At 62.3% G+C, this 54,477-nt stretch carries 59 protein-coding genes and 1 pseudogene (1 of these 60 only partly in view); 19 read left to right on the top strand and 41 right to left on the bottom strand.

Annotated elements, in window-relative coordinates:
• The 14 genes from ACI3KQ_RS12915 to ACI3KQ_RS12850 all read right to left on the bottom strand — a co-directional run.
• Window positions 1-45: the beginning of a hypothetical protein gene (locus ACI3KQ_RS12915; protein ID WP_404958213.1), read on the bottom strand. The gene continues 153 nt to the left of window position 1, outside the view; the window shows 45 of its 198 coding nt (coding positions 1-45); it begins with the start codon at window positions 43-45; its stop codon lies off the left edge, out of view.
• Window positions 45-1,481, bottom strand: a complete 1,437-nt coding sequence (gene murC / locus ACI3KQ_RS12910) for a UDP-N-acetylmuramate--L-alanine ligase (RefSeq protein WP_404958211.1) — start codon at window positions 1,479-1,481, stop codon at window positions 45-47. Before murC ends, ACI3KQ_RS12915 begins: the two co-directional genes overlap by 1 nt.
• A 67-nt stretch (window positions 1,482-1,548) precedes the next feature.
• Complete coding sequence (gene murG / locus ACI3KQ_RS12905; RefSeq protein WP_404958210.1) at window positions 1,549-2,715, bottom strand: undecaprenyldiphospho-muramoylpentapeptide beta-N-acetylglucosaminyltransferase; 1,167 nt, start codon at window positions 2,713-2,715, stop codon at window positions 1,549-1,551.
• Complete coding sequence (locus ACI3KQ_RS12900; RefSeq protein ID WP_404958208.1) at window positions 2,712-3,914, bottom strand: FtsW/RodA/SpoVE family cell cycle protein; 1,203 nt, start codon at window positions 3,912-3,914, stop codon at window positions 2,712-2,714. Before ACI3KQ_RS12900 ends, murG begins: the two co-directional genes overlap by 4 nt.
• Before the next feature lie 31 nt (window positions 3,915-3,945).
• Window positions 3,946-5,277 carry a UDP-N-acetylmuramoyl-L-alanine--D-glutamate ligase gene (murD, locus tag ACI3KQ_RS12895; RefSeq protein ID WP_404958206.1) on the bottom strand — a complete coding sequence of 444 codons (1,332 nt, stop codon included), beginning with the start codon at window positions 5,275-5,277 and terminating at the stop codon, window positions 3,946-3,948.
• 5 nt (window positions 5,278-5,282) lie between these two features.
• Window positions 5,283-6,356 (bottom strand): phospho-N-acetylmuramoyl-pentapeptide-transferase, encoded by a 1,074-nt coding sequence (mraY, locus tag ACI3KQ_RS12890; protein ID WP_404958204.1) that lies wholly within the window; start codon window positions 6,354-6,356, stop codon window positions 5,283-5,285.
• A gap of 6 nt (window positions 6,357-6,362) precedes the next feature.
• Entirely contained in the window at window positions 6,363-7,748 is a 1,386-nt protein-coding gene (gene murF, locus ACI3KQ_RS12885) for a UDP-N-acetylmuramoyl-tripeptide--D-alanyl-D-alanine ligase (protein ID WP_404958329.1), read from the bottom strand.
• Window positions 7,745-9,187, bottom strand: a complete 1,443-nt coding sequence (locus ACI3KQ_RS12880; RefSeq protein ID WP_404958202.1) for a UDP-N-acetylmuramoyl-L-alanyl-D-glutamate--2,6-diaminopimelate ligase — start codon at window positions 9,185-9,187, stop codon at window positions 7,745-7,747. Before ACI3KQ_RS12880 ends, murF begins: the two co-directional genes overlap by 4 nt.
• A complete protein-coding gene (locus ACI3KQ_RS12875) occupies window positions 9,187-10,893 on the bottom strand; it encodes a peptidoglycan D,D-transpeptidase FtsI family protein (RefSeq protein WP_404958200.1) in 1,707 nt (568 codons plus the stop codon). The genes ACI3KQ_RS12880 and ACI3KQ_RS12875 overlap by 1 nt, the downstream gene beginning before the upstream one ends.
• Window positions 10,893-11,543 carry a colicin transporter gene (locus ACI3KQ_RS12870; protein ID WP_404958198.1) on the bottom strand — a complete coding sequence of 217 codons (651 nt, stop codon included), beginning with the start codon at window positions 11,541-11,543 and terminating at the stop codon, window positions 10,893-10,895. The genes ACI3KQ_RS12875 and ACI3KQ_RS12870 overlap by 1 nt, the downstream gene beginning before the upstream one ends.
• The gene (gene rsmH, locus ACI3KQ_RS12865) at window positions 11,540-12,502 is read right to left on the bottom strand and encodes a 16S rRNA (cytosine(1402)-N(4))-methyltransferase RsmH (protein ID WP_404958196.1); all 963 of its coding nucleotides are present in this window, start codon (window positions 12,500-12,502) and stop codon (window positions 11,540-11,542) included. The genes ACI3KQ_RS12870 and rsmH overlap by 4 nt, the downstream gene beginning before the upstream one ends.
• A complete protein-coding gene (locus ACI3KQ_RS12860; RefSeq protein ID WP_404958194.1) occupies window positions 12,499-12,996 on the bottom strand; it encodes a division/cell wall cluster transcriptional repressor MraZ in 498 nt (165 codons plus the stop codon). The genes rsmH and ACI3KQ_RS12860 overlap by 4 nt, the downstream gene beginning before the upstream one ends.
• A gap of 391 nt (window positions 12,997-13,387) precedes the next feature.
• Window positions 13,388-13,693, bottom strand: a complete 306-nt coding sequence (locus tag ACI3KQ_RS12855) for a hypothetical protein (protein WP_404958192.1) — start codon at window positions 13,691-13,693, stop codon at window positions 13,388-13,390.
• A 40-nt stretch (window positions 13,694-13,733) separates the two neighbouring features.
• Window positions 13,734-14,729 (bottom strand): cysteine synthase A, encoded by a 996-nt coding sequence (locus ACI3KQ_RS12850; protein WP_404958327.1) that lies wholly within the window; start codon window positions 14,727-14,729, stop codon window positions 13,734-13,736.
• 208 nt (window positions 14,730-14,937) lie between these two features.
• On the opposite strand from ACI3KQ_RS12850, the gene ACI3KQ_RS12845 reads away from it, so the two are divergent.
• Window positions 14,938-15,870 carry a cell wall hydrolase gene (locus tag ACI3KQ_RS12845; RefSeq protein ID WP_404958190.1) on the top strand — a complete coding sequence of 311 codons (933 nt, stop codon included), beginning with the start codon at window positions 14,938-14,940 and terminating at the stop codon, window positions 15,868-15,870.
• 385 nt (window positions 15,871-16,255) lie between these two features.
• The gene (locus ACI3KQ_RS12840; protein ID WP_167301911.1) at window positions 16,256-16,384 is read left to right on the top strand and encodes an entericidin A/B family lipoprotein; all 129 of its coding nucleotides are present in this window, start codon (window positions 16,256-16,258) and stop codon (window positions 16,382-16,384) included.
• A 53-nt stretch (window positions 16,385-16,437) separates the two neighbouring features.
• Here ACI3KQ_RS12840 and tatC read toward each other — a convergent pair whose 3' ends face one another.
• The 9 genes from tatC to ACI3KQ_RS12795 form a co-directional block, all read right to left on the bottom strand.
• Window positions 16,438-17,223 (bottom strand): twin-arginine translocase subunit TatC, encoded by a 786-nt coding sequence (gene tatC / locus ACI3KQ_RS12835; RefSeq protein ID WP_404958187.1) that lies wholly within the window; start codon window positions 17,221-17,223, stop codon window positions 16,438-16,440.
• Window positions 17,220-17,636, bottom strand: a complete 417-nt coding sequence (gene tatB / locus ACI3KQ_RS12830; RefSeq protein ID WP_404958185.1) for a Sec-independent protein translocase protein TatB — start codon at window positions 17,634-17,636, stop codon at window positions 17,220-17,222. Before tatB ends, tatC begins: the two co-directional genes overlap by 4 nt.
• 29 nt (window positions 17,637-17,665) lie before the next feature.
• Window positions 17,666-17,902, bottom strand: a complete 237-nt coding sequence (locus ACI3KQ_RS12825) for a twin-arginine translocase TatA/TatE family subunit (protein ID WP_404958183.1) — start codon at window positions 17,900-17,902, stop codon at window positions 17,666-17,668.
• 28 nt (window positions 17,903-17,930) lie between these two features.
• The gene (scpB, locus tag ACI3KQ_RS12820; RefSeq protein WP_404958181.1) at window positions 17,931-18,524 is read right to left on the bottom strand and encodes an SMC-Scp complex subunit ScpB; all 594 of its coding nucleotides are present in this window, start codon (window positions 18,522-18,524) and stop codon (window positions 17,931-17,933) included.
• Window positions 18,521-19,297 (bottom strand): segregation and condensation protein A, encoded by a 777-nt coding sequence (locus ACI3KQ_RS12815; protein WP_404958325.1) that lies wholly within the window; start codon window positions 19,295-19,297, stop codon window positions 18,521-18,523. The genes scpB and ACI3KQ_RS12815 overlap by 4 nt, the downstream gene beginning before the upstream one ends.
• Before the next feature lie 29 nt (window positions 19,298-19,326).
• Window positions 19,327-20,340: a beta-N-acetylhexosaminidase gene (gene nagZ / locus ACI3KQ_RS12810; protein ID WP_404958179.1), complete on the bottom strand. Its 1,014-nt coding sequence runs from the start codon at window positions 20,338-20,340 to the stop codon at window positions 19,327-19,329.
• Window positions 20,341-20,463: 123 nt separating this feature from the next.
• Window positions 20,464-21,180, bottom strand: coding sequence for an SPOR domain-containing protein (locus tag ACI3KQ_RS12805; RefSeq protein WP_404958177.1), 717 nt, complete (start codon window positions 21,178-21,180; stop codon window positions 20,464-20,466).
• Window positions 21,181-21,202: 22 nt separating this feature from the next.
• Window positions 21,203-22,930: an arginine--tRNA ligase gene (argS, locus tag ACI3KQ_RS12800; protein ID WP_404958175.1), complete on the bottom strand. Its 1,728-nt coding sequence runs from the start codon at window positions 22,928-22,930 to the stop codon at window positions 21,203-21,205.
• 112 nt (window positions 22,931-23,042) lie between these two features.
• Window positions 23,043-23,651 carry a hypothetical protein gene (locus ACI3KQ_RS12795; protein ID WP_404958323.1) on the bottom strand — a complete coding sequence of 203 codons (609 nt, stop codon included), beginning with the start codon at window positions 23,649-23,651 and terminating at the stop codon, window positions 23,043-23,045.
• Window positions 23,652-23,849: 198 nt separating this feature from the next.
• Here ACI3KQ_RS12795 and ispH point away from each other — a divergent pair, with 198 nt between their 5' ends.
• From ispH to rnhA, 3 genes are read left to right on the top strand one after another with little or no spacing between them, the layout of a single operon-like run.
• Window positions 23,850-24,812, top strand: coding sequence for a 4-hydroxy-3-methylbut-2-enyl diphosphate reductase (gene ispH, locus ACI3KQ_RS12790; RefSeq protein ID WP_404958173.1), 963 nt, complete (start codon window positions 23,850-23,852; stop codon window positions 24,810-24,812).
• A 3-nt stretch (window positions 24,813-24,815) separates the two neighbouring features.
• On the top strand, window positions 24,816-25,793 hold the full coding sequence (gene thrB / locus ACI3KQ_RS12785) for a homoserine kinase (RefSeq protein ID WP_404958171.1): 978 nt from the start codon (window positions 24,816-24,818) through the stop codon (window positions 25,791-25,793).
• An 11-nt stretch (window positions 25,794-25,804) separates the two neighbouring features.
• The gene (gene rnhA / locus ACI3KQ_RS12780; RefSeq protein WP_404958321.1) at window positions 25,805-26,287 is read left to right on the top strand and encodes a ribonuclease HI; all 483 of its coding nucleotides are present in this window, start codon (window positions 25,805-25,807) and stop codon (window positions 26,285-26,287) included.
• A 4-nt stretch (window positions 26,288-26,291) separates the two neighbouring features.
• Here the strand turns inward: rnhA and ACI3KQ_RS12775 are convergent, their stop codons facing one another.
• Together ACI3KQ_RS12775 and ACI3KQ_RS12770 are read right to left on the bottom strand one after the other, a co-directional pair.
• A complete protein-coding gene (locus ACI3KQ_RS12775; protein WP_404958169.1) occupies window positions 26,292-27,395 on the bottom strand; it encodes an NAD(P)/FAD-dependent oxidoreductase in 1,104 nt (367 codons plus the stop codon).
• A complete protein-coding gene (locus ACI3KQ_RS12770) occupies window positions 27,392-28,357 on the bottom strand; it encodes an alpha/beta fold hydrolase (protein WP_404958166.1) in 966 nt (321 codons plus the stop codon). The genes ACI3KQ_RS12775 and ACI3KQ_RS12770 overlap by 4 nt, the downstream gene beginning before the upstream one ends.
• A gap of 42 nt (window positions 28,358-28,399) precedes the next feature.
• Between ACI3KQ_RS12770 and ACI3KQ_RS12765 the strand changes: the two genes are divergently transcribed.
• The 7 genes from ACI3KQ_RS12765 to ACI3KQ_RS12735 are packed head-to-tail and all read left to right on the top strand — an operon-like array spanning window position 28,400 to window position 35,453.
• Window positions 28,400-28,873, top strand: coding sequence for a prepilin peptidase (locus tag ACI3KQ_RS12765; RefSeq protein WP_404958164.1), 474 nt, complete (start codon window positions 28,400-28,402; stop codon window positions 28,871-28,873).
• A 50-nt stretch (window positions 28,874-28,923) separates the two neighbouring features.
• The gene (gene cpaB, locus ACI3KQ_RS12760; RefSeq protein ID WP_404958162.1) at window positions 28,924-29,931 is read left to right on the top strand and encodes a Flp pilus assembly protein CpaB; all 1,008 of its coding nucleotides are present in this window, start codon (window positions 28,924-28,926) and stop codon (window positions 29,929-29,931) included.
• A 1-nt stretch (window position 29,932) separates the two neighbouring features.
• Complete coding sequence (locus ACI3KQ_RS12755) at window positions 29,933-31,450, top strand: type II and III secretion system protein family protein (RefSeq protein ID WP_404958160.1); 1,518 nt, start codon at window positions 29,933-29,935, stop codon at window positions 31,448-31,450.
• Between the two features lie 23 nt (window positions 31,451-31,473).
• Entirely contained in the window at window positions 31,474-32,130 is a 657-nt protein-coding gene (locus tag ACI3KQ_RS12750) for a CpaD family pilus assembly protein (protein WP_404958158.1), read from the top strand.
• Between the two features lies 1 nt (window position 32,131).
• Window positions 32,132-33,415 carry a pilus assembly protein CpaE gene (locus ACI3KQ_RS12745; protein WP_404958156.1) on the top strand — a complete coding sequence of 428 codons (1,284 nt, stop codon included), beginning with the start codon at window positions 32,132-32,134 and terminating at the stop codon, window positions 33,413-33,415.
• 30 nt (window positions 33,416-33,445) lie between these two features.
• Window positions 33,446-34,444 carry a type II secretion system F family protein gene (locus ACI3KQ_RS12740; RefSeq protein WP_404958154.1) on the top strand — a complete coding sequence of 333 codons (999 nt, stop codon included), beginning with the start codon at window positions 33,446-33,448 and terminating at the stop codon, window positions 34,442-34,444.
• Between the two features lie 16 nt (window positions 34,445-34,460).
• Window positions 34,461-35,453: a type II secretion system F family protein gene (locus ACI3KQ_RS12735; protein ID WP_404958152.1), complete on the top strand. Its 993-nt coding sequence runs from the start codon at window positions 34,461-34,463 to the stop codon at window positions 35,451-35,453.
• Between the two features lie 66 nt (window positions 35,454-35,519).
• Here the strand turns inward: ACI3KQ_RS12735 and ACI3KQ_RS12730 are convergent, their stop codons facing one another.
• The 5 genes from ACI3KQ_RS12730 to ACI3KQ_RS12710 all read right to left on the bottom strand — a co-directional run bounded on the left by ACI3KQ_RS12730 (window position 35,520) and on the right by ACI3KQ_RS12710 (window position 38,544).
• A complete protein-coding gene (locus ACI3KQ_RS12730) occupies window positions 35,520-36,212 on the bottom strand; it encodes an aspartate/glutamate racemase family protein (RefSeq protein WP_404958151.1) in 693 nt (230 codons plus the stop codon).
• A 50-nt stretch (window positions 36,213-36,262) separates the two neighbouring features.
• Entirely contained in the window at window positions 36,263-36,940 is a 678-nt protein-coding gene (locus tag ACI3KQ_RS12725; protein ID WP_404958149.1) for a hypothetical protein, read from the bottom strand.
• Window positions 36,937-37,206: an NADP transhydrogenase subunit alpha gene (locus ACI3KQ_RS12720; RefSeq protein WP_404958148.1), complete on the bottom strand. Its 270-nt coding sequence runs from the start codon at window positions 37,204-37,206 to the stop codon at window positions 36,937-36,939. Before ACI3KQ_RS12720 ends, ACI3KQ_RS12725 begins: the two co-directional genes overlap by 4 nt.
• Window positions 37,207-37,275: 69 nt before the next feature.
• A complete protein-coding gene (locus ACI3KQ_RS12715) occupies window positions 37,276-38,394 on the bottom strand; it encodes an NAD(P) transhydrogenase subunit alpha (protein ID WP_404958146.1) in 1,119 nt (372 codons plus the stop codon).
• A 24-nt stretch (window positions 38,395-38,418) separates the two neighbouring features.
• Window positions 38,419-38,544 (bottom strand): aa3-type cytochrome c oxidase subunit IV, encoded by a 126-nt coding sequence (locus ACI3KQ_RS12710; protein ID WP_404958144.1) that lies wholly within the window; start codon window positions 38,542-38,544, stop codon window positions 38,419-38,421.
• A 148-nt stretch (window positions 38,545-38,692) separates the two neighbouring features.
• Between ACI3KQ_RS12710 and ACI3KQ_RS12705 the strand changes: the two genes are divergently transcribed.
• Entirely contained in the window at window positions 38,693-40,141 is a 1,449-nt protein-coding gene (locus ACI3KQ_RS12705; protein WP_404958142.1) for a sigma-54-dependent transcriptional regulator, read from the top strand.
• 88 nt (window positions 40,142-40,229) lie between these two features.
• A complete protein-coding gene (locus ACI3KQ_RS12700; RefSeq protein WP_404958140.1) occupies window positions 40,230-40,865 on the top strand; it encodes a hypothetical protein in 636 nt (211 codons plus the stop codon).
• A gap of 19 nt (window positions 40,866-40,884) precedes the next feature.
• Here the strand turns inward: ACI3KQ_RS12700 and folP are convergent, their stop codons facing one another.
• Both folP and ACI3KQ_RS12690 read right to left on the bottom strand, forming a co-directional pair.
• Complete coding sequence (folP, locus tag ACI3KQ_RS12695; protein WP_404958139.1) at window positions 40,885-42,006, bottom strand: dihydropteroate synthase; 1,122 nt, start codon at window positions 42,004-42,006, stop codon at window positions 40,885-40,887.
• A 143-nt stretch (window positions 42,007-42,149) separates the two neighbouring features.
• A complete protein-coding gene (locus ACI3KQ_RS12690; protein ID WP_404958137.1) occupies window positions 42,150-43,274 on the bottom strand; it encodes a site-specific DNA-methyltransferase in 1,125 nt (374 codons plus the stop codon).
• Between the two features lie 286 nt (window positions 43,275-43,560).
• Between ACI3KQ_RS12690 and ACI3KQ_RS12685 the strand changes: the two genes are divergently transcribed.
• Window positions 43,561-43,905, top strand: coding sequence for an ArsR/SmtB family transcription factor (locus tag ACI3KQ_RS12685; protein WP_404958135.1), 345 nt, complete (start codon window positions 43,561-43,563; stop codon window positions 43,903-43,905).
• On the opposite strand, the gene ACI3KQ_RS12680 is transcribed toward ACI3KQ_RS12685, so the two are convergent.
• Entirely contained in the window at window positions 43,902-44,375 is a 474-nt protein-coding gene (locus ACI3KQ_RS12680; protein WP_404958134.1) for a hypothetical protein, read from the bottom strand. The two genes, ACI3KQ_RS12685 and ACI3KQ_RS12680, sit on opposite strands and share 4 nt — an antisense overlap.
• Window positions 44,376-44,473: 98 nt before the next feature.
• Here ACI3KQ_RS12680 and betI point away from each other — a divergent pair, with 98 nt between their 5' ends.
• The 3 genes from betI (at window position 44,474) to ahpF (ending at window position 47,548) form a co-directional block, all read left to right on the top strand.
• On the top strand, window positions 44,474-45,136 hold the full coding sequence (betI, locus tag ACI3KQ_RS12675) for a transcriptional regulator BetI (RefSeq protein WP_404958132.1): 663 nt from the start codon (window positions 44,474-44,476) through the stop codon (window positions 45,134-45,136).
• 105 nt (window positions 45,137-45,241) lie between these two features.
• Window positions 45,242-45,805 (top strand): alkyl hydroperoxide reductase subunit C, encoded by a 564-nt coding sequence (ahpC, locus tag ACI3KQ_RS12670; protein WP_167301942.1) that lies wholly within the window; start codon window positions 45,242-45,244, stop codon window positions 45,803-45,805.
• Between the two features lie 162 nt (window positions 45,806-45,967).
• Entirely contained in the window at window positions 45,968-47,548 is a 1,581-nt protein-coding gene (gene ahpF / locus ACI3KQ_RS12665; RefSeq protein WP_404958129.1) for an alkyl hydroperoxide reductase subunit F, read from the top strand.
• 343 nt (window positions 47,549-47,891) lie between these two features.
• Here ahpF and ACI3KQ_RS12660 read toward each other — a convergent pair whose 3' ends face one another.
• The 6 genes from ACI3KQ_RS12660 to ACI3KQ_RS12635 all read right to left on the bottom strand — a co-directional run bounded on the left by ACI3KQ_RS12660 (window position 47,892) and on the right by ACI3KQ_RS12635 (window position 51,983).
• A complete protein-coding gene (locus ACI3KQ_RS12660) occupies window positions 47,892-48,596 on the bottom strand; it encodes a L,D-transpeptidase family protein (RefSeq protein ID WP_404958128.1) in 705 nt (234 codons plus the stop codon).
• Window positions 48,597-48,711: 115 nt separating this feature from the next.
• Complete coding sequence (locus ACI3KQ_RS12655) at window positions 48,712-49,311, bottom strand: ribonuclease HII (RefSeq protein ID WP_404958126.1); 600 nt, start codon at window positions 49,309-49,311, stop codon at window positions 48,712-48,714.
• The gene (gene thiD, locus ACI3KQ_RS12650; RefSeq protein WP_404958124.1) at window positions 49,304-50,065 is read right to left on the bottom strand and encodes a bifunctional hydroxymethylpyrimidine kinase/phosphomethylpyrimidine kinase; all 762 of its coding nucleotides are present in this window, start codon (window positions 50,063-50,065) and stop codon (window positions 49,304-49,306) included. The genes ACI3KQ_RS12655 and thiD overlap by 8 nt, the downstream gene beginning before the upstream one ends.
• Window positions 50,062-50,286: a DUF1272 domain-containing protein gene (locus ACI3KQ_RS12645; protein WP_404958122.1), complete on the bottom strand. Its 225-nt coding sequence runs from the start codon at window positions 50,284-50,286 to the stop codon at window positions 50,062-50,064. Before ACI3KQ_RS12645 ends, thiD begins: the two co-directional genes overlap by 4 nt.
• A complete protein-coding gene (gene glmM / locus ACI3KQ_RS12640; RefSeq protein ID WP_404958319.1) occupies window positions 50,286-51,626 on the bottom strand; it encodes a phosphoglucosamine mutase in 1,341 nt (446 codons plus the stop codon). The genes ACI3KQ_RS12645 and glmM overlap by 1 nt, the downstream gene beginning before the upstream one ends.
• Window positions 51,627-51,800: 174 nt before the next feature.
• The gene (locus ACI3KQ_RS12635; protein WP_404958121.1) at window positions 51,801-51,983 is read right to left on the bottom strand and encodes a CsbD family protein; all 183 of its coding nucleotides are present in this window, start codon (window positions 51,981-51,983) and stop codon (window positions 51,801-51,803) included.
• A 253-nt stretch (window positions 51,984-52,236) separates the two neighbouring features.
• On the opposite strand from ACI3KQ_RS12635, the gene ACI3KQ_RS12630 reads away from it, so the two are divergent.
• Window positions 52,237-52,497, top strand: a complete 261-nt coding sequence (locus tag ACI3KQ_RS12630) for a hypothetical protein (protein ID WP_404958120.1) — start codon at window positions 52,237-52,239, stop codon at window positions 52,495-52,497.
• Window positions 52,498-52,738: 241 nt separating this feature from the next.
• On the opposite strand, the gene ACI3KQ_RS12625 is transcribed toward ACI3KQ_RS12630, so the two are convergent.
• The gene (locus tag ACI3KQ_RS12625; protein ID WP_404958118.1) at window positions 52,739-53,506 is read right to left on the bottom strand and encodes a hypothetical protein; all 768 of its coding nucleotides are present in this window, start codon (window positions 53,504-53,506) and stop codon (window positions 52,739-52,741) included.
• Between the two features lie 844 nt (window positions 53,507-54,350).
• A pseudogene (locus tag ACI3KQ_RS12620) lies at window positions 54,351-54,477 on the bottom strand (IS5/IS1182 family transposase); the annotation flags it as partial.

Here is a 54,477-nt window from a genome sequence, read left to right as displayed (position 1 = left end):
CATCCGCTTTTGCATTTCCAGCCCTACGCTTAACAGTTCGAACATCAGGCCGCTCCCTTTTCCGCAACCGCCGCTGCCAGCCCCGCCGCCCATTTGGTGATGTCCCCAGCACCCAGGCAGATGATCATGTCACCGTCCTGGCAATCGGCGGCGATAGCGCGGGCCAGATCGTCCGCGCCGTCAACAGTGGCGGCGTGGCGGTGGCCCCGGCGTTTCAGCCCGGCAACCAGTTCGGCGCTGTCCACGCCAGTGATCGGCTGTTCGCCCGCTGCATAGACGGGCGCGGCATAGACGATGTCGGCGTCGTTGAACGCCTGCTGGAATTCATCCATCAGGTCGCGCAGGCGGGTATAGCGGTGCGGCTGCACCACGGCGATGACGCGCCCGCCACTTGCCGAAGCAGACAGGCCTTCCCGCGCGGCGGCGAGCACAGCCCTGATTTCGACCGGATGGTGACCATAGTCGTCGATGACGGTCGCGACGCCCTGTCCGGCGCGGATTTCCCCCACCTTGGTGAAGCGGCGCTTTACGCCACCGAATTTGGCAAAGCCGGTCTGGATGGTCGCGTCGTCGATACCCATCTGCAGCGCCACGCCGATCGCCGCCATGGCGTTCAGCACATTGTGACGGCCGGGCATCGGCATTTCGATGCCTTCGATGCGGCGGATCGATCCGTCGCGTTCGCGAATCTGCACGTCAAACCGGTTGCCGCCGGGAATTGGCTGGACATTTTCGCCGCGAATGTCGGCCTGCGCCGAAAAGCCGTAGGTGACGATGCGGCGGTCCTGCACGCGCGGAAGGATCGCCTGCACTTCGGGATGGTCGAGGCACAGCATGGCCGCGCCGTAGAAGGGCACATTTTCGACGAACTCGACAAAGGCGTCCTTCACCTTTTCGAAGCTGCCATAATGGTCGAGATGTTCAGGGTCGATATTGGTGACGACCGCCAGCGTGCCGTCCAGCCGCAGGAAGCTGCCGTCGCTTTCGTCCGCTTCGACCACCATCCAGTCGCTCTTGCCCAGGCGGGCGTTCGACCCATAGCTGTTGATGATGCCGCCATTGATAACGGTCGGGTCCACGCCGCCCGCGTCCAGCAGCGCCGCTACCATGGAGGTGGTCGTGGTCTTGCCATGCGTGCCGGCGATGGCAACGGTGGATTTCAGCCGCATCAGTTCCGCCAGCATTTCCGCGCGGCGGATGACAGGCACGCGCTTTTCCAGCGCCAGATCGACTTCGGGATTGCCCTTCTTGATCGCGGTGGAGGTCACGACCACGGCGGCGTCGCCCAGATTTTCGGCCTTATGACCGATCATCACCGCGATGCCTTTCTTGCGAAGCCCTTCAACGACATAGCCTTCGGCGACGTCGCTGCCCTGAACCTTGTAACCCAGATTGTGCATCACTTCGGCGATACCGGACATGCCGATGCCGCCGATGCCGATGAAATGGATCGTGCCGATGTCCGTGCCGACACCCTTCATGCGCGGTATTCCTTGTATTCCAGATAGTGATGGCCGGTCAGGCGCAACAGGGATGGGTTGATGTTCTTCACGCAGGGACGCCCTGCAGATTGAGGCTGGTGGGCACCGGACCGACGCGCAGCGGATCGTTCATGATCGGCGCCTGGCCGATGCTTTCCAGCAGGTCAGCCATGTCCCGCGCCGCATTGGGACGTCCGCAGGCGCGGGCACGCCTGGCAGCATTTTGCAGCGCGCCGGGTTCCAGCGCCATCTTCTGCATCTGCTTGGCGAGTTCCACCGCATTGAAGCGCGATTGCGCAATGGTGCGCGCGCCGCCCGCTTCGGTCATTTCCCGCGCGTTGGCGGTCTGGTGGTCGTCCATGGCGCTGGGCAGCGGGACCAATATGGCGGGACGGCCCGCGCAGGTCAGTTCCGCCAGCGTCGATGCGCCCGCGCGGGCGATGACCAGATGAGACCAGCTGAGCTTTTCCGGGACATCGTTGAAATAGGTGGCAAGGTCGGCGGGGATTTCCAGGTCGGCGTAGAAACGACGGACACGCTCAATATCCTCCGCGCGGCACTGCTGCGTCACTTGCAGGCGACGGCGCAGGCTGAGCGGCAGCATGCCCAAGCCATCGGGCACGACGCTGGACAGGATGGACGCGCCCTGGCTGCCGCCGATCACCAGCACGCGGAAAACGCTTTCATCGGTCAGCGCGGGAAATTCCTCCTCGCGCAGAAGCTTCACTTCTTCGCGGACGGGATTACCGACCAGATGCACCTTGTCCGCATATTTGCCCTTCAGCCGCGCGACCGAGGGATAGGCGGTGGCGATGGCATCGACGCGGCGAGCGAGCAGGCGGTTGACCCGGCCCAGAACGGCGTTCTGTTCGTGGATCGCGGTGGGAATGCCATCCGCCAGCGCGCCAAGCAACGCGGGCATGGCGGGATAGCCGCCAAAGCCGACGACGGCAGTGGGACGGAATGTTTCGTTGAGGCGGCGGGCCATGGCGCGGCCAGCCAGGATCGCCTTGAGCGCGCCCGGCCAGCTTCGCGGATTGCGCGTCATCCGACCGGCGGGCAGCACATGCACCTGCGCCTTGTCAAAGATGCCGGGGATCTTCGCGCCGCGTTCATCCGTCACCAACGCGACATGATGACCCCGCGCCATAAGCTCCTCCGCCACGGCGTGCGCTGGAATCATATGACCACCCGTCCCGCCTGCAGCGAGGACGAAGTGACGGGAAATGCTCATCGGCCACTCCATTTGACGACGGTATGCCGACCCATGAATGGGTTGCGCCGCGTGAATGCGAGCAACAGGCCTACCCCGATACAAAGCGCCAGCATAGAGGAGCCGCCGTAGCTGATAAAGGGCAGCGTCATGCCCTTTGAAGGAAATATCTGCGCATTGACGCCCATGTTGATGATTGCCTGCAATCCGAACTGGGTAGTGAGACCCGCAGCGGCGAGGATAGTGAAATGATCATCCTCATCCAGCAGGCGCAGCAGCACCCGGACGATGATCGCCAGATAGACGCAGGCGATGCCGATGCAGGCGAGCAGGCCGAATTCTTCCCCGATCACCGAAAAGATATAGTCGGTATGCGCTTCGGGCAGGCTGAACTTGTGCTGTCCGCCGCCCGGCCCCACGCCAGTGAAGCCGCCATGCGTGATGGTGCGGAACGCAAGTTCGGTCTGGTCCGGTCCCACATCCTGCGCGACACCCAGCCCCAGGAAGTCGTTGATGCGCTGGCGGCCATTTTCATAGAACATGTACATGGCGACCAGCCCGGCAAGGCCGACGCCCGCCAATATGCCGATGACGCGCATCGGCACGCCGGACAGCAACAACAGGCAGCTCCAGCAGGCGAGGAAGATGACGGTCTGGCCAAAGTCCGGCTGCTTCATCAATATCGCCGCGATCAGCAGGGTCACCGCGCCGGTCACCCGGATGAGTGGCAGGCTGGCGTCCCTTTCGCGCAAGGACAGCAACCAGGCGAGGCTGACGACATAGGCGGGCTTCAGGAATTCGGACGGCTGGAAACGAAAGCCGGGCAAGTCGATCCATCGCTTTGCGCCGTTCACCGCCGATCCCAGGACTGGCACCGCCAGCAGCATCACGATGAAGAAGGCGGAAAGGAACATGGCCAATCGCCGCGCCTGCTGACGAGGCAGCATGGAGATGACCAGCATGATCGGCAGGCCCAGGAAGACCCAGATCAGCTGCCGGTAGAAATAAATGAGCGGCGTGACGGCGACGGTGCTGGTCGATCGGTCGATCGCCGCGACCGGCGAGGCGGCGGCCACGGCCACAAGGCCGATCGCCATCAGCGCGACGATCAGCGACAGCAGCACGCGGTCGATTTCCCAGAACCAGATGGCCAGCGCCGTCCGCTCACGCGGAACGGTGTGGTTGCGGAACCCCTTTACCAGGTCGCCTGCCCTGAACATCCCTGTCGCCCCTTCTTCGCCAGCCTGGCTTCTAACCGCTGACGCCGCCTTCTTCCAATGCCGCAATGGCCGCCACGAAGGCGTCGCCCCTGGCTTCAAAATCGCGGAACTGGTCGAAACTGGCGCAAGCGGGCGAAAGCAGCACGATGTCCCCCGGTTGCGCCGCCCTTGCGGCGCGGCGAACGGCGGCCGATAGCATTTCACTGTCGTCCACCGCCATATGCGGGCGCAGCAGGTCGGCGAACATATGGCCCGCTTCACCGATGGTGTAGGCATGGGCGACATTGCCGAAATAGGGCGCGCATTCGTCCAACGTAGGAGTCTTGGCCAGCCCGCCGACGATCCAGTGCAGCCGGGGTCGGCCATTCACCGGCGGATAAGCCGCCAGCGCCGGTGCGGTGGAGGCTGGGTTGGTCGCCTTGCTGTCATTGACATACAGGACGCCGCCGACTTCGCGCACGCGCTGCATCCGGTGCGGCAGGCTGGCGTAGCTTTGCAGGCCCCGTTCGATCGTCGCTTGGTCGATGCCCAGCGCGCGGGCGACGGCGATGGCGACGGCAGCATTCTGGGCGTTGTGCGGACCTTGAAGAGACGGCCATCCGGCTTGCGCGGCGGGATCGATGTCCGTCGCGTTGACCCTGATCAAAGCTTTGCGGGAGGACAATCGGTCCGCGATTTCCCGGCTGGGGTCATCCTGTGTCGCGATCACGGCGACATGACCTGCCGACTGCATGGCGAACAGCCGCGCCTTCGACGCGACATAGCCTTCAAAGCCATTGTAGCGGTCCAGATGGTCCGGCGTGATGTTCAACAGCACTGCAACATCGCAATCAAGGCTGTGCGTCAGGTCGATCTGGTAGCTGGACAGTTCCAGGACGTAGATGCCGCCGTCCGGCAGCGGGTCCTGCCCCAGTATCGGCAACCCGATATTGCCACCCATGCGGGTCGGGATGCCCGCCGTTTCGATGATATGGTGGACGAGCGCGGTCGTGGTCGATTTGCCGTTGGTGCCGGTGATGGCGACGACCCGATGCGCGGGCAATGTCGGGCGGGCGAGCGCGAACAATTCGATGTCGCCGATCACGGGCACGCCTGCGAGCTTTGCGTGCATGGCGATGGGATGTTTGTTCAGCGGCACGCCCGGCGACACGACCACCCCGTCGAAGCCCGCAAGATCGATGTCGAGCGGGTCGGCAAGTTCGGCCTTGTCAGCCACAACTGCGCGCGCTTCATCCCGGTTGTCCCAGGCGACCACGCGCGCGCCGCTGGCGACCAGCGTTTCGACGGTGGCGAGGCCGGAACGGGCCAGGCCCAGGACCGCGTAGGTCTTGCCAGCAAAGGCGGCGGTGGAAACAATGCCCATCCCGGTTACCTCAACTTCAGCGTGGCAAGGCCAGCGAGCGCCAGCACGAACGAGATGATCCAGAAACGGATCACGACGGTCGGTTCGGCCCAGCCCAGCTGTTCGAAATGATGATGGATGGGTGCCATGCGGAACACGCGCTTGCCCGTGCGCTTGTAGAAAAAGACCTGTATGATGACGCTCATCGCCTCCACCACGAACAGGCCGCCGATAACGCCCAGCACGATTTCATGATGCGCGGTCACCGCGATCACGCCGATGGTGCCGCCTAGCGCCAGACTGCCGGTATCGCCCATGAACACGGCGGCGGGCGGCGCGTTGAACCAGAGGAAGGCCAACCCCGCGCCAATGATAGCGCCACATAATATGGTCAGGTTGCCAGCGCCGGGCACATGCGGAATACCCAGATATTCGGCAAAATCGGCGCGACCGACGAGATAGACGATCGCCATGAACGCCATGCACGCGATGATAACCGGCATGGTGGCCAGCCCGTCCAGCCCGTCGGTCAGGTTGACCGCGTTGCCGAACGCGACGATCACGAAAGCGGCGAACAGGAAGTAGAATGGCCCCAGCTCAATCGCCGGGCCATTGTAGAAGGGCAGATAGAGCGCCGTATTGCCATGCTGATTAACGATCAGCCAGGCGGCAAAGCCCGCGATCAGGAATTCCAGCACCAACCGCATCTTGCCCGAAAGCCCCTTGTGGCTCGCCTTCGTCACCTTGTCATAATCGTCCAGGAAGCCAATCGCTCCGAAACCCAGCGTCACGAACAGGCAGGCCCACACATAGATGGACGACAGGTCCATCCACAACAGGACCGACGCCATCACCGACGTCAGGATCATCAGGCCACCCATGGTCGGCGTCCCGCGTTTGGCGAGATGAGTTTGCGGACCGTCGTCGCGGATCGGCTGACCCTTGCCCTGCCGCACACGTAGCCAGCCGATGAAGCGGGGACCGATGACAAGCCCGATGATGAGCGCCGTCGCAATCGCCGCGCCCGCGCGAAAACTCAGGTAGCGGACGAGGTTGAAGACCCCCGCGAAATCCATGGTTTGGGCAAGCCAGTAAAGCATCGATCGTCAGCCCCCCAGATTCTTGTCAGTGACGAGCGCTGCGACCAACCGGGACAGGCCGATGCCGTTCGACCCCTTGACCAGGATCGCGTCCCCCGCGCGCATTTCATGCTGGATGAGGCGCGTTGCTTCGGCAGCGTCGGATACATGGTCGAAAGGCAGCACCCCGGCAAGCGCCTGCGCCAGTGGCGTCATTTCCGCGCCCACCAATATGGCATGGTCCACCTTCGCCGCTGTCAGCGGATCGGCAAGGCCGCTGTGCAATTCGCCGCTGCGGTCGCCCAGTTCGCGCATGCCGCCCAGCACCGCGATCCGGCGACTGGCCTGTTCACGGCCCAGTTGCTTCAGCGTCGCCGCCATGCTGACGGGATTGGCATTGTAGCTTTCATCGATCAACAGCGCCTCGCCCTCTCCCACGGCCAGCCTGCTGCGCTCACCACGTCCGGGAAGACCGGGCATTTCGGCAAGGGCCAGGCCAGCCACGGCCAAGTCGCCGCCCAGCGCTTCGACTGCGGCCAGAACGGCCAGCGCGTTGGACACCCAATGTTCGCCCGGCGCACCGACCGTGAAGCATAGTTCGGCGCTGGGCAGTTTCGCCGTTACCAGCGTCCCGCCGTTCGCCGCGGGCACCATGTCGCGGACATGAACGTCCGCTTCGGGATCGAAGCCAAAGGTCAGGACATGGGCGGCATGTTGTTCCGCCTTGTCATACAGGGTCGCGACATGCGGGCTGTCATAGGGAATGATCGCCGTCCCGTCCGGCTCCAGCCCTTCGAATATTTCCGCCTTCGCCTGCGCGATCGCGGTTTCGGTCCCGAAAAATTCGATATGGGCGGGCGCGATCGCGGTCACGATGGCGACATGAGGCCGGACCTGCCGGGTCAGTTCCGCCAGTTCGCCCGCATGGTTCATCCCCATTTCAAATATGCCGAACGCCGACGAACGCGGCATGCGCGACAGGCTGAGCGGCACGCCGACATGATTATTATAGCTCTTGACCGAACGATGCACTTCGCCGGGGCGGATACGGTCGAGTGCGTGGAACAGCGCTTCCTTCGTGCCGGTTTTCCCGACCGAACCGGTGACGCCAATCACCTTGCCCACCATCCGTTGACGGGATGCGCGGCCCAGCGCCTCCAGCGCCGCCGCGCTATCCTTGACCAGCACGTGCGGCTGTTCGATCGGTTCGCTGACGATCGCGCCGGACGCGCCCTGTTCAAACGCCTTGCCGATGAAGCGATGGCCGTCGGTCGATTCGCCCTTCATCGCCACGAACAGGTCCCCGCCAGTCACTTCCCGGCTGTCGAAAGCGACGCCCGAAACGGCGAAGGGCGCCGATGCGACGCCCCCCGCGGCCTGCGCGATTTCATCGGATGTCCATAACGGGCTCAACCCGCGCACTCCCGCGCCACGGCGACATCGTCGAACGGCAGGACGCGGTCGCCGATGATCTGGCCCTGTTCGTGGCCCTTGCCGGCAAGCAGGACGATATCGTCCGCACCGGCCTGCGCGATGGCGGCGGCGATGGCGTCGCGACGACCGCCAATCTCCTCCGCACCCGGCGCACCCGCCATGACGGCGGCACGAATGGTCGATGGATCTTCGGAACGAGGATTATCGTCGGTTACGATGACATGGTCGGCAAGCTCCGCCGCCACCTTGCCCATCTGCGGCCGCTTGCCAGCGTCGCGGTCGCCGCCCGCGCCGAACAAGGCGATCAGGCGGCCAGCTGTGTGGGGGCGCAGCGCATCGATCGCAGCGCGCAGGCCATCGGGCGTATGGGCATAATCGACATAGACAGGCGCGCCCGCCTTCGTGATGACGGCGCGTTCAAGGCGACCGCGCACCGGCTGGACCCGACCGAGCAGTTCAAGGACCTTCGCCGCATCCTCCCCGCCTGCGATCACCAGCGCGGCCGCGGTCAAAGCGTTCGCAGCCTGATAAGCGCCGATCAGCGGCAGGTTAACCCTATGGAGCTTGCCATCGGCCTCGACCTCCAGCGTCTGGCCCAACTGGGTCGGGGTGCGGTTGGCAAGACGCAATGCCTGCCCCTGCACCCCGACGCTCAGCACACGAAGCCCCCGCTTCGTAGCTCGCTGGATCACCTTGTCCGACCATTGGTCGTCAGCCCACACGATGGCCGTCCCGTCGGGCGCGACAACTTCATCAAACAGCCGCATCTTCGCGTCAAAATAGCTGTCCATGTCGCCATGATAGTCGAGATGATCGCGCGACAGGTTGGTGAAGGCCGCCGCCAACACAGGCAGGCCCTCCGTCCGATATTGGGCAAGGCCGTGGCTGGACGCTTCGAAAGCGGCGTGGCTGATGCCTTCGCGCCTGAGGCCCGACATGTTGGACAGAAATGTGACGATGTCCGGCGTGGTGAGGCCGGTCGACACCTGATCGACGGATGTAGTCACGCCCAGCGTGCCGATGGATGCGGAATGATGCCCCAGCATCCGCCACAGCTGGCGGGCCAGTTCGACGGTCGATGTTTTGCCGTTCGTGCCGGTGACGGCAACGGTCACATCGGGGAAAGGCGCGAAATAGCGCGCGGCGAGCAAGGCGAACAGGCGGCGGGGATTGTCGTGGGCGATGTGCACCGCGCCTTCCACCGTCGCCTGCGGGCGTGCGACGACCGCTACCGCTCCCGCACGGACAGCGTCGGGAATGAAGTCTTCGCCATTGACGCGCAGGCCCTGAAAGGCGCCGAAGACGGTTCCGGGCGCTACTTTCCGATTGTCGATCGCAAAGCCCGACACCACCGATTCCAGCGGCGCGCCGGGATCGATCCGGGCGTCCAGCCCATCGACCAGCGATCCCAGGCGCATCAATGATCCTCCTTGCCGAGCAGGGGCATGAGGTCGGAAATATCGACGTCGCGTCGCTCGTCAGGCAGGACGCCCAGCATCGGTCCGACCCGCTCCACCACCCGCTTGACCACCGGCGCGGCTGTCCATGCGGCAGTGCGCAGGCCGAATGTCTGGGCGTTGCCTTTCGGCTCGTCCATCATGGTCAGCACAACATAGCGGGGATTGTCCATCGGAAATGCGGACGCAAAAGTCGTCACCAGAGAACTCTTATTATACCGGCCTTCTTCAGGCTTCTCAGCGGAGCCCGTCTTGCCGCCCACCCGGAATCCCTTGGCGTCGGCGCTGCGACCTGTACCCGCGGCGACGATCATCCGCAACAGTTGGCGCATACGGGCGCTGGTGGCGGCGGAAAAGACGCGATGCCCCTCCGGCACTTCATTAGCATGGAGTTTGCGCAGCGTCGCGGGGCGCCAGATGCCGCCGTTCACAAGCGCGGCATAAGCCGAAGCGAGATGCAAAGGCGTTACGGCGATGCCATGGCCATAGGACACGGTCATGGTGGTGATGCGGCCCCAATTGGTCGGCCACAGGCTCTTGGCGCGCTCCTTCAGCTCGATCGGGGCGCGTTGGTCGAATTGCAGGTTGCGGAAAAGCTGCTGCATGGATTCAGCGCCCATTTCGTCCGCGATCCGGGCAGTGCCGATGTTCGAGCTGTGCACCAGGATTTCCGGCACATTGAGCCAGCGGCCAAGCGCATGATCATCCTTGATACGGAAGCCCGCGACGGCGAGCGGCGCGGTGGCGTCGTAGCGCTTGCCCATAGACGTGACGACGCCGCGATCCATGGCCGCGGCAATCGACAGAGGCTTGAATGTCGAGCCAAGCTCATAGCGCGCCTGGACCATGTGATTGCAGAGCGGCGACTGGCTGCATGTCTTGCCCGCATAATTGGCCAGCTTGTTGGGGTCGAACACGGGGATGGACGCCATGGCGATTATTTCGCCAGTGTTGGCGTCCAGAATGACGCCGCCTGCGCCCTTGGCATTTTGCGCAACCATCTGCGCATAAAGCTCGCTTTCCAGCGCGCCTTGCACCCGGCTGTCAATGGAAATGGCGAAAGGCTGACCGCGAAGCGCCGCGTCGGTCAGGCGGTCGTTGAACGCGGATTCGACGCCCATCCCGCCGACACCTTCCCGGTTCGGCGCAAAGCCCAGCACATGGGCGGCCAGGCTGCGCTGCGGATAAAGGCGTTCCTTTTCGCGCGGGAATTCGATGCCGATTTCACCCAGCGCGTTCACCGCCGCCACTTCTTCGGGCAGCGCGCGGCGGCGCAGATAGGCCCAGCCCTTTCCGGTCAACGCCTTGTAAAAGGACGTTTCGGGTTCGTCGGGGAAGATTTCGTGCAGCTTGCGCGCCAGCTCGGCGGGTTCGCCGATCAGCTTGGACGGGCGCACCGCCACCGAATAGGCATCCATGGTCCGCGCCAGCGGCACGCCGTTGCGATCGACAATATCGGCGCGCGCGGGCAGCAGGCCCGCACCGGCGACTCCATCCCGGCCATTGCCCGAAAAAATGCCGACCCAGGTCAGCCGCAGGATCAGCACAGCCGTGATGCCGAGGAACAGGATCAGCAACAACATCAGCCGGTTGTGCGCGACGGCGGTGAGGTCGATCCGCTGCTTGCCTGCGCGCGCACCACCCGGCTGCACGATGATCGTCGCCATCAGTGCGTCCTCTTCTTGCGCTCGCGTGCGGCCTTGTCACTGATATCGCTGATGGTGCTGTCATCCAGCAGCTTTGCATCCAGCATCGCCATGCGTTCGGCGCGGCGAGCCAGCGGATTGGGTTTCGACACATCGGCGTCAGCCTTGGCCTTGTCCTGCGCGCCACTGGCGGCGGGCTTGGCGATCTTGTCGACATTGTCCGCCGCATGCGCTTCACGAATGACGGCGATGTTGCTGCGAATCTGGGTCGCGGCGGGGCTTGCTGGCGCGGCCTGCGGGGCAGAGGGCAGATCGGCGGGCGTCTGCACCATCGCCACCATCACCGGCGGCGCGACATAGTCAGGTCCATTGGGCTGAACCCCGTCCAGATGCGCCAGCGCCCGCTCACCGCCCAGATATTGCTGGGCGGTAGGCGTCGCGTACAGAAAATCTTCCTGGTTCCACCGCTCAAGCTGGCGCATGTTGGCACGCGCACTGAATTCGGTTTCCAGATAGCGGATGTCGGATTGGGCACGGGCGATCTGCGCCTGGACGCGCATCAGTTCATTCCGTTCGGTCGCGACCTTCAACGACACCAGATATGCGCCGAGCGCGCCCAGCGCGACGAGCAGGATCCAGATCAGGCTCTGCAACCTTTTGACCGCGATCATGACCGGGCACTCCGCGACGAAGCAGGCACGGGCGCCGACGTTCGAACGGCGCTGCGCAATGTGGCGGAGCGGGCACGGGGGTTGCGGGCGAGTTCCGCATCCCCCGGCCGCACCGCCTTTGCAGGCTTGAGGAAGGTGGGGGCCTCCCCAGCCTGCTTTTCAGGAAGGTGGCGCGAACCACTTCCTTCTCCACCGCTACGCTTGCGGAGGAATTGCTTGACGATCCGGTCTTCCAGACTGTGGAAAGTGACGACGGCGATGCGGCCGCCTTCCTCCAGCAGCGCCTCGGCCGCTTCCAGCCCACGTTCCAGCTGGTCCAGTTCACCATTCACATGGATGCGGATCGCCTGGAAAGTGCGGGTGGCGGGGTCCTTCTTGTCATGCGGCTTGTGCCCCAACGCGCGGCGAACGACGCTGGCAAGCTGGGCCGTCCGTTCCAGCGGCCGGGCGTCGACAATCGCGCGCGCCACCCGGCGCGACCGAGGCTCCTCACCATAGCGGTAGAGGACATCGGCAATGTCCTGCTCAGCCGCTGTGTTAAGGAAGTCAGCCGCGCTCATCCCCGACTGGCTCATCGTCATGGCCAGCGGGCCGTCGGACTGGAAGGAAAAGCCGCGCTCCGCCCGGTCGAGCTGCATCGACGACACGCCAATGTCCAACGTGACGCCCGAAACCGAAGCGACGCCGCGCTCCGCCAACAGGACGTCCATGCTCGCAAACTCACCCTCGATCAGCGTGATGCCATTGGCATCGGCGAGCGCCTGCCCTTCGCGAATCGCGTCGGGATCACGGTCGAATGCAAAGACCTGCGCCCCTCGCGCAGCCATGGCGCTGGAATAGCCGCCCGCTCCAAAGGTCCCATCGACATGCACTTCGCCGGGGTTGATGGCGAGAGCGTCGAGCACTTCATCGAGCAGTACGGGAATGTGGCGATCGGGATCGGCGGCAACAGCGGTCACTTGCCGGCTCCCGAATCGCGCTGGTCGAGCCAGCGGCGCACCTTGTTGCGGATCAGTTCGGGCCGGTCCTTGCTATCGACCAGCGTTTCGGGCCTCCACAGCTGCATGTAACGGCCCACGCCATAGAAGAAGACGGCGTCGGTGATGCCATATTCATCCTTGATATCGGGGTGCATGGCAAAGCGCCCGCCTTCGTCGAAATTCACTTCCTCGATGGTGCCGAGGCGGCGCTCCAGTTCCAGGTCGGCATTATATTCGCGGCCCTGCGCACGCGCTTCGCGGGCCAGGTCCTCGACTTCGTTGAACAGGTGGCGGCGGTGCGATTCCCCAAAGCCCGTGGCGCAGGGGTTGTCGCCGTGGACCGAGAGATAAAGCCGATTTTCATTGCCGCTGGACAGCTTGACCTGCCGACGCATCTCCAGGGGCAACACGAAGCGGCCTTTGCCGTCCGCGACGCTGAATGCGTTACCCGTAAAGAGAATGGTTTCCGACACGTTTGGACCGTTTGCCCCTCTGTTCAAAAGGGCGCAGGCCGTCAGCCGCCGAACCGCATCACAGCAGCCCGGTCCGCAGGACTAGCAAAGCCTGAAAACCCCTATGGCATTCAAATACCAAGGGGAGGCCGACAAGAAAAGGGAAATTTAGGGGAAAACTGGGAAATCCTGTTTTGTTCTGGTTTTAATGTGCATTTTGACCCCTTGCCGTCCGAAGTTTGATTGCACACCAATGCCCTCCCAGGCCTAGAGCTACGAACTTTGAATCGGCACCACCTTTTTTGCCGTTCGCCCTGAGCCTGAACGGGGTTGAGGGATAAGGGGGCACGGGGCGGTCAAGCACCGCAAAGGGTGACATGGCATGTCAGCGCAGGACGGCAGGCGCGGAGGCTCAAGGCTCCGTTGGCTGAAGGTCCTGATCCATCGGCTTTTTCAGATTGGGATCGGGCTGAAGATCAGGCACAATCGGCGCCTGTTCAGGTGCGGGCTGCACGCCCAGTTCAGCCAGTGGCTCTTTGGGCGCGACCGCGTTCAGTTCCAGTGTCGGGACGGCTGGCGGCGGCATGGCGGCGTCATCGACCCGCGCCTTGTCGATCACGATGTTGGCCAAACCGACCAGCAGAACCACGCCCGCCAGCCCCGTGAGGCCGATCTGGACGCGCTGCAACCCTTCCTGACGGCGGGGTGTTTCAGCCATTCAATGCTCTTTTCTTCGCCGCCGCGACCTGTGTCGGCTGTCAGCGATTGTGCGCGAGCCAAGGGAATATCGTCAACCCCTTCGCTTCCAGCCAATCACGATTGTACAAAGTGGACAAATAGCGGAAGCCCGTGTCGCACAGGATGGTGACGATCCGCTTGCCCGGACCAAGCTCCTTCGCCAACGCGACTGCGCCCGCAACGTTGATGCCCGACGAAAGACCAAGGCACAGCCCCTCTTCCGCCAGCAGTCGCCGGACCCACAGCAGGCCTTCCTCGTCGGAAATCCTGAACTGCGTGTCGATGGGCGCGCCTTCCAAATTGGCGGTGATGCGCCCCTGGCCAATGCCTTCGGCGACCGAAGACCCTTCCGCCTTCAATTCGCCATGAGCGTAATAATTATAGAGCGCCGCGCCATGGGGGTCGGTCAGGGCAATGGTGATATCCTCATCATGCGCCTTGAGACCCAGGCCCACGCCAGCAATGGTGCCGCCGGTCCCCGCCGCGCAGGTGAAGCCGTCAACCTGCCCGTCCATCTGGGTCCAGATTTCCTCGGCAGTGCCAACGATATGCGCCTTGCGATTGGCGGTATTGTCGAACTGGTTGGCCCAGACCGCATTTTTCGTCTCCTCCGCGATCCGGCGGGATGTGTGGACGAAATGGCCGGGGTTAGAATAGGCGGCTGCGGGCACCGTGACCAGCTCCGCGCCCAGGGCGCGTAGCGTGTCCATCTTCTCCCGGCTTTGCGTTTCCGGCATGACGATGATGCTTTTATACCCCTTGGCATTGGCGACCAGCGCCAAGCCGATGCCGGTATTGCCCGCAGTCCCTTCGACAATGGTGCCGCCAGGCTGCAACAGCCCCTTTTCCTCCGCATCGTTGACGATGAACAGCGCGGCGCGGTCCTTCACGGACGCACCGGGATTGGCAAATTCGCATTTGGCGAAAATGTCGCAGCCCGTTTCCTTTGAAGGCCCGGCAAGGCGCACCATGGGCGTGTTGCCTATCAGGGCGAGGCTATCTTTTTGAACCAGCATGGCGTTGGCATAGCGGAGGGACATGACCCTTGCCAAGCAAGGGAATGATGATCCGGCAAAAGAGACGCTTGGCGGATAGGCCGTAACATTTGGCGATGACATTGTCCCGGCGCGGGACAGGCCTGAATTTGATCAGGAAATCGCAAGTTTTTTACTCTAACGCCCTTGGGAAGAAGCGATTTTCCGGCTTTTTCAGGAACGGTACGACTTGGCACGAGTGGGCGCAGGGAAAAGGCATGGGGTGATCGCCGCGCTGGCGTTGCTGGCGCTGGGCGCGCCGCGCCTGATCACCGCGGCGCCGCTCGACCTGCTGGACGCCGCCGCCGCGCGGGAAGACCTGGCAGAAGAGCCGGGCGCCAACTTTCCAGGTTCCGCCTTCTTCTTTGCCCAGGGATTGTTCGACCGCCTGCCCGCTTACCGGCCAACCGCCAGCACCGCGGTGTTGACGCTTGACGCGTCTCCAGCGGCACCGGCTGCGGTCTTTCGCGGGGTGACGGCGCTCGACAGCTATCGCGCGCTCAACTGCCTGACGTCGGCGATTTATTATGAAGCTGGCAACGAACCGCAGGAGGGTCAGCGGGCCGTCGCCCAGGTCGTGTTGAACCGAGTGCGCAGCCCGCTCTGGCCGAACAGCGTTTGCGGCGTCGTCTATCAGGGATCGGAAAGAACGGATCTCCGCTGCCAGTTCACGTTCAGTTGCGACGGGTCGATGGCGCGCGCAAGTGACCGGCAAAGCTGGGCGCGAGCCCGACGAATCGCGCAGGAAGCGCTTTCCGGGAAGGCCTATGCACCGGTAGGGCTTGCGACTTTCTACCACACGCTGGCGGTCAGACCCAGTTGGGCACCGTCACTGAACCCGGTCGCCATCGTCGGCGCGCATATTTTTTACCGGATGCCCGGGGTAAAAGGCGCTCCAGCCTCTTTCCGCATTTCCTATTCCGGGCGCGAATATCAGTCCGGCCCTTCATTCCGGCCTTCGCCGCCCGCTCCTTTCGTGGCCGCTCCCCCTTATAATGTGGCCAAAGTGCATGACGGCGTTCAACCGACGTCGGCCACTAGCGCAGATGCGATGGAGGAGGCAGCGCTGCCGCAGTCCACTATCCGCCCGGAGTATCGAAATACAGGTCGCCCCCGCATCTGACAGGTCGATGAAGCCGGTTTGCGCCTGGCCACGCAACAGGGAAAAGGTGAATTTTTTTCATGGATAATGGGGAAGAATCGCCAACCTGTTGAGATATGAGCGCATTTTAATATTTTAGGATCACGAATATCAGGGGAACCAAATTCAAAGGACGGGGGTTCTACACCTCGGATAGCAAATCTTTTGCCCCCCGCTCTTGCTGTCCAAAAAAAATGAGCCCGGAACGCTTCTCCCCCCCCCCCGACGCGTTCCGGGCTCAGCTATTTTCGGGGTATTTCCTTCTTTTTGAAGATGTTTGCGGATGCGGAACGTATTCCAACTCCATGGGTTTTGTTTCCGCTGCTGACTTGGCGTGCCCAGTCGGCCAAGTTTTAAGGAGACTAACATGACCAAGAAGATCCTTGCCGCCCTGCTGCTTTCCGGTTCGCTGATGGTAGCGGCATGCAACACCGTAGAAGGCGCAGGCAAAGACGTGCAGAGTGCTGGCCAGGCCGTCGAAGACGCAGCTGATTAAGCAAGGCGGACGCCGTAGCGTCTGTCGAAGGGCTCGCATTGCGCGAGCCCTTTTTACATGGGCGCGTCAGAGGTATCGGTGACGTCGGTTTCGACCACTTTTCGGCGGTCGGTGAACCATATCGCGACGATCGTGATTTCATAAAGCAGCAGTAGCGGGATTGCGAGCATCAGTTGCGACACTACATCGGGCGGCGTCAGCACGGCGGCCACCACGAACGCGGCCACGATCATGTAACGCCGCAGCCCGATCAATTGAGCGCGGGTGACGAAACCGGCGCGGTTGAGCAACATCAACAGCACGGGCATCAGGAAACTGATGCCGAACGCCAGAATGAACTGCATCACCAGCGTCAGATAGGCGTCGGTGCTGGGCAGGGCCTCCACTTGAAGACCACCGCTATTGCCCTGAAACTGCAGGAAAAAGTGAAAGGCGGTGGGCATCACCACATAATAGGCCAGACTGGCGCCCATCAGGAACAGCACCGGCGTCATGACCAGAAATGGCAGCAGCGCCTTCTTTTCCTTGGCATAGAGACCGGGCGCTACAAAGGCCCAGAGCTGGTTGGCGATAATGGGGAAGGACAGACAGAAAGCGCCGAATATCGCGACTTTTACCTGCACGAAAAAGGCTTCGTAAAGTTTCGTGTAGACCAGACGCCCGCCGCCATCGCCAAAGGCTTCCTTCAGCGGGTGGACCAGGAAAGCGAACAATTGCTCCGAGAAATAGAAGCAGACGGCGCCTGTCAGGAACAAAGCCCACACGCATTTCAAAAGCCGTCCGCGCAGTTCGATCAAATGTTCGAGCAGCGGCGCTTTGCTGTCGTCAATGTCCATCATGCGGCGGGGTCGCCCTTGCTCGTATCGGGTTGAGCCACAAGATAGGGCGGGCCATCACTTGCCGGAGCGGGCGCTGCGGGCGCGGACTGGGCCACGAAAGGTGGCGGCGATGACGGCGGAGTCACGCCATCTGTCGCCGAGGAAGACGGCTCCGCATCAACGACGGACGGCGTTTCCGACGGATGTTCTTCCATGATGCGACGGTTCTGGTCGGCCCATTTCTTTTCCAGTTCCTCCATCTCCACTTCGCGCACCATTGCATCGACTCCGGTGCGGAAATGGCGGGCCATGCCGCGCGCTTTCCCCAGAACCTGTCCCACCTTGTACAAGGCGCGAGGCAAGTCCTTGGGACCGATCACGATCACCGCGATGATCACGATCAGCAAAAGTTCGGTCGAACCGATATCGAACATGCGCGTCTACCGCCCGGTCGGTGGAAAGATCAGGCCTTGGTCTTTTCTTCCGTGGCGGTCGGCGCGTCCTGTTCAGGCACGCGATGCCCTTCAAGACGGGTCGCGGGCTTGGTGGGCGTGACATCATCGTCGTCCGCCATCCCCTTTTTGAAGCTCTTAATGCCTTTTGCGACGTCGCCCATCAGGCCGGAAATGCGACCACCACCAAATAGCAGCATCACCACCAGGAGGACGATGACCCAATGCATCAATGAAAAGGAACCCATTTGAACGTACTCCTGAAACCCAACCTATCTAGGCGTCTTCATCGTCATTTTCCAGACCGGATTGAGCACCCAGCCCTTCCAGCGCCAGATCAACCGGATCGAGCAATCCAGCAGCCCGCAGATCGTCCAGTCCGGGAAGGTCACGGCGGCTGCTAAGCCCGAAATGTGACAGGAATTCTACTGTCGTCGTATAGATCAGAGGCCGCCCCGGCACTTCGCGCCGCCCGGCGGGACGGACCCAGCCTGCCTCCATCAGCACGTCGAGCGTGCCCTTCGCCACCTGAACGCCGCGAATGGCCTCTATCTCGGCGCGGCTGACGGGTTCATGATAGGCGATAATCGCCAGCGTTTCCATGGCTGCGCGCGACAATTTGCGGCTTTCGTCCTTTTCCCGGCGCAAAATGTGGGCAAGGTCGGCGGCCGTCTGGAAATGCCACCGCCCGCCCCGCTCCACCAGATTGACGCCGCGCCCGGCATAATGGCCGGTCAGCGTCGCCAGGGTGGCGGACAGGTCGCCCCCGTCGCCGACATGCTGGCGCAATTCCGTCAGGGACAGCGGATGTTCCGCAACGAAGAGCGCAGCTTCTACCGCGCGGATGAAATCGTCGGGTTCCTGCGTCACGGCAATAGCGCTCCACCATGTTCGGGCAGCGCCGCACGCAGGAAGATCGGTTCGAATATCCCTTGCTGCTGGATTTCCAGCCGCCCCTGCCGCGCCAGTTCCAGCGCTGCGACAAAGCTGCTGGCGAGCGCGGATTTCGCCATGGCATCATCCTGACCGGTGGGCAGAAAAGATTGCAGCGCCGTCCAGTCGATCGCCGCGCCCAACAATGCGCCGACGCGCTGGATCGCTTCATCAAGCGTCATGACCGGGCGCGCCACGACCATATGAACGACGGGCTGCGTCCGGGCACGGATCTGCCCATAGCATTGCAGCAGATCGAACAGACTGGCCGTCCACTTCGCGCGGCGGACCAGCCGCAATCCTTCAGGATGTGGGCGCACGAACACGTCGCGGCCAACCCGATCGCTGGCCATCAGCCGGGCGCTGGCTTCCCGCATGGCCTGCAGTCGCTGAAGCCGTAACTGGAGCCGCAGGGCCAGTTCTTCCGGTGCGGGTTCGGGCTGCGCCTCACGCGGCAGCAGAAGCGCCGATTTCAGATAAGCGAGCCAGGCGGCCATCACCAGATAATCAGCCGCCAGTTCCAGCTTCAGCTTTCGCGCGCCTTCGATATGGGCAAGATATTGTTCGACCAGCGCAAGGATGGAGATTTCGCGCAGATCGACCTTCTGCGAACGAGCCAGGGCAAGCAGAAGGTCAAGCGGGCCTTCCCAACTGTCGAAGCTGACTGTCAGCACGTCGGCGCGGGCTGCGGACGAGGGTCTTTCGTCCACCGCGTGAAGAATATCTGTCGCCGGAAAGCTCACGCGGCCGCCATCGCCAGCAGATGGTCGCGCGTGGCCAGCAGCGTTTCCAGCGGGGGATTATCCCTGTCCAGCTTGGCCGACGCCATGGCGCGGTCCAAGCGGGCCTTTGACTTCACGCCGATGTCGGGCAGCAGACGGGCGATCCCCACCATGTCATCCATTCGACCCCAGCAATTAAGCGCCAAGTCGCACCCCGCCGCCACCGCTGCTGCGGCAAGTTCAGGGATGCTGCCGCTTAACGCCTTCATGTCCAGGTCGTCCGACATCAGCAGGCCGTCAAAGCCGATCTTTCCACGTATGATGGTGTCGATGACGGTGGCCGAAAGGCTGGCGGGCAAGTCAGCGTCCCAGGCGGTGTAGACGACGTGGGCGGTCATGCCGATCGGCGCGCCCTTGAGCGTCTGGAACGGGGCGAGGTCAGTCAGCAGCGCATCTTCGTCTGCGGTGACGACCGGCAGGCCCAGATGGCTGTCGACCAGCGCCCGTCCATGCCCCGGCATATGCTTGACGATGCCGACGACGCCACCCTTTGCCAGTCCTTCGATGACGGCGCGCCCCAAAGCGGCCACCCGCATGGGCTCGGTCCCGAATGTGCGATCACCCATGATGTCGCTGGCGCCTTCCTGGCGTACATCAAGCAGCGGGAGCGCATCGACGGTGATCCCCGCCTCCGCCAGAGTGACGGCGATGGCGTGCGCGTTGGCGCGGGCGGCGGCGATGGCGCTGGACGGTGCCACATCATAAAGGCGGTCGAACATCCCGGCAGGGGGAAAGCTGGGCCAGACCGGCGCCTGCATCCGTGCAACGCGTCCGCCTTCCTGATCGATCATGATGAGCAGGTCGTCGCGGCCATGCAGCGCGCGCAGGTCGTCGGTCAGGGCGCGAAGCTGCTGGCGATCGGCGATATTGCGGCGAAAGAGAATGTAGCCCGCGGGCTGCACATCGGCAAAGAAAGCGCGCTCGTCAGGGGTAAGGGTTTCGCCTGACAGGCCGAAGATGACGGGTTTCATGCCGAAGATGGTAGCGGGTGGAAACGCTGCTGTCGAAGGGGTTTCTTGGGATCGGAACCGTCAGGGCGATCTTGCCGAAACGAGCGCGCGCCAGATCCCGGCGCGCGCCCTTTCAGGCCATCGTCAATTGACGACGATACAGCTTTCCCCAGCAACCTTCAGCTTGCCGCAAAGCGTGCTGGCCTGTGGTCCGGCGGAGGCGCGAAGGCGATAGAGCGTGCTGCCGCCGACCTGCGTCGGTTCGACCGACATGGTGAGCGGAGCCAGATAGGCGAAACGCTTCGACAGCCGCGCCCAGGCGTCGCGTGCGCCCGACTGGCTGCCATAAGCACCCAGCTGGATCACGGCACCGCCTGCGCCGCGCGTCGGCTGGCTGGCGGCGGGACGTGCGTTGGTTTCATCCGCCACGCGCGCCGTCACGCTCTGCGACGGCTTGCCGGGAATGGCGACGCGCGCATCACCGGCAGGTCCGGTAGGCCTGATCGGGGCTTCAGGAACGCGGCTGGGGTCAATGCGGCCATCACGGGCCACGCCCTGGCTGGCCGCGAAGCTGGCATCCCCTTCGCCGTCGAACTTCTTGGCATCGGCTTCCTTCGCCGGGACCTTGTAGTCACCGGCGGGCGCGGCAATCCGCTTGCCCTCGCCGCCAGCGTCGCCCCGATTCTGCATGAGCCACACGCCCGCAACGACGACACCGATGAGCAACAGGCCACACAGGATGAAGCCCAGCAGCCGCAGCGGCGAAAGGCCATCCTCGTCTTCATCTTCCATGGCAGGCTCGAGCCAGGGCAGACGCTCGTCATCGTCGAGATCGAGCCTCCCCCGCGCATAGTCGCCCATCTTACCCTTGCCTCCGCTTGGCCTATTGCATTTCCGTCAAAGCGGCCACGCCCATCAGGGCAAGGCCGTTGCGGATGATCTGCCCGATTCCGCGGCTCAAGAAAAGGCGCGCGGATGTGGTAGCGGGATCGCCCATCTGGATGACCCGCGCGTCGGGATTATCGTTTCCGACATTCCACCAGCCATGGAATTCCGAAGCCAAGTCATTGAGATAAAAGGCGATACGGTGGGGTTCACGGGCCGCCGCCGCCCCTTCCACCACGCGAGGAAACTGCGCCGCCAGCTTCACCAGCCCCAGCTCCTGCGTCCCAAGGCGGGACAGGTCGGGTGCGGGAAGATCGATGCCCGCCTCCTGCGCCTTGCGGCCCAGTGAGGAAATACGGGCATGGGCATATTGAACGTAGAAGACCGGATTGTCCTTCGACGCCTCCACCACCTTGGCGAAATCGAAGTCCATCTGCGCATCGGCCTTGCGCGTCAGCATGGTGAAGCGGACCACATCCTTGCCCACTTCGCGCACGACATCGGCCAGCGTGACGAAATTGCCCGCCCGCTTGGACATCTTCACCGGCTCGCCATCGCGGAGCAGGCGGACCATCTGGATGAGCTTGACGTCGAAGCGCGCCTTGCCTTCCGTCAGCGCAGCGACGGCGGCCTGGATGCGCTTCACCGTACCGGCATGGTCCGCGCCCCAGATGTCGATCAGCTGGTCGGCAGTCTGCGCCTTTTGGAAATGATAGGCCATGTCCGCGCCGAAATAGGTCCATGCGCCGTTCGACTTCTTGATCGGGCGGTCCTGATCGTCGCCGAAGCGGGTCGACCGGAACAGGGGCAGCTCGACCGGCTCCCAGTCTTCGGGCGTGTCGCCCTTGGGCGCTTCAAGCACGCCATCATAGACGAAGTCATGGTCGCGCATCCATTTCTCGGCGGCTTCGGGCTTTCCGGCGGCCTGCAATTCGGCTTCGGATGAAAAGACGTCATGACGGATACCCAGCAACCCAAGGTCGCTGCGGATCATATCCATCATCGCGGCGACGGCGCGGGTGCGGAACAGGACGAGCCATTCATCCTCCGGCGCGCCTACATATTTATCGCCAAAGTCGGCGGCCAGCGCCTGGCCAACGGGGACCAGATAGTCGCCGGGATACAGGCCATCGGGGATCGCGCCCACATCTTCACCCAATGCCTCGCGGTAACGGACATGGGCTGAACGCGCGAGCACGTCGACCTGGCCGCCCGCGTCGTTGATATAATATTCGCGAATGACCTTGTGCCCGACATATTCGAGCAGGGTTGCGAGCGCGTCACCCACCACCGCGCCACGGCAATGGCCCATATGCATGGGGCCGGTCGGATTGGCCGAGACATATTCGACGTTGACGGTGACGCCGTCACCCATCTGCGACCGACCATAATCAGCGCCTTCGGCATGGATGGCGGCCAGTTCCGTGCGCCATGTGGGGTCGGTCAGCGTCAGGTTGATGAAACCGGGTCCGGCGATGGTTGCGCTTTCCACCTCGTCCAATTGTTCAAGGCCCGCGACGATCTTTTCCGCCAGCGCACGCGGATTCGTACCGGCAGGTTTTGCCAGCACCATGGCCGCGTTGGTGGCCAGGTCGCCGTGACTTGGGTCGCGGGGCGGTTCTACCGTCACCGGCTTGCGATTGAGCCCGGCAGGCAGCGTGCCATCAGCCTCCAGCGCGTCGAGCACGGCGTTCAGATGGGCGGTGAAACGGATATAGAGGGACAAGGAACGAACTTTCTCAAAACATCCGTTCGTCCCGGAGCCTGTCGAAGGCTGCTCTTCTCTTCACAAGTAGAGGGCTTCGACACGCTCAGCCCGAACGGGTGAATGGCTGGCTTTAACGAGTAGCGTTATATCGGAGCTGGTCCTGGGTCAGATTGAAGCCCACGAGCAATTCAAAACTGGTGCGTTGCAGCGCCGCGCGAACGTCGGGCTGGGAAAATGGGTCAATCGCCGCATCTTCATCACCCGCCTTACGCTTCTGCGTGATCTTGCGCTGGATGTCGGCGGGCAGGGTCGCTGCCGTCCGGTCCACATAGGAACCCGCCTTGGCGGTCGTGCTGGCGCGATATTGACCCGCAGGGAAATCGAGGACCACCTGACCGATGCGCTTGGCCACCACGGCGTTACCGCCACGGACCACGGCGGAAAAATAGGGCAGCGTAACCTGGCGAGCGACACTGGCGTCGCTGCGGCGGGCGTTTACGGTGAACGTCGCCTCGCTATAAAATTGCGCGCCTTCCGAACAGGTCGACCGCAAATCGGTGATGTTCGCCACCACATCTATGGCCGCGGCGTCTGTGCGGCCAGCCGGGCTGAACAGTGTGATGTCGCCAGTCTGTGCGGGAATGGCCGCCACCGGACAGGCCGAACGAACCGCCACGATGCCGCCAGTGGAATCAATCTCTCCCCGGTTCGAACAGGCCCCTAGAGCCAGGGCAAGCATTCCAGTCAGCGCAATTCGGGAAAAGGTCACGGGATAATCCTTGGGGAAAAGGCGTGGGGCTTCTTATCCGCAGCCCGCCCGGTGCGCAACCGAAAGGAACGCGCCATCCAAACTGCGCCGCGCAATGGGGAGCGGTACAGCCCCCAGACGCCCCTCTCCCCCCTTTCTTCCGGCGCGACATTGGCCTAAGCGGCAGTCATGACCGCCCCTTCGACCACCGGCCGCCCGCATCTGAAACTGCTGATCGCCGCGCCGCGCGGCTTTTGCGCAGGCGTCGACCGCGCCATTGTCATCGTCGAAAAGGCGATCGAGAAATATGGCGCGCCCGTCTATGTCCGGCACGAAATCGTCCACAACAAATATGTCGTCGATAGTTTGCGGGCAAAGGGCGCGGTCTTTGTCGAGGAACTGGATCAGGTGCCCGACGGCGTGCCCGTAGTCTTTTCCGCCCATGGCGTCCCTAAAGCGGTCCCGGCCAAGGCGGAGGAACGCGGCCTCAACTATCTGGACGCCACTTGCCCACTGGTCAGCAAAGTGCATCGCCAGGCGGAACGGCAGGTGGAAGCGGGCCGTCACATATTGTTCATCGGGCACAGGGGCCACCCGGAAGTGATCGGGACCTTCGGCCAGGTGGACGCCGTCCACATGACGCTGATCGAAACGGTCGAGGATGCGGAGCGCTTCACCGCCGCTGACCCCTATAACCTGTCCTTTTTGACGCAGACGACGCTTTCGGTGGACGATACGGCGGCGATCGTCGCGACGCTGCAACGTCGCTTTCCGGCGATCCATGCGCCCAAGGGCGAAGATATCTGCTACGCCACGTCGAACCGTCAATCGGCGGTCAAGGCGATCGCTTCGGCATGTGAGGCGATTTACGTGATCGGCGCGCCCAACAGTTCCAATTCGGTCCGGCTGGTCGAAGTCGCCGAGCGCGAAGGTACGCCTGCCCGCTTGATCCAGCGCGCCGACGAGATCGACTTCGATTGGCTGCGCGACGTCAAGACCTTGGGGCTGACCGCAGGCGCGTCGGCCCCCGAAATATTGGTGCGCGAAGTGATCGACCAACTGCGCACGCAATTTGAGGTGGATGAGGAAGAATTGGAAACCGCACGCGAAAACATCGCTTTCAAGCTGCCGCGTGGACTGGAGCCTGCCTGAACCATGGCCGTATATACCCATGTTCCGGCGGAGGATATCGACGCCTTCCTCACCCGCTATGACGCTGGTCGGCTGGTATCGGCCAAGGGCATCGCCGAGGGCGTGGAAAACAGTAATTATCTGCTGGAAACCACCGGCGCCGACGGCAATGGCCACCGCTATATCCTGACGCTGTATGAAAAGCGCGTGGATGAAGCCGATCTTCCCTTCTTCATGGACCTGCTCGACCATCTGGGGGACCGGGGCTGCCTGGTGCCGCGTTTTATCGCCGATCGCGAGGGCAGGCGTTTGCAGCAATTGAGCGGCCGTCCGGCCTGCCTGATCGAATTTCTGACCGGCATTTCGGTGACTGAACCGACAGCCGGGCAGGCGCGTGCGGCGGGTGCGGCGCTAGGACAATTGCACAAGGCGGCGGAAGGTTTTGCGGGCGAACGCCGCAACGCGCTGGATCTGCCGGGCTGGCATGACCTGGCCGACAAATGCGGCGAGCATTTCAACGACATCGCCCCGGGCCTTCATCAACGCGTTGCCGATGAACTCGCCTTCCTGGATGGGCACTGGCCGGCCGACCTGCCCCGCGCCGTCATTCATGCCGACCTGTTCCCGGACAATGTGCTGATGCTGGGCGAAGAGGTCACTGGCCTTATCGACTTCTACTTCAGCTGCACCGACATCCGCGCCTATGATCTGGCGGTGACGCATGGCGCGTGGTGTTTCAGCAACGACGGTGCAACATGGTTCGGCGATCGGGGACGCGCGATGATCGCAGGCTATGAAGCGGCGCATGGGCTGTCGGCAGCGGAACGGGCGGCTTTTCCTATCCTGTGCCGGGGCGCCGCGCTGCGTTTTCTGCTGACCCGCGCCTATGACTGGATCAACACGCCCGCCGACGCGATGGTGACGCGCAAGGACCCGCTCGCCTATCTGCGGCGTCTGGACTTCTACGCGAAGGCCACTCCAGCGGATTTGCTGGACATATAATGGCCGACCAGATGTCCGCCCCCCCGACTTCGCAGGGCAGCGGGGTTAGTGCCGCTTCCAAGGTCGAAATCTTTACCGACGGAGCATGCAAGGGCAATCCCGGCCCCGGCGGCTGGGGTGCGGTGCTGCGTTCTGGTTCCACCGAGAAGGAAATTTCAGGCGGCGAGGCCCAGACCACCAATAATCGGATGGAGATGATGGCGGCCATTGAAGCGCTGAACGCGCTCAAGCGGCCATGCAGCGTGACGATCTATACCGACAGCAAATATGTGATGGACGGCATCACGAAATGGGTTTTCGGCTGGCAGAAAAATGGCTGGCGCACAGCGGACCGCAAACCGGTCAAGAATGGCGATCTATGGCAGGCGCTGGTCGCCGCGCAGGCCCGCCACAAAGTCGCGTGGCAATGGGTGAAGGGCCATGCCGGCCACCCGGAAAATGAGCGGGCCGACCAACTCGCCTGCGCCGCAGCGGAACGCTTCCGGGCTGCCTGATCTTTCAGCGGAAGCGGGCCGGATCATAAGCGGCAGTGTCCAGCGTAGCGATGGATGAAGGCAGCGAATCGCCTGTCACCAGACTGGCCGCCAGCAGTGCGGCTGCCGGGGCGGTCTGGATGCCGAAGCCGCCCTGTCCCGCGAACCAGAAGAAATTCGGGCGGATCGGATCGAACCCATAGACCGGCGCACGATCAGGCGCGAAGCTGCGCAGCCCGGCCCAACGGCGCTCGACCGCTTCGATCGGCCAGTCCACCACCTGCTGGAAACGGGCAATCGCCTGAGCCACCGCCAGTTCTTCCGGCGCGGCGTCGCATGGCGGCGAGGGTTCTTCGTCATGCGGGGTCAGCCAGACGCGGTCCCGCCCCTCTGGCCGAAAGTAGAATTGCGATTGCAGGTCCATGACCAAAGGCAAGTCTGGCGACGGAAGGGTTGGCACGCGCAATTGCACGACCGTGCGACGAAGCGGCGCAATGCCGATGGACGCGACGCCGCTCAACAGGGCGACATGATCGGCCCAGGCCCCCGCCGCATTGACCAGCAGGCCACAAAGGACTTCGCCCTGTTCCGTGCCGATCCTCCAGCCCGCCCCTTCGCTGACGGCGCTTTCAAGGCGGCATGCGGTGCGCAATTCACCACCCAGTCCGCGAAATTGGCGCAGATAGGCCTGATGCAACGCCGCGACATCAATGTCGCACACGTCCGGTTCCAGCACGCCAATGGTCCATTCAGGACGCAGTCCAGGCAGCAGGGCGGCGGGATCGACCCGGCGCAAGTCGACCCGGTCTGAAAAGTCGTCCATCAACCGGTCGCGCGCGCCGGTGTCGGACGCGCGACCGATATGGAGGGTTTGTCGCGGCGTCAGAAAGGACCCGCTGGCGAAATCCGGGGCGGGGGAACGGAGCATCGGACCCGAAGCCGTCGTCAGCGGCTGGACGACGCGGCCGCCATAGGTTTCTTCCCAGAAGGCGACTGAACGGCCAGTGGCGTGGTAGCCCGCGCTCGGTTCCTGCTCCAGCATCAGAACGGACGCGTGTCGCGCCAGTTGCGCGCCCAGGCTGGCCCCCGCGATGCCGCCGCCGACGATCACGATGTCAAACCGGATCATGCGGGAGCAGCCTCTTCAAAAAAGGCGTCGATCCGGCGTAGCGCGTCGATCCTCACATGATCGCTTTCACGCAATATCTCATGCGCCGCGTCGCGCCCGTAGATATGCAGGCGTGCGCCGGGAATACGCTTGGCGACACGCTGGATTGCCGGGGTGGAAACCAGCCGGTCGTAGCGCGCGGCCAGAATCAACAAGGGCACCGCGATCCGCTTGAGAGCTTCGGCCCGCGCCAGCGTCCGGGTCGATTCCAGCGCCTGCGCAACCCATCTCCAACTGGGCGGTCCCAAGGCGATGTCCCGGCTATGATCACGCCACCATAGCTCGTCGGCGTAACGATCTGGATCATGGGTCAGCCGTTTTTGCCTGGCGGCGCGTTGCCAGCTGGATTCTTCCTTCTGGGTCCATGCCTGCCGCGCTTCAAAGCCCAGCGCGCACATGGCCTTAGCGATGAAACGAGCCAGCCAAGGCGGCAACAGGCCTGCATGAACGCCAATCATAGGCGCAACGGCAACCGCGGCATCGGGCGTCGGCATCCCTTCGGCCAGTGCGCGCAATAGCAAGTGGCCGCCCATGCTGTGCGCGACGATCACGGCGGGACCTTCGCCTTCGGCGCGCCAGTCGGTGGCGAAGCTAACAAGATCGCTGATCCATTGGCCGAAATCTTCGATATGGCCGCAAAGCGGATCGGCGGTCAGTCGGCCCGATCCCCCCTGCCCGCGCCAGTCGAAGGTGGTGACCGCCCACCCCTGTTCCGCCCAATGATGGATGACTTCGAGATATTTCTCGATCATGTCGCCGCGCCCGCCCAACACCAGCATCCGTCCGCGATTGCCGTCGCCCAGGCGATAGCGCCGCAGCGGCAAACCATCGGGCGCATGCCAGAAATCCAGCCGCCCATTCATCGGCCAGGCGCGACGGTCAAAGGCCGGTGGAGTAAATAGGGGCGAATCCATGGGGCGCATGGTTACGGTTTGGTAAGCCATCCGGTCTAGAAGATTAGAGTCATGACGGGGGAATATTTCAAACTGGCGCTGTTGTGCGCCCTGGGGCTGCTGCTGATCGCTGCGTCCATAACGGACCTGCGGTCGCGGATCATCTCCAATCGGCTGAACCTGTCTATCGCGGCCATGGCGCCTCTTTGGTGGCTTGCCAATGGCCTGCCGTTCTGGCCCGGCATGGCTGTACAGCTGATACTGGCACTGGCGGTTTTCGCGATTTTCGCAGTCCTGTTCGCCTTTGGGTGCATGGGTGGCGGAGACGTAAAAATGCTGGGCGCGCTCGCCCTCTGGTTCCCATGGCAACCCCTGTTGTCGATGCTGATGGTCATGGCGATCCTGGGCGGCGTGGTCACTATCGTTACGGTTGTCCACCATCGCATGACCCGCCGACTGGGCCAGCCAGAAATACCTTATGGCATCGCAATATCGGTGGCGGCTTTGTGGCTGATTGGCGAACGATATCTTAACCAATTTGCGTAATCATGAAGGTTCAGGCGGAACTCGCCTGTTTGAGGGAGACGAATTTCATCATGGACGCCAAGAAAATCGTTCTGCTAGTCGGAGCGCTTATCATAGCGGTCACGACGGCCCTTCTAGCGCGCAACATGCTGAGTTCGTCGGGCGCGCCCCAGGCGGGTGCATCGGCGATGCCGGTGGAAGCAGACCAGCCCCATGTGCTGGTCGCCACCAAGGCGCTGCCCGTAGGTTCGATCCTGAATGCGGAAAGCTTCCGTTTTCAGCCCTGGCCCAAGGATCTGGTCGAACAGGCCTATTACATCAAGGGACAGGCTGATCCGGCCAAGCTGATCGGTAGTGTCATCCGCACCGCCATTTCCGCTGGCCAGCCGATGACGCTGGGTTCGGTAATCAAGCCGGGTGATCGCGGTTTCCTGGCTGCGGCTCTTGGGCCGGGCATGCGCGCCGTAACGGTGCCGGTGTCCGCTCAGAATTCCGTCGCCGGATTTGTCTTTCCCGGCGATCGCATCGACCTGGTCCTGACGCAAAGCGTCAGCGGCGGGGGTGAAGGCGATCCACTCAAGGTTTCCGAAACGATCCTGCGCAACCTGCGCGTGCTCGCCACCGACCAGCGCATGGACGCGATGGGCGACGACGGCAAGCCGGTCGTCCAGACCTATTCCAACGTCACCCTGGAAGTGACGCCCAAGATTGCCGAAAAGATCGCGGTCGCGCAGACGATCGGTTCGCTGTCGCTGTCGCTGCGTTCGCTGGCTGATAATCCGTCAGAGCTGGACGCTGCAATCGCCGGTGCCGACATCGACCTGCCCGACGGCGCCAGCCAGCAGGCCGAAAAGACGATAATCGCCAAATTGGCGGCGCGTCCGATCGATCGGGGCGGCACCTTTTCAACCGGCGCCGACGTGTCACGCTATCAGCGCAGCAACGTCCCCGCCAAGCCTTTGCAGGGGGCAGCCGTTCCCGCAGGGGGATCGGGCACTGGCGCAGTCGCCCTGAACGGCCCTGTCATCCGCGTCGCTCGCGGCACCAATGTGACCGAAGTTCCGGTCGGGGGGAAGTAAGATGAAGCGTTTCCACCTTCACGCAGGCAAGGCAGCGGTCAAACCGCTCGCCGGCCCCGCGATCGCGCTGGGCCTGGCCGTCGCCATCGCCGCCACGCCGACCGCCGCACTCAACGCCGCTCCGGCCGCAATGCAAGACAATGCGATCCTGATGTCGGTCGGCGGCAGCCGGGTGGTCAATCTGTCGGCAAAAATGTCCGATGTGGTGATCGCCGATCCCGAAGTCGTGGACGTTCATGTCCGCGCACAGAACCAGCTTTACCTGATCGCCAAAAAGCCGGGCGAAACGACCGTGTTCGTGACCGCGACGAACGGCAAGGTGCTGTTTTCCGGCACAGTCCGGGTGGGCAACAACCTGACCAGCATCGACGACATGCTGGACCTGGCCATGCCGAACGCGAACATCGCGGTAAACAAGATGAATGGCATGGTCCTGTTGACCGGCACGATCGCCGCACCTGAAGACGCGGCGGAGGCCGAGCGCCTGACTCAGGCTTTCGTGGGCAAGGACGTGACCGTGGTCAGCCGTCTGCGCACGGCCACGCCGCTGCAGGTCAACCTGCAGGTCAAGATCGCCGAAGTCAGCCGCGATGTCGGCCACAAGATTGGGACGAACTTCTCCAGCTTCGACGGCGGCGGCACCAACAACAAGATCGGCTTTGTCGGCGGCGGCACTCGCGACTTCGCCGATTATGACCCTGCGCGTAATCTGTGGAGCTTCACCTCGCCCATCGATGGCGGGTACAGCCTGGGCGGCGTTGCAAAGCTGTTCGGCATCGATGTCGCCGGCGCGCTGGACCTAGCCGAATCGGCTGGCCTGTCCACGACGTTGGCTCAGCCAAACCTGACTTCACTTTCGGGGGAAACCGCCAGCTTCCTGGCCGGTGGCGAATTCCCCTACACCGTGAGCAACGGCACGCAGGGCAACAGCCTGGAATGGAAACAATATGGCGTGCAGCTTGCCTTTACGCCGACCGTTCTGGCGGACGGCCGCATCTCTTTGCGCGTACGCCCGACAGTGTCGACCCTCGACTTCTCGGTCGACCTCAACGTCCCGGCATTAAAGACGCGCACCGCTGAAACCACGGTGGAACTTGGCTCTGGCCAGGCCTTCATGATTGCAGGTTTGCTCAGCAACGACACCGGCAATTCGGTCAACAAGGTTCCCGGCCTGGGCAATATCCCCATCCTGGGCAGCCTGTTCAAATCGCGTTCTTTCCAGCGTAACGAAACGGAGCTGGTCATCGTCGTCACGCCGTATCTCGTGAAGCCGATCAACGCATCCGACGTGCGCCTGCCCACTGACGGCTTCCGCAACGCCAACCAGGGACAGGGACTGTTCCTCCAGCAAGGCCATGATGGCGTCAGCGGCGCTCGCGCGCCCATGCCCAGCCGTGGTCCGGTCGAACAAATCCCACCGCCCGGCCCGCAGGCTTCATCGTCGATGCCCGCCGTCCCCGCGCGAAACGAGGGCAAGCGGCAGGCCAAGTCGAACGCCGCTCCCGGCTTCAGCTTCTGATCCGAAGGACGAAGGACATGATCATGATGTCACCCATTACCCGTGCGTCCCGGACGATGCTTCGCGTCAGCGCGCTTGCGCTGCTCGCCCTGCCGCTCGCCGCTTGCCAGCATGACAATCGCGGCCTCGAATCGGTTCACCAGCCGGTCGTCAGCCACACCGCTTTCACCTATGACGTGCAGGCAGGACCCGATGGCGGTCTTACGGCAACCGAGGCGGTCCGCCTGCAGGACTGGCTCGCCTCGATTGGCCTTGGCTATGGCGACAAGGTCGCACTGGTCACTGACGGCGCATATTACAGCCCGTCCCTGCGCGAAGGCATCGCCGATGTTCTGGGCCGCCGGGGCATGTTGATCGGCGAAGACAGCTCCGCTGCTGCGGGACAGGCTCCTGACGGCAGCGTCCGCCTGATCGTGCGCCGCGCCAGTGCGAGCGTTCCTGGCTGTCCCGATTGGTCGGACAAGGCCGAAAGCAGCATGCAGATGGGAACATCGGCCAATTTCGGCTGTGGCGTGAACGGCAATCTGGCCGCGATGATCGCTGACCCGGAAGATCTGGTCCGTGGCCAGAGCAGCGACAGCGACCTGCGCACCGCGACATCGAACCGCGCGATTTCCACCTATCGCGAAAAAACGCCGACCGGATCGGGCGAACTTAAATCCCAATATGGAGGCAATTGAGATGAACGCGCCCTGGAAACCCGGAATGACCGGCCAGCGTGATCCCTTCCACGCCTTCGTATGCGACGACCACAGCCACGACCTGCTGTCGGTCATCGTTGCCGAAATGGGATGGGCCCCTGAAAAGGTGAACAAGGGCGGCATGCGCAATGCAGTGCAGAGCCTGTCAGTCACCGCCAGCCCGCAAATCCTGTTCGTCGACATGTCCGAAAGCGGCGACCCGCTCAACGACATCAACAGCCTTGCCGAAGTCTGTGAGCCCGGAACGGTGGTGATCGCAGCCGGGCAGGTCAATGACGTGCGCCTGTACCGCGACCTGCTGGCCAGCGGCATACAGGATTATCTGTTGAAGCCATTTGGTGCTGACCAGCTGCGTGAGGCGCTGGCGCAAGCGCAGGCGGTGTTCTTTGCACCACGCGATGCCGCGCCCGAACATACCCATATCACCACTGCGGTCATCGGTACGCGCGGTGGCGTAGGGGCTTCCAGTATCGCGACGTCGCTCGCCTGGCTGCTCAGCACCAAGCATCAGCGTCCAACCGCCCTGCTCGACCTGGATGTCCATTTCGGCACCGCGGCGCTGGCAATGGATCTGGAACCGGGTCGCGGCCTGACCGATGCGATCGAAAATCCCAGCCGTATCGACGGCCTGTTCATTGAACGCGCCATGGTCCGCGCCAGCGAAACGCTCGCCATTCTGTCGGCCGAAGCACCGATCAATCAGCCGATGCTGACGGACGGCGGCGCTTTCTATCAGCTGCTGGAAGAATTCCGGTCCGCATTCGAATGCACCGTCATCGATTTGCCGCGCAACATGCTGATCCAGCACCCACATCTTATGGGGGATGCCAATGTCACGGTGGTCGTCACTGAACTGACGCTGGCTGCGGCGCGCGATTCGATCCGCGTCCTGTCCTGGCTGAAGAGCAACGCTCCGCAATCGCGCGTGCTGGTCGTCGCCAACCGGGTCCATCCCGGCGTGCCGGAAATCAGCCGCAAGGATTTCGAAGCGTCGATCGAACGCAAAATCGACATCCTGATCCCGTTCGACCTGCGCATCGCCGCCCAGTCGGCCAAGCTGGGCAAGACCCTGGCTGAAACCGCAAAGGGCAACAAGGTTGGCGCGGCCTGCGTCAGCCTGCTCGACGCGGTTATCGGCGCGGCGGAAGAGGATGAAGGCGACGGCAAGCCGACAAAGAAGGGCGACTCCCTGCTCGGCAAGATTGCGGGCCTTAAATCGCGCATCCCTGTCCGCCGTAAGGGCAAGGTTGCGGCGCAGAACTAAGCGGCACTCCCTCACGGAACGGGCTATCACATGGACGGCAATTTCTTCCTGCTCTTGGTGCTGCTGCTGACTCTGTTCGGGATGGTCGCCATGGCCATTTCCGGGCCGTCGGTCGGGAAGGCAAGCAGGCGCCGCGTCGGTCTCATCCGCGCACGCCACGGCGGCTCACATGACGCGATCCTGGAAGCGCGGATGCGCAAGGCGATATCCAATCGCCAGACCGGCGCTGAAATGAAGATGCTGACGTCGCTTGTCCCCAACCCGGAAAACCTGACGAAACGGTTGAAGGCGACGGGCAAGAAGTGGACGCTCAACAACTATATGACCACCTGCGCCGTCATTGCCCTCGTGGTCTGCGCGTTGATGTTCATGCGTGGCTACCCGCCCCTGCTGGCCGTTATGCTCAGCCTGGCGGCAGGTCTGGGCCTGCCGCATATGTGGGTCGGTCGCCTGATCACGAAGCGCGTGCTGAGGTTCACAAGCAAATTCCCGGACGCACTCGAGCTTATGACGCGTGGCTTGCGTTCTGGCCTGCCGATCTCTGAAACGCTCAGTGTCGTGGCATCCGAAGTTCCGGGCCCTGTGGGTGAAGAATTCAAGCTGATCACCGAACGCATCAAGATTGGCAAGACGATGGATCAGGCGATGCAGGAAACGGCCGATCGTCTGGACACGCCGGAATTCCAGTTTTTCGTCATCAGCCTTGCCATCCAGCGGGAAACCGGCGGCAACCTGGCTGAAACGCTGTCCAACCTGGCGACGGTGCTGCGCCAGCGTTCGCAGATGAAGCTCAAGATTCGCGCCATGTCGTCAGAATCCAAGGCTTCGGCCTACATCATCGGCGCGCTGCCGTTCCTGGTGTTCGGGATGATCTGCTATATCAACTTCGACTATATGTCGCCGTTCTTCACCCCCGACCCGGCGGGCCTGTTCGGCCTGTCGCTGATGCAGGTGATCGGCATCGGCGGCATGTGCTGGATGAGCATTGGCGCCTTCATCATGGCGCAGATGATCAGCTTCGAAATTTGATGGGAAGGACATAATCATGGAATCCGCTCCCGTCCCCGGCGGCACCTTGTTCGGCATGACCGCGACTGACATCGGCACTTTGCTCGCGGCGCTGGCCACCCTAGCCACCTTGTTCGCGCTTTATGCGGTGACGACAGTGCGCGACCCGATGGCCAAACGGGTCAAGGCGCTGAACGAACGGCGTGAACAGTTGAAGGCGGGCATCACCGCCTCCACCGCCCGCCGTCGCGCGAAGCTGGTCAAGAAGAACCAGACGACCGACCAGATGCGGTCATTCCTGTCGAGCCTGAAGGTGCTGCAGGACGACCAGTTGAAGGAAGCCCAAATCCGGCTGGGGCAGGCTGGCATCCGGTCCAAGGACTGGGCTGTCGCCATCATCTTTGGTCGGATGGTGTTGCCGATTGTCGTCGGCGGGACCGCTGCACTGATGCTCTATGGCCTGGAGACTTTCCCGGATTGGGGTGGCGCAAAGCGGTTCATGGCCTTCGCCGTGGCGCTGCTGCTGTCCTACAAGGCCCCCGACCTGTTCATCGATAACAAGATCCAGAAGCGCGCGGCTGCGATCCGCAAGGGCATACCCGACGCGCTCGACCTGTTGGTGATCTGCGCGGAAGCGGGCCTGACAGTGGATGCCGCCTTCAGCCGGGTGGCACGGGAACTGGGCAAGGCCTACCCGGAGCTGGGCGACGAATTCCAGCTGACCGCCATCGAACTGTCCTTCCTTACCGAACGACGCATGGCGTTTGAAAATCTCGCCACGCGCGTGAAGGTGGAAGCGATCAAGGGCGTGGTGACAACCATGATCCAGACCGAAAAATACGGGACCCCGCTCGCTTCGGCGCTGCGCGTGCTATCGGCGGAGTTCCGCCACGAACGGATGATGCGGGCCGAGGAAAAGGCTGCACGCCTGCCCGCCATCATGACCGTCCCGCTGATCCTGTTTATTCTGCCGACCCTGTTCGTCGTCATTCTGGGCCCGGCCGCCTGTTCGATCAGCACGGCCTTTTAAACGGCGAAGAATGGGAAAGCACGTAAGGGGGCGCTTGCCAGCGCCCCCTTTACCGCGTCCGGCATTTTAATCGCTCAGGATGAAATCGACCCCCGCCCGTGCATGGATGGCGGTGCCATCATAGATCGGCAGGACGTTGGCGCGTACATCGACGATCATTTCCAGTTCGGTGCAGGCAAGGATGGCCGCCTGCACATCCTCCTTCGCGATATCGGTCAGTTCCGATTTCATATAGCGTTCGGAACTGCGGCTCACCTTGCCCAGGGTCAGTTCCTCATAGACGATGCGGTCGATCCGTTCAGCCAGCTCCAGATCGGCCGGCAATAGCGAAATGCCGTGCGATACCAGCCGCTTGCGGTAAAAGCCTTCGGTCATGACATTGCGCGTGCCGATCAGCGCCGCCTTCCTGATCCCGTCGGCTTTCATCTTCTGGCCGACGACATCGGCGATGTTGATGATGGGAATGCCAACGCCCGCTTGTACATCGTCATAGACACGGTGCATGCTGTTGGCACAGATCAGCAGGGCAGCGGCACCCGCCTGTTCCAAACGCCGCGCGGAGGCGGTCAAAACCTCCCCCGCATGGGTCCATTCATCCGCAGTGCCGGACCGGCCTATATCGGCGAAATCCAGGCTTTCGATCAGCAACGGCGCGCTATGTTGCCCGCCCTTGGCGCGATTCACAGCCTGATTGATGATCTGATAATAGCGCGCGGTGGACGTCCAGCTAAGACCGCCGATCAGACCGAGTTTCTTCATGTAACGCCTTACCCCCAAGTCTCGGCAGGAAGCCTCCCCTGCGTCGCCGCTCAAGGGTTAGGCACGCCGCCGCGCCGGGGCAAGCCCTTCCTGCCCGACCCGCGATGGAGGCGCACCGACAACAGGAGCCCGGCTGTACCCGCCAGCCCCCCGGCCACGACCAGCCCCGCATGCTCCAGCAGAAATGCCAAGGCCGTCACGGAGCAGCCCGCCAGGCCGCCCGCTAACGCCAGCAACATGGTCCGCCTCGCCTGATCGCTTGGCCCGCCCCGGTGTGCGAATATCGCAACCACGGCGACCGCCCACGCCAGCGCGCCAGTCGCCGCCGCAGCGCAGATAAGCGACAGCGCCCAACAGGTTACGCCGTCGCCCCGCACCGGCATGAGGCCAAAAGCATTGGGGTTGAGATAGGCGGCAAGCGCCGCACACAGCATGGAGAGGCCAATCGCGCCGCAAAATACGGTCAGCAAAGTCGGCAACATCTGCGGTCGCACCCCGCGTGCCAGCACCAGCCCCAGCGATGCGCCGATGGCCAGCGTGCCCGCAATTTCGGGCAGGTTCACGATATCCGCGCCGTAAATCGCCGCAACCGCAAGGACCAGCGCGCCAGCACTGGCGGCATGCCGCCGCCTGTGACTGATCTCTGGCTCATATTTCCACAGGGACAGGAAGAAGAGCAGTGCCGATAATGCCCACCCGACGATGACGGCGTCCACATCGCCGCTCATGGCCGCCCCCCTCTACCGACGCGGCGGATCGCGATGATCGCGCCCGGTAGCACCGCGCTGGCGAACAGCAGCGCGGTCAGGCCCAGGTAACGGGCAACAACGCTTCCTGCTTCGGCGGCGACGATCAGCGCACCAGCCAATCCACTAGCGCACAGGACCAATATGATGGCGGCCAGCGCCAACCCTTCCTTGCGCGGGATGCGGATGGCGGCAAGGCCGCCGACAATGCAGGCCAATATAAATGGAATGACCAGGAAAGCGTTCATTCGTCTCCGCCCTCCTGATCGCTTGTGCCCATCGGCTCTCCCCCCATGGAGAGAGAGCCTGACAAGGGTTTAGAGCAGCCGTTCGCTGACGACCTTGCCGCCCTGGGTGATGCGGATGGCGTTGCCAATCTCTTCATCCAGCACGGGCGCATTCTGGTCCTTGTTCCAGAAGGCGGAAAGGAAGTTGTAGAGGTTGCGCGCGAACAGGGCCGAAGAGTCGGCTGCAAGGCGCGAAGGCACATTCTTGTGCCCCACGATCTTTACGCCATGACGCTCCACCACTTCGCCCAGAATCGCGCCTTCGACATTGCCACCCTGCTCCACGGCGAGGTCGACGATGACGCTGCCCGGCTTCATCGATGCAATCTGCGCATCCGTGATGAGGCGAGGAGCGGGTTTGCCGGGAATCAGCGCGGTGGTAATGACGATGTCCTGCTTGGCGATGTGGCTGGACACCAGATCAGCCTGCGCCTGCCGGTACTCGTCGGACATTTCGGTGGCATAGCCGCCCTTGCCCTCTCCCTCGATCCCCGCGACGCTTTCGACGAAGATCGCCTTCGCGCCGAGGCTTTCAATCTGCTCCTTGGTCGCTGAGCGGACATCGGTCGCCGACACCTGCGCACCCAGGCGCTTGGCTGTGGCGATTGCCTGGAGGCCCGCGACGCCAACCCCCATGATGAAAGCGCGCGCGGGCGAAATCGTGCCAGCCGCCGTCATCATCATCGGAAAGGCACGGCCATATTCAGCCGCCGCGTCCAGCACCGCCTTGTACCCGGCCAGGTTCGATTGGGATGAGAGAATATCCATCGACTGCGCACGGGTGATGCGCGGCATGAACTCCATCGCCAGCGCTTCATAACCCGCCGCTGCATAGGCATCGACGCGCGCCCGTTCAACGAACGGGTTGAGTCCGGCGACGATCCATGCGCCCGGCTTGGCGCCTGCGATGCTGGCGGCATCGGGACCCTGCACGCCCAGAATGATATCCGCGCCCGCGACTGTGGCTGCACGATCGCCCAGGGTTGCGCCCATGGCGGCATAGTCCGCGTCGGCGACATCGGCGGTCAGCCCCGCGCCTGCTTCCACAGCGACGTCAGCGCCCAAGGCCTTGAACTTCTTCACCGTTTCCGGCGTGCCAGCGACGCGACGTTCGCCCTGCGCGAGTTCCTTGATGATGGCTATCTTCATTGGCATCCCCTGTCGGCGCGTGCCCTAGCCGGAAATCAGCAGAACGACGACCGCGGTCAGGATTACCGTCACGATCGTGCCCCACTTCACCAAGGACACGAACCCAGAATAGGTCTGGTTCGCGCTGTCCATATTTCCTTCCGACGCCATGTCAGTCCCCTTGTCAGCATTTTCGAGCGCCCTCTTATCGCCAAGCCTGCCCCCCCTCAAGCCGCAAACGTCGGAAAAAACGTTCCGGTTAAGGCCGCCTTTACTCCCAGCGGCTAGGCTTTGCCTCCAATTCAACACGAGGGGCGAAATGGCTCGCGACGGCGTACCCATGCTGATGCTGATAGATGACGAGCCTGCGCAGCGCAGGTTGGTGTCGGCATTGGCCGCGCGCGCCGGATGGCGCACGATATTCGCCAATGACGGCGACACCGCCATTGCCATGCTCGGCACGCAGGACGGCATGCGGCTCGACGCAGTGCTGCTGGACCAGTGGAGCCCCAGCTATGAACCCGCAGGCCTCGTTCGCGAACTGCGCAGCCGCCGCCCCGCGCTGCCGATCCTGATCCTGACCGCGCATAACAGCGTGGCCGTCGCCGTTGAAGCGATGCGCGCAGGGGCGACCGACTATCTGTCGAAGCCCGTTGCGCCGGAACGACTGCTCGCCGCTCTCAACGCCACCTTGTCGAGTGAACATGGCAAGGGTGAACTGCGCCCGCTGACCGAGAAGATTTCCGCCGCGCTGTCCTTCGAAGATGTTGTCGGAGCCGCGCCCCAGTTCCGCGCCGCACTCGCCATCGCGGCCAAGGCGGCGCGCGCCCGCGTTCCTGTGCTGATCGAGGGCGAGAGCGGCGTTGGCAAGGACGTGATCGCCCGCGCGATCCACGCAGCATCACCCCGACACAAACAGGCGATGATCACCGTGAACTGCGGCGCGATTCCCGCCAACCTGGTCGAATCCGACCTGTTCGGGCACGAACGCGGCGCCTTCACCGGCGCATTCGACCGCCATGTCGGCAAATTTGTGAGCGCCGACGCGGGAACGATCTTCCTTGATGAAGTTAGCGAAATGCCGCTGGACGCTCAGGTGAAATTGTTGCGGGTTTTGCAGGATGGCGAAGTGCAGCCCATCGGCGCGCGCCGACCTTTCCACGTCGATGTGCGCGTGATCGCCGCCACCAACAAGAGGCTGGTTGACGAAATAGAGGCAGGCCGCTTCCGCGAGGATCTTTATTATCGGCTGAATGTCGTCCAACTGACCGTGCCGCCGCTACGCGATCGGCTGGGCGATGTCCCGGCGCTGTGCCGTCATCTGCTGGCGCGGATCGCAACCCAGCCGGGACTGCACAGCCTTGGCCTGACGGACGACGCGCTGGCGTTGCTGATGCAGCATGACTGGCCGGGCAATGTCCGCCAATTGCAGAACGCCCTCTTCCGCGCGGCGGTGTTGTGCGAGGGCGATGCCCTGACGCCGCAGGACTTTCCCCAGATTGCGAGCCACATCCGGTCTCGTGCGCTGGGCGAATCCCCCCATCCCCGCCTGCGTGCTGTTCCGCAAAGCCATCGCGAGGCGGCCGGTATCACCCTGTTCGAAGGCGACGGCCATGTGCGCCAGCTCGCGGAAATCGAAGCGGACGTCATCCGCCTCGCCATCGGCCATTATCGTGGGCGCATGACGGAAGTCGCCCGGCGACTGGGCATTGGCCGTTCCACCCTTTACCGCAAGCTGGCGGAGTTGGGTATCGACAGCGCCGCCTGAACGCGCCAGCCCGGACTAATCGTCACCTCGTCGTTCAACGGGTCGTTGCGGCGTTGAAATATCGGGGCGGCTATGCTTTGGAAGGGAGATGAAAATCTTCCCCCCTGCCGCCTGCCTTTCCCTTTTGCTGCTGGTCGCCTGCGGCCGTGCCGAACCGGTTGAGGACATGCCGACGCAGGAGGAACTGGCAGCTGCCGCCAATGCCGCTGCCGCCAGCGCCCTGGCCACCGCAAAGGCAGATGACGTGGAAAGCCGCAACTATGTCAATATGGAGCGAGGCTTTTCAGTGACCTTCCCCGAAGGATGGCAAAAGGATGCATCGGCCAGCAATGCCGATGGAGCGGTTTTTGAAGACCCCGGCGCAGGCGCCAATATACGGGTTTTCTGGCAGAATGATCGCGGCGACCAGACGTTGCAGCAGATCGTCGAGAAGGTCAGCAGCGGAGCTGAGGGGGTCGATGGCGACTTTATCGGCGACAATGAATATCGCGGCACCGCCAATGACAATGACGGCAACAATGTCGCCATCCGAGTGCTGCGCCAGCCGCAAGGCGGCACAGTCATCGCGACATTCGCCTATCCCGAAATGTTGAGCGAACAATATCAGGCTATCGCGGCGCGAGCGCTCGACAGTCTGGAAATCTTCGCGCCTCAGGGGGCGACTGCACAAAAGATAGCATCGCCTGATAAGGTGGATAACGGAACCGCCGCCGAAGCAGAATGACAATGGTGGCGGCTACAGCCTAAACCGCGCTCAGCCCCGCGTCCGCCAGCCCCCGCCACAGCCGGAGCGCCTGAACGCTTTCAGGCACATCATGCACCCGCACCATCTGCGCGCCCAGTTGCGCGGCGCGGAAAGCCAGGGCGATCGATCCGCCCAGACGGTGCGACGTCGGCGCTTCGTTGGACAAGGCACCGATCAATCGCTTGCGGCTTCCAGCGAACAGCACGGGCACGCCCAGCCCCTGAAAAATGGCCAGGTCGTTCACCAGAGCCAGATTGTCCGCCAGCGACTTTCCAAAACCAAGGCCCGGATCCACCATGATTCTTTCCCGCGCGATTCCGGCAGCCACACAGGCGTCGACGCGCCATTCCAGCATGTCGAAAACATCCGTGACCACATCGGCATAGCCTGCCACATTATCGTGCGGATCATCGCCTGCCGACGGCGCGTGCATCAGGATGACGGGACAGTCCGCCCTTGCCGCCACTTCCATCGCGCGCGGATCATGGAGCAGCGCGCTGACATCGTTGATCACCTTCGCTCCGGCTGCAAGAGCGGCTTCCATCACGGCGGCTTTGCGCGTGTCGATGGACACCGCGACGCCTGCCGCCGCCAGGCGTTCGATCACCGGCACGACGCGGGCGATTTCATCCCCTTCCCATATCCTGGCCGCGCGGGGGCGTGTTGATTCGCCGCCCACATCGACCAGCGCCGCACCTGCCGCCGCCATGGCAAAGCCAGCGTCGGCAGCAGCCTGGGGGTCATCACCATGTTTGCCGCCGTCCGAAAAGCTGTCCGGCGTGACATTGAGGATCGCCATCACCTGCGGCCCATCGAATCGGATCGTGCGCTCGCCCAGCGCCAGCGGCGCGCGAATCGCCGAGACGTTAGCCGCAAGCCGCTGCGCCCGCTCTGCCAGTGCAGCGGGCAGCGCGGCGATCGCCTCGTCAAAGCCCGCCACGGGCACCACGCCCCGCGCAATCCGCCGCGCGCCGTCGAAAGCGCTCAGTTCATAACCCTGGAACCAGATCAGGCCATTGCCCATCCGCGCCGCCGACCCGTCCGCCAACCCGATCGGCGTCGGCACGAACCATGCGGGTTTCAGGTAGAGGCGGGCATGGGGGGGTATGGTGTGCAGCATCGACTATCCTAAGGGCAGATAAGGCGCGCATCCCTTAACGCGATAACGTGCTCCACGAAGGCAGTAACGGAGGTCCCACCGGGGGGGGGGGGCGAACGGTCGGCAGGACCGGGGTCCCGCCGTCGCGAGAGTACCACATCATCTCAAGGTTCGTTGGCCAGCAAATAGGTCTGCCGCAGCGTGTCGATCGGCTGCAGCTTGCCCTCGACCTCGACATGCCAGAAGGTCCAGCCATTGCAGCTCGGCGCATTTTGCAGCGTGGCGCCCATCTTGTGGATCGACCCTGTATCGGTCCCCACACACAGCGACCCGTCGGCCCGCACCTCCGCCCGCCAGCGGCGCTTGCTGTCCATCAGCACCGCGCCCGGCTGCAGATAACCGGTTTCCACCAAAGTGCCGAACGCGACCTTGGGCTGCGCCCTGGCGCTCTGCATGATGGTCAGCGCAGACTCGTCGAGTGGCAGCGCTGCTTCGATCCGTTCCAGCGCGACCTCGATATAACTGTCTTCGCGTTCTATGCCGATCCACTTGCGCCCCAGACGCTTGGCCACCGCACCGGTGGTGCCAGTGCCGAAAAACGGATCGAGCACTACGTCGCCCGGTTTGGTGCAGGCCAGCAACACGCGATAGAGCAGCGCTTCGGGCTTCTGCGTCGGATGCGCCTTCGTCCCGTTGCGCTTCAGCCGTTCCTGACCGCCGCAGATGGGCAGCACCCAGTCCGACCGCATCTGCAATTCGTCGTTCAGCGTCTTCATCGCTTTATAGTTGAACGTATATTTGGCATCCTCGCCCTGGCTGGCCCAGATCAGCGTTTCATGCGCATTGGTGAATCGCGTACCCTTGAAATTGGGCATCGGGTTCGCCTTGCGCCAGATGACGTCGTTCAGGATCCAGAAGCCTTCGTCCTGCAACGCCGTGCCGACGCGGAAGATGTTGTGATAGCTGCCGATCACCCAGATGCTGCCGTCCGGCTTCAGAATGCGGCGCGCCTCGCGTAGCCATGCCTTGGTGAAGCGGTCATAGGCGCCCAGCGTGTCGAACTTGTCCCAATCATTGTCGACGGCGTCCACGCGCCCGCCTTCGGGCCGGAACAAGTCGCCACCTAACTGCAGATTATAAGGCGGATCAGCGAAGATCATGTCGATGCAGCCATCAGGCAGCTTGGCCATTTCGGAAATGCAGTCGCCACGCAGCAGGCGATCCGCCTCTATTTCAACCGGCGCAACCGCCCTTTTACGCCGCGTCGCGACGCGCTCCATCACACCCATTGCCGGACCCCCATTCGTTACGGAACCAGCGTTGAGTCCTCCAGAGTCCGCCGTCAAGATCAGCGCCTTAGCGTTTATTGCTGACAATCCGTCAGCGCTGGAAAGAACGAATGGAGTAGCCACGACATATTGAGTCCCTTAGTCGGCACCGGACTCTATATAAGGTGGTGTGGCACAAAAGACTCAGCGTTTACGCAGGTCGAAGTTTTTTTGGTTAATGCGCCTTCCCGCACGAAATTGGGTGTCAATCTTGATCAACCAATAACTTTATGGTTATGGATTGTGCATGGATAATCACCCTTCCCATGGCGACCGTAGCGCCGCTTGCGATGAGTTGTTCAAGGCTCTGTCCGACGGAACAAGGCGGGCGCTGCTGGAATATCTGGTCAGGCAGGGCGAACAGAGCGTTCATGCCCTGACCGCCATATCCGCAGTGTCGCAGCCCATGGTCTCGCGTCATCTGGGAAAGCTGAAGCGCGCGCGCCTGGTAACTGCGCGCAAGGCGGGGCGGGAAACCTATTATAGTGCGCGAGTGAAGGGGTTGGCCCCTGTTGTCCAGTGGATGGCCATATACGGCGCTTTATGGTCGCAGCGATTTACCGCACTGGAAGAATTGGCTGAACCGGCCTAGCGACAATAGCCTTCACGTCCGGGCACCAGGATCAGGCAGTCTGTTTTGTCCGCAAGATATTTGAAGCCCGTCTCCGCGCCTGACCCTGGCCTGATGGTGACAGCCTTTCCATCGCGCATGAAACGGATGGTCGCGCCGTCGCTCACCCCGGAATATTCCGCCTGCCGGTCCAATGTATCGCGGTTGGTTATCGAAACATGGTCGGGCCGTCCGTCCGAAGAAGGCTGGATATCCAGGAACAGACCTTCTGGACCAGCCCAGCGCCCGACCCAGGTATCCGTCGGGCTTTCCGCCGCCCCGTCCTGGTTGCCGACCCGGGGCGTATCCGGGTCATCAAGCACCTCTATCGCCGGGGCCTGCACCGCATTGTCAGCCGCCGCCTGATTGTCCACCGCCTTGGAGCAACCGGTAAGGAACAGCAGTCCCAACATCATCGGCAGGGCAGGATTGTGGGTCAGCTTCGACTTCATCTATCTTTCCCCTTGCATTCGCTTGCTCAAACGGGTGAACGCTCATGTTCGATCCATGGGCGTTGGACATCCATGACGACAGGAAAAGAGACGTGGAGATGGCGAAAAGTCCTCGCGCAGGCCAGGCACGGGCACGATTCGTCCGGGAATCGGCAGACGTCAGGCGACAGGCGCTAATCGAAGCGACCGCGCAATGCCTAGCCGAAAAGGGCGTGGGCGGAACGTCCGTGCGCGCTATCTGTGCCCGCGCGGGCGTGTCGGCCGGATTGCTCACCCATTATTTCGACGGTGTCGAAGCGCTGATCCTGGCCACTTACCGCGACGTCGGCGAAAAGGTCGCCGCCGCCATGGAGCAGGCTGTTGCAGAGGCTGGTTCCGACCCCCGCGCGCGCCTTTGGGCCTATCTGCGCGCCAATTTTCAGCCACCGATGCTGGACCCCAATTTGCTGGCGACCTGGATTTCATTCTGGAGCCTGGTGAAAACGAACCCCGAAATCGCCGCCACACATGCCGAAACCTATGGCGGATCGCGTGAACGGCTGGAGGTGCTGTTAAGGGAAGCCGCACCGCAAATCCCCCGCCCCGCCGCCCGGGTCGCCGCCATCGCCCTAACGGCGATGCTGGACGGGCTTTGGCTGGAGCTGTGTCTGGATTCATCGACATTCTCGACGGAGGAAGCGCTCGCCATGGTAGAGGAAGCGATGACCTACATCGTTGAGAAGCCGAGGGGCGATCCTGTCGATCGATCAAACGGTCAGTGATCGCTTTTCTCAATATGACCGGGTGAGAAAAGCAATTTCCCCCGACTCGTCTCCATCCCTACATAGGCCGGGCAACAGCAACCCTAAGAAGGAACTGGAAAGCCCATGGCTCTCATCAACACCACTATCAAGCCGTTCAAGGCGACCGCTTTCAAGGAAGGCAAGTTCGTCGATGTCACCGACGCGGACGTGAAGGGCAAGTGGGCGATCTTCTTCTTCTACCCCGCCGACTTCACCTTCGTATGTCCGACCGAGCTGGAAGATCTGGCAGGCATCTACCCGACGCTGCAGTCGCTGAACGTGGAAGTCTATTCGGTTTCGACCGACACCCACTTCAGCCACAAGGCATGGCACGACACTTCGCCCGCGATCGGCAAGATCAACTATTATATGCTGGGCGACCAGTCGGGCCAGATCACCAACAATTTCGACGTGATGCGTCCGGGCGTGGGCCTGGCTGACCGCGCGACCTTCCTGGTCGATCCCGAAGGCGTAATCCAGTTCATGGAAATCACTTCGGAAGGCGTCGGCCGCAACGCGACCGAATTGCTTCGCAAGGTCAAGGCTGCGCAATATGTCGCCGCTCACCCCGGCGAAGTGTGCCCGGCCAAGTGGGAAGAGGGTGAAGAAACCCTGGCTCCCTCGCTCGACCTCGTCGGCAAGATCTAAGCAAACCTGACCTTTCGCCGGGCCGGGTTGAGCAACTCCCCGGCCCGGCGGGGGTTTTACCTGACAATTTGACCGCTGACATGCCGGGCCTTTGGGTCGTGTTGTCCGGCAAGCGGACCTGCGTGCCCCTGGGCGGTGCGCCAATTCAATGGAGCTACGAAGATGTTGGACGCAAATCTGAAGGGTCAGCTGAAGACCTATATGGCGAACATCACGCAGCCGATCGAGCTGGTGGCGTCGCTGGACGAAGGCGCGAAGTCGCGTGAACTGGAAGGGTTGCTGAACGAGATTACAGAGCTGTCGGACAAGGTCACCGTGACCTCCGGCGATGACAAGCGCAAGCCGAGCTTCATGATCCGGCGGGTGGGCACCGATATCGGCGTGACCTTCGCAGGCATTCCAATGGGGCATGAGTTCACCTCGCTGGTGCTTGCCCTGTTGCAGGTGGGGGGCCATCCGTCCAAGGCGGCGCAGGATGTGATCGAACAGATCAAGGCACTGGACGGGGACTTCAGTTTCGAAACCTATTTCTCGCTGTCGTGCCAAAGCTGCCCCGATGTGGTGCAGGCGCTGAACCTGATGAGCGTGCTAAATCCACGGATCAAGCATGTCGCGATCGACGGTGCGCTGTTCAAGGAAGAGGTGGATGCACGTCAGGTGATGGCGGTGCCTGCGGTCTTCCTGAACGGCGAACCATTTGCTTCGGGTCGCATGGAGCTGGAGCAGATCGTCGCGAAGATCGACAGCGGCGCGGCGGATCGGGCGGCCGAGAAGGTCCGTGGCCAGGAGCCGTTCGAGGTGCTGATCGTCGGCGGCGGACCCGCTGGCGCTGCGGCGGCGATCTATGCGGCGCGTAAGGGCATCCGCACAGGTATCGCGGCGGAGCGTTTCGGCGGTCAGGTGCTCGACACCATGGCGATCGAGAATTTCATCTCGGTCCCCCATACCGAAGGGCCGAAGCTCGCCGCGCATCTGGAACAGCATGTGAAAGAATATGATGTCGAGGTCATGAACCTGCAAAAGGCGGCCAAGCTGATCCCGGCCAAGAGCGAAGGCGGCTATCATGAGGTGGTGCTGGAAAATGGCGCGTCGCTAAAGGGGCGCACGGTGATCCTGTCCACCGGGGCGCGGTGGCGGCAGATGGGCGTGCCGGGCGAGGATGAATATCGTAACAAGGGCGTGGCCTACTGCCCGCATTGCGACGGCCCGCTGTTCAAGGGCAAGCGCGTGGCAGTGATCGGCGGCGGGAACAGCGGCGTCGAGGCGGCAATCGACCTCGCTGGCATCGTCGCCCATGTGACGCTGATCGAGTTCGACAGCCAGTTGCGCGCGGATGCGGTGTTGCAGCGCAAGCTCGCCAGCCTGCCCAATGTCCGCATCATCACGTCGGCGCTCACCACGAAGGTGGATGGCGACGGGACCAGGGTGACGGGTCTTAGCTACAAGGACCGGAACCACGGAACCGAGCACGATGTCGAACTGGAAGGCATCTTCGTGCAGATCGGGCTTGTTCCGAACACGGAATGGCTGAAAGACGCTGTCGCCCTCTCACCGCGCGGCGAGATTGAGATAGACGCTCGCGGCGAAACCAGTCAGCCGGGTATATTCGCTGCGGGAGACTGCACGACGGTGCCCTACAAGCAGATCGTGATCGCTTGTGGAGCCGGTTCGACGGCAGCTCTGTCAGCGTTCGACCATCTGATCCGCCTGCCAGCTTCGGCGCAAGAGGCCGAAGCAGCCTGACGAGACAACCCCTGAGCGGGGGGTTGGGAAGCGGTCGGTCCCAGGCCCGGTGCCGACCGCTTCTTTAATTGCGTACGCACGACATAGCCAGAAGACCGCTTCTAACCATTGCGGCCATAATGGATAAGTGCTCCTGCAGACGCATTCCAATTTCATGCGGTGGGCTGGGCTCCTGCCTGCGCAGGAGCACGACAGTATTGCGTGGCGGAACAGCACCGGAGACAAAGCGGGCCCAATATCGGCGCTGGTCAGGATTGCTCTCTTCAATAGGTCGGGTTTCCCGTTCGCGCTCTCACGTCCTACTTGTTTTGCGTATCCGGCTGAGATGCCATTCGGCCAACCATCACCGCCGCAATCGTGGCCGGAAAATGCCGGGATCGACCGTCAGCATCGGGGCATCCCGGATTGCCAGTTCGACCGCTTTCTGCCTAGGCGCGACGGGTGCCGCCGCTGGGGCTTGTTTCACCACCACAGCCTCATTAGCTACGGTAGCCTGTTGCACCGGTTGGGGCTGCGCGCTTGGCGTGAACGTCACGATCGTTGTGCCGGGATCATACAGCACCAGCTTGTCCAGCATCAGCGCCGGTCTTATTTCATCCGTGTTGACGCGCACCAGCGTTCCGATCTGCGTCATGCTGAACAGTTTTCGCGCAAAACCGGTAGGCAGGCGAATGCAGCCATGGCTCGCCGGATAACCCGGATTGTGCCCCGCATGCAGCGCGATCCCGTCCCAGGTCAGCCGCTGCATGAATGGCATGGGCGCATTGCTGTAAAGGTTCGACCGGTGCCATTCCTTCTTCTGCAAGATGGAAAACTCCCCCGTCGGCGTCCGATGCCCGCTAGCCCCCGTGGATACGCTGGCCAGACCAACCAAACGATCGCCGTCATAGACATGGATCGCCTGCCGCTCGATACTGATGATCAGGTAGAGCGGCCCTTCGAGCGGCCCGTCCTCCAGCCAGCGATATCCTCCGACCGTCAGCTGTCCGGCATCCACCACCTGCCCCCATGCGGCTTGCGTCTGGGGCGCAAGGGCAAGGGCAGCCATAAGGGAAAGGCTTTGCACAAAACGCATATAGGCTTTTTTAACCATAAGCCCGGACGTCGCCAGTCCAAAGATGCGCAGATGTCGGCTTTTCATCCCGTCGTGGGACAGGCTTGCCCTACAGAAACGCCAACTGCGCGACGGGCGAAAAGCTGCGGCGATGGAGCGGCGTTGGCCCATGTTCGCGCAGCGCCGCCAGATGCTTCGCGCTGCCATAGCCCTTGTTGCTTTCCCAGCCATAATGGGGGTGGTCGGCAGCCGCCTGCACCATCATCCGGTCCCGCGCTTCCTTGGCCAGAATCGACGCCGCCGCGATAGACAGGCATTTGGCATCCCCCTCCACCACGGCGGTGGATTTCCAGCGCCATTGGGGACAACGGTTGCCATCGACCAGCACATGGGCACAATCCCGATCCAACGCTTCCATGGCGCGCGTCATCGCCAGCATGGTCGCCCACAGGATGTTGATGCTGTCGATTTCCTCGACGGACGCGATGCCGATCCCCCAGCAGAGCGCTCGCGCCTTGATTTCTCCTTCAAGCGTGGCGCGCCGGGCTGCTGTCAGTTGCTTGCTGTCATTAAGCCCGTCGGGGCAATCGTCGCGCCGCAGGATGACAGCCGCCGCGACCACCGGCCCCGCGAGCGGTCCCCTACCCGCTTCATCGACCCCGGCGACAAGGCCGGGATGGTGGCGCAGTTCATGCATGAAATCAGGCATGGCCGTGAAATCCGAACGGTGACCCCATCGGGCCGCGTCCCTGCCCTAGTTTGGGAGCAAGGTTCAACGCTTCGCGTACATATTTGCGGCCGCGCTCAATGGCGTCGATCAGATCCCACCCCTGTCCCAGGCCGGTTGCGATCGCGCTGGCCAAAGTACAGCCGGTGCCATGGCTATGCACCGTTTCGATCCGGGCGTTGCTCCATGCTTTCAGCACGCCGTGCGGACCAATCAGCCGGTCGGTCAGCATCGGCCCTTCGCCATGCCCGCCCTTCGCAAGGACATGCGTGCCAAAACGGAGGGCGATCTCATCCCCGCCTAACGCAGCCAATTCCGGTATATTGGGCGTGGTCAGCGTGGCGATTGCCATCAACCGCTCGAACGATGCGATCGTGGCCGCATCCGCCAGCACGGAGCCGCTGGTCGCTATCATCACAGGATCGAAGACGATGGGCACATTGGCCAGCATCGCCAGCCTGTCAGCCACGGCGGCAGCAGTCTCCGCGGAACCGATCATGCCGATCTTGACTGCATCGACACCGATATCGCTGATGACGCTTTCCATCTGCCGCAGCACCATCTCGACCGGGACGGCATGCACGCCCTGAACCCCCACCGTGTTTTGCGCGGTGATCGCTGTGATCGCGGTCATGGCGTGGCCGCCCAACAAGGTCACGGTGCGAATGTCCGCCTGAATGCCAGCGCCGCCTCCGCTATCCGAACCGGCGATGACCAGAATACGCGGAACGGTCATGGCTTGTGGTAACGTTGCGCAGTCGCGGGATGACGGACGAGAGCATCACCCGTTCGCGCAGGCCGATCCATCAGTTCGCCGCCGCAATTGGGACAGCGATCATCCAGCGCCTCTGCGCATGGCGCGCAAAAGGTGCATTCGAAGGAACAGATGAACGCGCCCGGTTCGTCCGCCGGCAAGTCCGCGCCACACCGTTCGCAATCTGGACGCATTTCCAGCATCAGGCCGCGACCCGGGCTACAGCCTCGCAAATGCGATCGACAACGTCCCTGACCTGCTCTTCCCGATCCCCTTCGGCCATGACGCGAATGACAGGCTCTGTCCCGGAAGGGCGGATGACCAGGCGGCCGCAACCATTCAGTTCCGTTTCCGCTTGGGCAATCACACGTTTCACGTCGTCATTTTCCAAAGGTTTTCCACCTGAAAAACGCACATTCTTCAGCAGTTGCGGGACTGGGTCGAACTGATGCAGCAATTCGCTGGCGGACTTGCCCGAACGGACCAGCGCAGCCAGCACCTGCAAGGCCGCGACAGTACCGTCGCCGGTCGTCGCATAGTCGCTGAGGATCATATGGCCAGACTGCTCGCCGCCAACGTTGAACCCGCCTTCACGCATCCGCTCCAGCACATAGCGATCACCGACCTTGGTCCGTTCAAGGCCGATGCCGTGCCCGGCAAGATAGCGTTCCAGCCCCAGGTTCGACATGACGGTCGCCACCAGTCCGCCGCCACGCAAAGCCCCGTCCTGCGCGAAATTGCGCGCGATCAGGGCCATGATCTGGTCGCCGTCGACGATCTGGCCTTTTTCATCCACGACAATCAATCGATCTGCGTCGCCATCCAAGGCGATACCGATGTCAGCCCCTGACGAAACGACCGTCTCCCGACAAAGCAGGGGCGAAGTCGACCCGCACTGATCGTTGATGTTAACGCCATTTGGCGACACTCCGACGGCAACGACTTCAGCCCCCAATTCCCAGAGCGCCGATGGGGCGACCTGATAGGCGGCGCCATTGGCGCAATCGACGACGATCTTGAGGCCATCGAGCCGAAGGTCCGCGGGGAAACTCGATTTGACTGCGTGGATGTAGCGTCCACGAGCGTCCTCGACGCGCCGGGCGCGGCCAATTTCAGCCGATGGAGCAAGCGGGATATCCTGCTCAAGCATCGCTTCGATTTTCAATTCGTCTTCGTCCGACAGCTTATAGCCGTCAGGGCCGAACAGCTTTATACCGTTGTCCGCATAGGGGTTGTGGCTGGCCGAGATCATGACACCCAAGTCGGCCCGCATAGAATGAGCAAGCAGAGCAACGGCCGGGGTCGGGATGGGACCGAACTGGACGACATCCATACCTACGGCGGTAAAGCCAGCAACCAGCGCATTTTCCACCATATAGCCAGACAGCCGCGTATCCTTGCCGATAACGACACGATGGCGGTGACTGCCGCGTTGGAAATATTTCCCGGCCGCCATACCAACCTTCATCGCCAGTTCCGCCGTCATGGGCCACTGGTTGGTGCGGCCCCGGATGCCGTCAGTGCCGAAATATCGCCTGCCCATGATTCCCTGTCCGATCTGATCTCTCTGCATCCATAGCGATCTTTGTCGGACTTTCCACCGGGGAGAGCGCGGGATACAGGCACCGGGGAGGAAAACGGGGGGATGAGAACGGGGGCGGCAATTACCCGCATGCAAGAAGGCCCCAATTGCATGGGGCCTCCTGTCACCTTTTAATCAAATTTCGTCGCCCAGAGCGCCCTTGATCGACCCTTTGACATTCTGAGCCGTGCCCTTCGCCTTCTGCGCGCGACCTTCGGCTTCGAGTTCTGGGTCACGCTGGTGCCGACCTATGGCTTCCTTGGTGGCACCCGCAGCCTTGTTGCCTGCAGCCTTCAGCTTGTCTGTCAGTTCGCCCATCGAATATCTCCTGTCGATTGAGGTTGTTGAATCAACGGACAAACCCGGAGGAAGTTGCTTCCGATTCGGAAACGGAATGGATGGCAGACAAAAGAAAAGGGCCGACAAATGCCGGCCCTTCCTGAAATTTGTTTGGAGGAAACGCTTAGCGCTTCGCTAGTTCGAGCCTCAAACATTATCATGTAATATCAAAGATATAATGATAATTTTAACACACACGTGTAAGATACGTGTAATAATATTGAAAATTATCGTGTTTTTTCAATTCATTAGAGTGAGGCGGCATAAATACGGCATGAGATTCTACGAGTTCGCTACGATCAAACCCAAAAAGCCGCGCAAGCCCAAAAAACCCATGACACCTGAGCAGTCGCTGGTTGCCGCCAGAAAGCGCGATGTGGACATAGCGAAGCAAGCCATGCAGTCGGTGAAGGACCACCAGAAGCAGAAGAAGGAAGCGGAAAAGGCCCGCCGCGTCTCCTATATTGGCAAGTTGCAGCCGCGATCAAACTAATCGCCTATCAGCCTTCGATCTGGAAGGCAGACTCCCATTCTACCCACATATATCCATCACGCACGGTGTCGATGCCGTTCAGGCAGACCATCTTTAGATGGATGGCGCGATCATCGTTCTGTTGCAAATTTACTATGTAGATAATTCCTGATCGCCGCGCGGCGACGAGGCCGCATTTCACGAAGAGTGAAGACGCGAAAAAGGGGATGGCGACATTGCTGCCTCCACCCCCTTGGCGCTTTTACGCAGCCTGAGATACCTCACTGGAGCTTCCTCCGCTTGCGATCGCATCGACTTCCGCGTCAGCTTTCGCACGCTTGTCAGCTTCAATCTTGCGCCCCTTGCGAAGTGCAAGCTGGTCGAACTGCTGGATTTTGATTTCATCGTAACCCAGCACGACAATCTCGTCGCCTTCCACCTCGAACCACAGATAGCCATTCTGCTTACCCGTAGGCACGCAGTCAGGCCGCTTGATGCGAACAATGTCAGGATTGACGCGGCTCAGACCGATTCGCTTGAGGCGTTCGATCTTTGCATCGTCCTTGGTCCTGCCATTCGTCGCACGGTCCGCAGCTTCAATCCCCTTGAGATGCGCGCCATGATGAGGGTCGTTAAACGCCTCAACATATGCGGCGACGCCGCTCGCAGGGATACCGTTGGTCTCGAAATACCTGAATGAACAGGCATACTTTTCAGCACTGCGGTTCAGCACGAATTCCGTCCTTGCGGAGTTCCAACGGCCATACAGCAGCTTCGTGACGGGCAACCAACGGTTGCTCTTTTCAGTAGCCTTGGGGATGCCGCAATCCGTGAGGATTGCTTCATAGACCGTCTGGTTCGTTGGGGCCAAGATGCGCTGGGCAATGCCATACGCCTCCTGGATTTGTTCCCACGTCACCTTATGGCCTTGGGCCTCAAGGTTCCTGATCGTCTTCTCGTCGTCATCCACTCGCGTGGTGAACTGAGAAACGAGGTTCAACAAGGTATTCTTCACGTCTTCTGTGCTCATAAAATCTCCTATGTCTGAGCGTTGCAGCGCTGCCACTGGCGGATGCAGGTTTGACCCTGCGGTTGTGGCAACGCCTGTTCTCCATGCGGCCCATCGTCACGACATGACGCCAATGGACGGACACGCATTTGCAAACGCGCTGCTTGTTCTCGCGATGGATTTTCCTGAGCATTCAAAGAGCTATCGCGACGGCCCCCACTACAGTGATCGGCGCGAACGATCAGATTAGGCCGCGACCGTTAACAAGGTGTTGCCCGTTACGGCGGCACTCACACCGAAAACGCTGCCGCGAACCCAACATTGCTGCTCCGCAGCTTTCGATTGAGGAATTGAAAATCGCTGACCGCAAGCGCTTGGGCGTGATGTTGGACTTGCCAACATCAGGCGCTGCGCGCGGGAAGCTGGCTTCTGCGAGCGCGAGCGAAGCGGAAGACATGCGAAATATGCCAGTTGGGCGCAGACACATCCGCGATTTGGCCTGATTGCGACGCAAACTCCCGCAATAAGCTCAATCCCAGATGGCTTTGCTCAACCGCTTTGCTGCGCAGCGCGGTCCACAAATCCATAAAAACGCGGCGAGGAAGTGCAACACGCCTTGCTGGCGCAGGCATTTCGCACTCCCACCTGCCTCGTTTTTAATCAATTCCTCAACTTTTCGCGTTACGCAATCCCTATATCTTAGATAATTATCGTAACATTTTCAGTATATTGCGTGGGTGCCGCCGTAACGACGGAGGCGAATTTTCAGGGGCTGAATTGAAGAATGACGACCGCGACGATTTATTATGTAAGCGCGGGCGCTGGCTCTGGAAAAACGCACCAACTGATCGGCCATGCGGCCACTCTAGGTCACCGACTCATTATGCCGCAACCATATCCTGATTGAGGCGAGCTGGACGGAGGCGAGAAAATTGTCGTCTCGCTTGTCGTATCGGGTGGCGACAGCTCTGAAATGCTTGAGTTTGCTGAAG

Source organism: Sphingobium sp. ZW T5_29 (genome assembly GCF_044987515.1).
GTDB lineage: Bacteria > Pseudomonadota > Alphaproteobacteria > Sphingomonadales > Sphingomonadaceae > Sphingobium.
The sequence above is the reverse complement of the archived record's forward strand: the minus strand, read 5'-3'. Positions and strand labels throughout refer to the sequence as shown.

Coding starts and splice junctions, on each gene's coding strand:
- murC (WP_404958211.1), bottom strand. CDS start 1,481: ATGAAGGGTGTCGGCACGGACATCGGCACGATCCATTTCATCGGCATC.
- murG (WP_404958210.1), bottom strand. CDS start 2,715: ATGAGCATTTCCCGTCACTTCGTCCTCGCTGCAGGCGGGACGGGTGGT.
- ACI3KQ_RS12900 (WP_404958208.1), bottom strand. CDS start 3,914: ATGTTCAGGGCAGGCGACCTGGTAAAGGGGTTCCGCAACCACACCGTT.
- murD (WP_404958206.1), bottom strand. CDS start 5,277: ATGGGCATTGTTTCCACCGCCGCCTTTGCTGGCAAGACCTACGCGGTC.
- mraY (WP_404958204.1), bottom strand. CDS start 6,356: ATGCTTTACTGGCTTGCCCAAACCATGGATTTCGCGGGGGTCTTCAAC.
- ACI3KQ_RS12880 (WP_404958202.1), bottom strand. CDS start 9,187: ATGCGCCTGGGATCGCTGGTCGATGGGCTGGACGCCCGGATCGATCCC.
- ACI3KQ_RS12875 (WP_404958200.1), bottom strand. CDS start 10,893: ATGGCGACGATCATCGTGCAGCCGGGTGGTGCGCGCGCAGGCAAGCAG.
- ACI3KQ_RS12870 (WP_404958198.1), bottom strand. CDS start 11,543: ATGATCGCGGTCAAAAGGTTGCAGAGCCTGATCTGGATCCTGCTCGTC.
- ACI3KQ_RS12855 (WP_404958192.1), bottom strand. CDS start 13,693: ATGGCTGAAACACCCCGCCGTCAGGAAGGGTTGCAGCGCGTCCAGATC.
- ACI3KQ_RS12850 (WP_404958327.1), bottom strand. CDS start 14,729: ATGCTGGTTCAAAAAGATAGCCTCGCCCTGATAGGCAACACGCCCATG.
- ACI3KQ_RS12840 (WP_167301911.1), top strand. CDS start 16,256: ATGACCAAGAAGATCCTTGCCGCCCTGCTGCTTTCCGGTTCGCTGATG.
- tatC (WP_404958187.1), bottom strand. CDS start 17,223: ATGATGGACATTGACGACAGCAAAGCGCCGCTGCTCGAACATTTGATC.
- tatB (WP_404958185.1), bottom strand. CDS start 17,636: ATGTTCGATATCGGTTCGACCGAACTTTTGCTGATCGTGATCATCGCG.
- ACI3KQ_RS12825 (WP_404958183.1), bottom strand. CDS start 17,902: ATGGGTTCCTTTTCATTGATGCATTGGGTCATCGTCCTCCTGGTGGTG.
- nagZ (WP_404958179.1), bottom strand. CDS start 20,340: ATGAAACCCGTCATCTTCGGCCTGTCAGGCGAAACCCTTACCCCTGAC.
- ACI3KQ_RS12805 (WP_404958177.1), bottom strand. CDS start 21,180: ATGGGCGACTATGCGCGGGGGAGGCTCGATCTCGACGATGACGAGCGT.
- ACI3KQ_RS12795 (WP_404958323.1), bottom strand. CDS start 23,651: ATGCTTGCCCTGGCTCTAGGGGCCTGTTCGAACCGGGGAGAGATTGAT.
- ispH (WP_404958173.1), top strand. CDS start 23,850: ATGACCGCCCCTTCGACCACCGGCCGCCCGCATCTGAAACTGCTGATC.
- thrB (WP_404958171.1), top strand. CDS start 24,816: ATGGCCGTATATACCCATGTTCCGGCGGAGGATATCGACGCCTTCCTC.
- rnhA (WP_404958321.1), top strand. CDS start 25,805: ATGTCCGCCCCCCCGACTTCGCAGGGCAGCGGGGTTAGTGCCGCTTCC.
- ACI3KQ_RS12775 (WP_404958169.1), bottom strand. CDS start 27,395: ATGATCCGGTTTGACATCGTGATCGTCGGCGGCGGCATCGCGGGGGCC.
- ACI3KQ_RS12770 (WP_404958166.1), bottom strand. CDS start 28,357: ATGCGCCCCATGGATTCGCCCCTATTTACTCCACCGGCCTTTGACCGT.
- ACI3KQ_RS12765 (WP_404958164.1), top strand. CDS start 28,400: ATGACGGGGGAATATTTCAAACTGGCGCTGTTGTGCGCCCTGGGGCTG.
- cpaB (WP_404958162.1), top strand. CDS start 28,924: ATGGACGCCAAGAAAATCGTTCTGCTAGTCGGAGCGCTTATCATAGCG.
- ACI3KQ_RS12755 (WP_404958160.1), top strand. CDS start 29,933: ATGAAGCGTTTCCACCTTCACGCAGGCAAGGCAGCGGTCAAACCGCTC.
- ACI3KQ_RS12750 (WP_404958158.1), top strand. CDS start 31,474: ATGATGTCACCCATTACCCGTGCGTCCCGGACGATGCTTCGCGTCAGC.
- ACI3KQ_RS12745 (WP_404958156.1), top strand. CDS start 32,132: ATGAACGCGCCCTGGAAACCCGGAATGACCGGCCAGCGTGATCCCTTC.
- ACI3KQ_RS12740 (WP_404958154.1), top strand. CDS start 33,446: ATGGACGGCAATTTCTTCCTGCTCTTGGTGCTGCTGCTGACTCTGTTC.
- ACI3KQ_RS12735 (WP_404958152.1), top strand. CDS start 34,461: ATGGAATCCGCTCCCGTCCCCGGCGGCACCTTGTTCGGCATGACCGCG.
- ACI3KQ_RS12730 (WP_404958151.1), bottom strand. CDS start 36,212: ATGAAGAAACTCGGTCTGATCGGCGGTCTTAGCTGGACGTCCACCGCG.
- ACI3KQ_RS12725 (WP_404958149.1), bottom strand. CDS start 36,940: ATGAGCGGCGATGTGGACGCCGTCATCGTCGGGTGGGCATTATCGGCA.
- ACI3KQ_RS12720 (WP_404958148.1), bottom strand. CDS start 37,206: ATGAACGCTTTCCTGGTCATTCCATTTATATTGGCCTGCATTGTCGGC.
- ACI3KQ_RS12715 (WP_404958146.1), bottom strand. CDS start 38,394: ATGAAGATAGCCATCATCAAGGAACTCGCGCAGGGCGAACGTCGCGTC.
- ACI3KQ_RS12710 (WP_404958144.1), bottom strand. CDS start 38,544: ATGGCGTCGGAAGGAAATATGGACAGCGCGAACCAGACCTATTCTGGG.
- ACI3KQ_RS12705 (WP_404958142.1), top strand. CDS start 38,693: ATGGCTCGCGACGGCGTACCCATGCTGATGCTGATAGATGACGAGCCT.
- ACI3KQ_RS12700 (WP_404958140.1), top strand. CDS start 40,230: ATGAAAATCTTCCCCCCTGCCGCCTGCCTTTCCCTTTTGCTGCTGGTC.
- folP (WP_404958139.1), bottom strand. CDS start 42,006: ATGCTGCACACCATACCCCCCCATGCCCGCCTCTACCTGAAACCCGCA.
- ACI3KQ_RS12690 (WP_404958137.1), bottom strand. CDS start 43,274: ATGGGTGTGATGGAGCGCGTCGCGACGCGGCGTAAAAGGGCGGTTGCG.
- ACI3KQ_RS12685 (WP_404958135.1), top strand. CDS start 43,561: ATGGATAATCACCCTTCCCATGGCGACCGTAGCGCCGCTTGCGATGAG.
- ACI3KQ_RS12680 (WP_404958134.1), bottom strand. CDS start 44,375: ATGAAGTCGAAGCTGACCCACAATCCTGCCCTGCCGATGATGTTGGGA.
- betI (WP_404958132.1), top strand. CDS start 44,474: ATGGCGAAAAGTCCTCGCGCAGGCCAGGCACGGGCACGATTCGTCCGG.
- ahpC (WP_167301942.1), top strand. CDS start 45,242: ATGGCTCTCATCAACACCACTATCAAGCCGTTCAAGGCGACCGCTTTC.
- ahpF (WP_404958129.1), top strand. CDS start 45,968: ATGTTGGACGCAAATCTGAAGGGTCAGCTGAAGACCTATATGGCGAAC.
- ACI3KQ_RS12660 (WP_404958128.1), bottom strand. CDS start 48,596: ATGGCTGCCCTTGCCCTTGCGCCCCAGACGCAAGCCGCATGGGGGCAG.
- ACI3KQ_RS12655 (WP_404958126.1), bottom strand. CDS start 49,311: ATGCCTGATTTCATGCATGAACTGCGCCACCATCCCGGCCTTGTCGCC.
- thiD (WP_404958124.1), bottom strand. CDS start 50,065: ATGACCGTTCCGCGTATTCTGGTCATCGCCGGTTCGGATAGCGGAGGC.
- ACI3KQ_RS12645 (WP_404958122.1), bottom strand. CDS start 50,286: ATGCTGGAAATGCGTCCAGATTGCGAACGGTGTGGCGCGGACTTGCCG.
- glmM (WP_404958319.1), bottom strand. CDS start 51,626: ATGGGCAGGCGATATTTCGGCACTGACGGCATCCGGGGCCGCACCAAC.
- ACI3KQ_RS12635 (WP_404958121.1), bottom strand. CDS start 51,983: ATGGGCGAACTGACAGACAAGCTGAAGGCTGCAGGCAACAAGGCTGCG.
- ACI3KQ_RS12625 (WP_404958118.1), bottom strand. CDS start 53,506: ATGAGCACAGAAGACGTGAAGAATACCTTGTTGAACCTCGTTTCTCAG.